General features: G+C 39.2%; 78 protein-coding genes, 1 pseudogene and 1 riboswitch (1 of these 80 only partly in view). Of the genes and pseudogenes, 69 read left to right on the top strand and 10 right to left on the bottom strand.

From position 1 onward, the window contains the following. The 6 genes from MLE14_RS14300 to sufB all read left to right on the top strand — a co-directional run. Positions 1-256, top strand: a 256-nt coding sequence (locus tag MLE14_RS14300) for a hypothetical protein (protein ID WP_243299098.1), incomplete at its 5' end; no start/stop codon positions are given. Between the two features lie 66 nt (positions 257-322). Then, the gene (gene sufC, locus MLE14_RS14305; RefSeq protein WP_243299099.1) at positions 323-1,108 is read left to right on the top strand and encodes a Fe-S cluster assembly ATPase SufC; all 786 of its coding nucleotides are present in this window, start codon (positions 323-325) and stop codon (positions 1,106-1,108) included. A 16-nt stretch (positions 1,109-1,124) separates the two neighbouring features. Further along, a complete protein-coding gene (gene sufD, locus MLE14_RS14310; RefSeq protein ID WP_243299100.1) occupies positions 1,125-2,429 on the top strand; it encodes a Fe-S cluster assembly protein SufD in 1,305 nt (434 codons plus the stop codon). 7 nt (positions 2,430-2,436) lie between these two features. After that, a complete protein-coding gene (locus MLE14_RS14315) occupies positions 2,437-3,666 on the top strand; it encodes a cysteine desulfurase (RefSeq protein WP_243299172.1) in 1,230 nt (409 codons plus the stop codon). Continuing rightward, positions 3,656-4,084, top strand: coding sequence for a Fe-S cluster assembly sulfur transfer protein SufU (gene sufU, locus MLE14_RS14320; RefSeq protein WP_243299101.1), 429 nt, complete (start codon positions 3,656-3,658; stop codon positions 4,082-4,084). The genes MLE14_RS14315 and sufU overlap by 11 nt, the downstream gene beginning before the upstream one ends. A 21-nt stretch (positions 4,085-4,105) precedes the next feature. After that, positions 4,106-5,503, top strand: coding sequence for a Fe-S cluster assembly protein SufB (sufB, locus tag MLE14_RS14325; RefSeq protein ID WP_243299102.1), 1,398 nt, complete (start codon positions 4,106-4,108; stop codon positions 5,501-5,503). Between the two features lie 61 nt (positions 5,504-5,564). Here the strand turns inward: sufB and MLE14_RS14330 are convergent, their stop codons facing one another. Continuing rightward, a complete protein-coding gene (locus MLE14_RS14330) occupies positions 5,565-6,719 on the bottom strand; it encodes a site-specific integrase (protein WP_243299103.1) in 1,155 nt (384 codons plus the stop codon). A gap of 12 nt (positions 6,720-6,731) precedes the next feature. Further along, positions 6,732-7,346: a LexA family protein gene (locus tag MLE14_RS14335; protein WP_243299104.1), complete on the bottom strand. Its 615-nt coding sequence runs from the start codon at positions 7,344-7,346 to the stop codon at positions 6,732-6,734. Positions 7,347-7,552: 206 nt separating this feature from the next. Between MLE14_RS14335 and MLE14_RS14340 the strand changes: the two genes are divergently transcribed. From MLE14_RS14340 to MLE14_RS14585, 53 genes are all read left to right on the top strand, one after another. Then, positions 7,553-7,756, top strand: coding sequence for a helix-turn-helix transcriptional regulator (locus tag MLE14_RS14340; protein ID WP_097159195.1), 204 nt, complete (start codon positions 7,553-7,555; stop codon positions 7,754-7,756). Between the two features lie 125 nt (positions 7,757-7,881). Continuing rightward, positions 7,882-8,142 carry a group-specific protein gene (locus tag MLE14_RS14345; protein WP_097159194.1) on the top strand — a complete coding sequence of 87 codons (261 nt, stop codon included), beginning with the start codon at positions 7,882-7,884 and terminating at the stop codon, positions 8,140-8,142. 27 nt (positions 8,143-8,169) lie between these two features. Further along, entirely contained in the window at positions 8,170-8,370 is a 201-nt protein-coding gene (locus MLE14_RS14350) for a hypothetical protein (RefSeq protein WP_243299105.1), read from the top strand. Next, the gene (locus tag MLE14_RS14355; protein WP_243299106.1) at positions 8,351-9,109 is read left to right on the top strand and encodes a phage antirepressor KilAC domain-containing protein; all 759 of its coding nucleotides are present in this window, start codon (positions 8,351-8,353) and stop codon (positions 9,107-9,109) included. Before MLE14_RS14350 ends, MLE14_RS14355 begins: the two co-directional genes overlap by 20 nt. Positions 9,110-9,123: 14 nt before the next feature. Then, positions 9,124-9,393, top strand: a complete 270-nt coding sequence (locus tag MLE14_RS14360) for a hypothetical protein (protein ID WP_243299107.1) — start codon at positions 9,124-9,126, stop codon at positions 9,391-9,393. Further along, on the top strand, positions 9,365-9,556 hold the full coding sequence (locus tag MLE14_RS14365) for a hypothetical protein (RefSeq protein ID WP_243299108.1): 192 nt from the start codon (positions 9,365-9,367) through the stop codon (positions 9,554-9,556). Before MLE14_RS14360 ends, MLE14_RS14365 begins: the two co-directional genes overlap by 29 nt. Positions 9,557-9,561: 5 nt before the next feature. After that, entirely contained in the window at positions 9,562-9,744 is a 183-nt protein-coding gene (locus MLE14_RS14370) for a hypothetical protein (RefSeq protein WP_243299109.1), read from the top strand. Positions 9,745-9,803: 59 nt separating this feature from the next. Continuing rightward, positions 9,804-9,941 carry a hypothetical protein gene (locus tag MLE14_RS14375; RefSeq protein WP_243299110.1) on the top strand — a complete coding sequence of 46 codons (138 nt, stop codon included), beginning with the start codon at positions 9,804-9,806 and terminating at the stop codon, positions 9,939-9,941. Then, a complete protein-coding gene (locus tag MLE14_RS14380) occupies positions 9,934-10,605 on the top strand; it encodes an ERF family protein (protein ID WP_243299111.1) in 672 nt (223 codons plus the stop codon). Before MLE14_RS14375 ends, MLE14_RS14380 begins: the two co-directional genes overlap by 8 nt. Positions 10,606-10,618: 13 nt before the next feature. Then, a complete protein-coding gene (locus MLE14_RS14385) occupies positions 10,619-10,873 on the top strand; it encodes a hypothetical protein (RefSeq protein WP_243299112.1) in 255 nt (84 codons plus the stop codon). Between the two features lie 32 nt (positions 10,874-10,905). Beyond that, complete coding sequence (locus MLE14_RS14390; protein ID WP_243299113.1) at positions 10,906-11,088, top strand: hypothetical protein; 183 nt, start codon at positions 10,906-10,908, stop codon at positions 11,086-11,088. 65 nt (positions 11,089-11,153) lie between these two features. Beyond that, positions 11,154-11,279 (top strand): YuiA family protein, encoded by a 126-nt coding sequence (locus tag MLE14_RS22485; RefSeq protein WP_279326847.1) that lies wholly within the window; start codon positions 11,154-11,156, stop codon positions 11,277-11,279. 81 nt (positions 11,280-11,360) lie between these two features. After that, entirely contained in the window at positions 11,361-11,789 is a 429-nt protein-coding gene (locus MLE14_RS14395) for a YopX family protein (protein ID WP_243299114.1), read from the top strand. After that, entirely contained in the window at positions 11,789-11,968 is a 180-nt protein-coding gene (locus tag MLE14_RS22755) for an NrdR family transcriptional regulator (protein ID WP_390628919.1), read from the top strand. Before MLE14_RS14395 ends, MLE14_RS22755 begins: the two co-directional genes overlap by 1 nt. Positions 11,969-12,099: 131 nt before the next feature. Then, complete coding sequence (locus MLE14_RS14400) at positions 12,100-12,891, top strand: hypothetical protein (RefSeq protein WP_243299115.1); 792 nt, start codon at positions 12,100-12,102, stop codon at positions 12,889-12,891. Continuing rightward, positions 12,891-13,142: a replicative helicase loader/inhibitor gene (locus tag MLE14_RS14405; protein ID WP_243299116.1), complete on the top strand. Its 252-nt coding sequence runs from the start codon at positions 12,891-12,893 to the stop codon at positions 13,140-13,142. Before MLE14_RS14400 ends, MLE14_RS14405 begins: the two co-directional genes overlap by 1 nt. Beyond that, positions 13,139-14,428, top strand: a complete 1,290-nt coding sequence (locus tag MLE14_RS14410; RefSeq protein WP_243299117.1) for a replicative DNA helicase — start codon at positions 13,139-13,141, stop codon at positions 14,426-14,428. Before MLE14_RS14405 ends, MLE14_RS14410 begins: the two co-directional genes overlap by 4 nt. Next, positions 14,425-14,625, top strand: coding sequence for a hypothetical protein (locus tag MLE14_RS14415; protein WP_243299118.1), 201 nt, complete (start codon positions 14,425-14,427; stop codon positions 14,623-14,625). Before MLE14_RS14410 ends, MLE14_RS14415 begins: the two co-directional genes overlap by 4 nt. After that, the gene (locus MLE14_RS14420; protein ID WP_243299119.1) at positions 14,618-14,905 is read left to right on the top strand and encodes a nucleotide modification associated domain-containing protein; all 288 of its coding nucleotides are present in this window, start codon (positions 14,618-14,620) and stop codon (positions 14,903-14,905) included. The genes MLE14_RS14415 and MLE14_RS14420 overlap by 8 nt, the downstream gene beginning before the upstream one ends. Before the next feature lie 13 nt (positions 14,906-14,918). Continuing rightward, positions 14,919-15,440, top strand: coding sequence for a zinc-finger domain-containing protein (locus MLE14_RS14425; protein ID WP_243299120.1), 522 nt, complete (start codon positions 14,919-14,921; stop codon positions 15,438-15,440). 14 nt (positions 15,441-15,454) lie between these two features. After that, positions 15,455-15,841 (top strand): hypothetical protein, encoded by a 387-nt coding sequence (locus tag MLE14_RS14430; protein WP_243299121.1) that lies wholly within the window; start codon positions 15,455-15,457, stop codon positions 15,839-15,841. A 1-nt stretch (position 15,842) separates the two neighbouring features. Continuing rightward, entirely contained in the window at positions 15,843-16,187 is a 345-nt protein-coding gene (locus tag MLE14_RS14435) for an HNH endonuclease (RefSeq protein ID WP_243299122.1), read from the top strand. A gap of 74 nt (positions 16,188-16,261) precedes the next feature. Beyond that, positions 16,262-16,441 (top strand): hypothetical protein, encoded by a 180-nt coding sequence (locus tag MLE14_RS14440; RefSeq protein ID WP_243299123.1) that lies wholly within the window; start codon positions 16,262-16,264, stop codon positions 16,439-16,441. After that, positions 16,438-16,842 (top strand): single-stranded DNA-binding protein, encoded by a 405-nt coding sequence (locus tag MLE14_RS14445; RefSeq protein ID WP_243299124.1) that lies wholly within the window; start codon positions 16,438-16,440, stop codon positions 16,840-16,842. Before MLE14_RS14440 ends, MLE14_RS14445 begins: the two co-directional genes overlap by 4 nt. A 268-nt stretch (positions 16,843-17,110) precedes the next feature. Next, positions 17,111-17,341: a hypothetical protein gene (locus tag MLE14_RS14450; RefSeq protein ID WP_243299125.1), complete on the top strand. Its 231-nt coding sequence runs from the start codon at positions 17,111-17,113 to the stop codon at positions 17,339-17,341. Positions 17,342-17,403: 62 nt separating this feature from the next. Further along, complete coding sequence (locus tag MLE14_RS14455; protein ID WP_243299126.1) at positions 17,404-17,862, top strand: hypothetical protein; 459 nt, start codon at positions 17,404-17,406, stop codon at positions 17,860-17,862. 35 nt (positions 17,863-17,897) lie between these two features. After that, positions 17,898-18,458 (top strand): dUTP diphosphatase, encoded by a 561-nt coding sequence (locus MLE14_RS14460; RefSeq protein ID WP_243299127.1) that lies wholly within the window; start codon positions 17,898-17,900, stop codon positions 18,456-18,458. Then, positions 18,448-18,582, top strand: coding sequence for a hypothetical protein (locus MLE14_RS22490; protein WP_279326848.1), 135 nt, complete (start codon positions 18,448-18,450; stop codon positions 18,580-18,582). The genes MLE14_RS14460 and MLE14_RS22490 overlap by 11 nt, the downstream gene beginning before the upstream one ends. A gap of 1 nt (position 18,583) precedes the next feature. Beyond that, complete coding sequence (locus MLE14_RS14465) at positions 18,584-18,865, top strand: hypothetical protein (protein ID WP_243299128.1); 282 nt, start codon at positions 18,584-18,586, stop codon at positions 18,863-18,865. Positions 18,866-18,995: 130 nt separating this feature from the next. Next, the gene (locus tag MLE14_RS14470; RefSeq protein WP_243299129.1) at positions 18,996-19,484 is read left to right on the top strand and encodes a hypothetical protein; all 489 of its coding nucleotides are present in this window, start codon (positions 18,996-18,998) and stop codon (positions 19,482-19,484) included. A gap of 10 nt (positions 19,485-19,494) precedes the next feature. Further along, the gene (locus MLE14_RS14475) at positions 19,495-19,938 is read left to right on the top strand and encodes a hypothetical protein (protein WP_243299130.1); all 444 of its coding nucleotides are present in this window, start codon (positions 19,495-19,497) and stop codon (positions 19,936-19,938) included. Between the two features lie 404 nt (positions 19,939-20,342). Continuing rightward, positions 20,343-21,383, top strand: coding sequence for a metallophosphoesterase (locus tag MLE14_RS14480; RefSeq protein WP_243299131.1), 1,041 nt, complete (start codon positions 20,343-20,345; stop codon positions 21,381-21,383). Between the two features lie 219 nt (positions 21,384-21,602). Then, a complete protein-coding gene (locus tag MLE14_RS14485; RefSeq protein WP_243299132.1) occupies positions 21,603-22,070 on the top strand; it encodes a DNA-packaging protein in 468 nt (155 codons plus the stop codon). After that, positions 22,033-23,535 carry a phage terminase large subunit gene (terL, locus tag MLE14_RS14490; protein WP_243299133.1) on the top strand — a complete coding sequence of 501 codons (1,503 nt, stop codon included), beginning with the start codon at positions 22,033-22,035 and terminating at the stop codon, positions 23,533-23,535. The genes MLE14_RS14485 and terL overlap by 38 nt, the downstream gene beginning before the upstream one ends. A 219-nt stretch (positions 23,536-23,754) precedes the next feature. Beyond that, positions 23,755-25,509 carry a portal protein gene (locus tag MLE14_RS14495; protein WP_243299134.1) on the top strand — a complete coding sequence of 585 codons (1,755 nt, stop codon included), beginning with the start codon at positions 23,755-23,757 and terminating at the stop codon, positions 25,507-25,509. Between the two features lie 11 nt (positions 25,510-25,520). Continuing rightward, positions 25,521-25,862: a DUF3307 domain-containing protein gene (locus MLE14_RS14500; RefSeq protein WP_243299135.1), complete on the top strand. Its 342-nt coding sequence runs from the start codon at positions 25,521-25,523 to the stop codon at positions 25,860-25,862. A gap of 62 nt (positions 25,863-25,924) precedes the next feature. Further along, positions 25,925-26,737, top strand: a complete 813-nt coding sequence (locus MLE14_RS14505) for a hypothetical protein (RefSeq protein ID WP_243299136.1) — start codon at positions 25,925-25,927, stop codon at positions 26,735-26,737. 14 nt (positions 26,738-26,751) lie between these two features. Further along, a complete protein-coding gene (locus MLE14_RS14510) occupies positions 26,752-27,585 on the top strand; it encodes a N4-gp56 family major capsid protein (protein ID WP_243299137.1) in 834 nt (277 codons plus the stop codon). A 23-nt stretch (positions 27,586-27,608) separates the two neighbouring features. Next, positions 27,609-27,779 carry a hypothetical protein gene (locus MLE14_RS14515; protein ID WP_243299138.1) on the top strand — a complete coding sequence of 57 codons (171 nt, stop codon included), beginning with the start codon at positions 27,609-27,611 and terminating at the stop codon, positions 27,777-27,779. 51 nt (positions 27,780-27,830) lie between these two features. Further along, positions 27,831-28,193 (top strand): HNH endonuclease signature motif containing protein, encoded by a 363-nt coding sequence (locus MLE14_RS14520; protein WP_243299139.1) that lies wholly within the window; start codon positions 27,831-27,833, stop codon positions 28,191-28,193. Between the two features lie 42 nt (positions 28,194-28,235). Next, positions 28,236-28,613 (top strand): hypothetical protein, encoded by a 378-nt coding sequence (locus MLE14_RS14525; RefSeq protein ID WP_243299140.1) that lies wholly within the window; start codon positions 28,236-28,238, stop codon positions 28,611-28,613. Continuing rightward, positions 28,613-30,391 carry a DUF2460 domain-containing protein gene (locus MLE14_RS14530; protein WP_243299141.1) on the top strand — a complete coding sequence of 593 codons (1,779 nt, stop codon included), beginning with the start codon at positions 28,613-28,615 and terminating at the stop codon, positions 30,389-30,391. Before MLE14_RS14525 ends, MLE14_RS14530 begins: the two co-directional genes overlap by 1 nt. A 10-nt stretch (positions 30,392-30,401) precedes the next feature. Then, positions 30,402-31,610, top strand: coding sequence for a hypothetical protein (locus MLE14_RS14535; RefSeq protein WP_243299142.1), 1,209 nt, complete (start codon positions 30,402-30,404; stop codon positions 31,608-31,610). 24 nt (positions 31,611-31,634) lie between these two features. Beyond that, entirely contained in the window at positions 31,635-31,958 is a 324-nt protein-coding gene (locus MLE14_RS14540; RefSeq protein ID WP_243299143.1) for a hypothetical protein, read from the top strand. Next, positions 31,958-32,095 carry a hypothetical protein gene (locus MLE14_RS14545; RefSeq protein WP_243299144.1) on the top strand — a complete coding sequence of 46 codons (138 nt, stop codon included), beginning with the start codon at positions 31,958-31,960 and terminating at the stop codon, positions 32,093-32,095. The genes MLE14_RS14540 and MLE14_RS14545 overlap by 1 nt, the downstream gene beginning before the upstream one ends. Positions 32,096-32,183: 88 nt before the next feature. Next, on the top strand, positions 32,184-33,260 hold the full coding sequence (locus MLE14_RS14550) for a hypothetical protein (protein WP_243299145.1): 1,077 nt from the start codon (positions 32,184-32,186) through the stop codon (positions 33,258-33,260). Further along, positions 33,239-33,868 carry a VgrG-related protein gene (locus MLE14_RS14555; RefSeq protein WP_390628938.1) on the top strand — a complete coding sequence of 210 codons (630 nt, stop codon included), beginning with the start codon at positions 33,239-33,241 and terminating at the stop codon, positions 33,866-33,868. Before MLE14_RS14550 ends, MLE14_RS14555 begins: the two co-directional genes overlap by 22 nt. 29 nt (positions 33,869-33,897) lie before the next feature. Continuing rightward, the gene (locus MLE14_RS14560) at positions 33,898-34,392 is read left to right on the top strand and encodes an HNH endonuclease (protein WP_243299147.1); all 495 of its coding nucleotides are present in this window, start codon (positions 33,898-33,900) and stop codon (positions 34,390-34,392) included. 10 nt (positions 34,393-34,402) lie between these two features. Further along, positions 34,403-38,725, top strand: coding sequence for an LPD38 domain-containing protein (locus MLE14_RS14565; RefSeq protein ID WP_243299148.1), 4,323 nt, complete (start codon positions 34,403-34,405; stop codon positions 38,723-38,725). 1 nt (position 38,726) lies between these two features. Further along, positions 38,727-38,903: a hypothetical protein gene (locus MLE14_RS14570; RefSeq protein ID WP_243299149.1), complete on the top strand. Its 177-nt coding sequence runs from the start codon at positions 38,727-38,729 to the stop codon at positions 38,901-38,903. 2 nt (positions 38,904-38,905) lie between these two features. Beyond that, entirely contained in the window at positions 38,906-39,313 is a 408-nt protein-coding gene (locus MLE14_RS14575) for a hypothetical protein (protein ID WP_243299150.1), read from the top strand. 28 nt (positions 39,314-39,341) lie between these two features. Continuing rightward, positions 39,342-39,710, top strand: coding sequence for a phage holin family protein (locus tag MLE14_RS14580; RefSeq protein WP_243299151.1), 369 nt, complete (start codon positions 39,342-39,344; stop codon positions 39,708-39,710). Further along, positions 39,710-40,327, top strand: a complete 618-nt coding sequence (locus MLE14_RS14585; protein WP_279326849.1) for an N-acetylmuramoyl-L-alanine amidase — start codon at positions 39,710-39,712, stop codon at positions 40,325-40,327. The genes MLE14_RS14580 and MLE14_RS14585 overlap by 1 nt, the downstream gene beginning before the upstream one ends. Before the next feature lie 259 nt (positions 40,328-40,586). Here MLE14_RS14585 and MLE14_RS14595 read toward each other — a convergent pair whose 3' ends face one another. Next, the gene (locus MLE14_RS14595) at positions 40,587-41,096 is read right to left on the bottom strand and encodes a DUF2569 domain-containing protein (protein WP_243299152.1); all 510 of its coding nucleotides are present in this window, start codon (positions 41,094-41,096) and stop codon (positions 40,587-40,589) included. Continuing rightward, positions 41,086-41,310 carry a helix-turn-helix domain-containing protein gene (locus MLE14_RS14600; protein ID WP_243299153.1) on the bottom strand — a complete coding sequence of 75 codons (225 nt, stop codon included), beginning with the start codon at positions 41,308-41,310 and terminating at the stop codon, positions 41,086-41,088. Before MLE14_RS14600 ends, MLE14_RS14595 begins: the two co-directional genes overlap by 11 nt. A 194-nt stretch (positions 41,311-41,504) precedes the next feature. Between MLE14_RS14600 and MLE14_RS14605 the strand changes: the two genes are divergently transcribed. The 4 genes from MLE14_RS14605 to MLE14_RS14620 all read left to right on the top strand — a co-directional run bounded on the left by MLE14_RS14605 (position 41,505) and on the right by MLE14_RS14620 (position 44,059). Then, on the top strand, positions 41,505-41,774 hold the full coding sequence (locus tag MLE14_RS14605) for a hypothetical protein (RefSeq protein WP_243299154.1): 270 nt from the start codon (positions 41,505-41,507) through the stop codon (positions 41,772-41,774). 154 nt (positions 41,775-41,928) lie between these two features. Beyond that, positions 41,929-42,147 (top strand): hypothetical protein, encoded by a 219-nt coding sequence (locus MLE14_RS14610; RefSeq protein ID WP_243299155.1) that lies wholly within the window; start codon positions 41,929-41,931, stop codon positions 42,145-42,147. 120 nt (positions 42,148-42,267) lie between these two features. Beyond that, positions 42,268-43,482, top strand: a complete 1,215-nt coding sequence (locus MLE14_RS14615; protein ID WP_243299156.1) for an FtsK/SpoIIIE domain-containing protein — start codon at positions 42,268-42,270, stop codon at positions 43,480-43,482. Positions 43,483-43,492: 10 nt separating this feature from the next. Beyond that, positions 43,493-44,059, top strand: coding sequence for a replication-relaxation family protein (locus MLE14_RS14620; protein ID WP_243299157.1), 567 nt, complete (start codon positions 43,493-43,495; stop codon positions 44,057-44,059). 133 nt (positions 44,060-44,192) lie between these two features. Here MLE14_RS14620 and MLE14_RS14625 read toward each other — a convergent pair whose 3' ends face one another. The 6 genes and pseudogenes from MLE14_RS14625 to MLE14_RS14650 all read right to left on the bottom strand — a co-directional run bounded on the left by MLE14_RS14625 (position 44,193) and on the right by MLE14_RS14650 (position 49,667). Then, the gene (locus MLE14_RS14625) at positions 44,193-44,417 is read right to left on the bottom strand and encodes a helix-turn-helix domain-containing protein (RefSeq protein ID WP_243299158.1); all 225 of its coding nucleotides are present in this window, start codon (positions 44,415-44,417) and stop codon (positions 44,193-44,195) included. 590 nt (positions 44,418-45,007) lie between these two features. Continuing rightward, a complete protein-coding gene (locus MLE14_RS14630) occupies positions 45,008-46,105 on the bottom strand; it encodes a GerAB/ArcD/ProY family transporter (RefSeq protein WP_243299159.1) in 1,098 nt (365 codons plus the stop codon). Positions 46,106-46,121: 16 nt separating this feature from the next. Beyond that, positions 46,122-46,337: a hypothetical protein gene (locus tag MLE14_RS14635; protein WP_243299160.1), complete on the bottom strand. Its 216-nt coding sequence runs from the start codon at positions 46,335-46,337 to the stop codon at positions 46,122-46,124. A gap of 3 nt (positions 46,338-46,340) precedes the next feature. After that, entirely contained in the window at positions 46,341-47,633 is a 1,293-nt protein-coding gene (locus tag MLE14_RS14640) for a Ger(x)C family spore germination protein (protein ID WP_243299161.1), read from the bottom strand. After that, positions 47,626-49,055 (bottom strand): annotated as a pseudogene (locus MLE14_RS14645) (spore germination protein). Before MLE14_RS14645 ends, MLE14_RS14640 begins: the two are co-directional and overlap by 8 nt. Before the next feature lie 111 nt (positions 49,056-49,166). After that, entirely contained in the window at positions 49,167-49,667 is a 501-nt protein-coding gene (locus MLE14_RS14650) for a DUF420 domain-containing protein (protein ID WP_243299162.1), read from the bottom strand. Between the two features lie 206 nt (positions 49,668-49,873). Between MLE14_RS14650 and MLE14_RS14655 the strand changes: the two genes are divergently transcribed. The 6 genes from MLE14_RS14655 to MLE14_RS14680 form a co-directional block, all read left to right on the top strand. After that, positions 49,874-50,743, top strand: coding sequence for a DUF72 domain-containing protein (locus MLE14_RS14655; RefSeq protein ID WP_243299163.1), 870 nt, complete (start codon positions 49,874-49,876; stop codon positions 50,741-50,743). 77 nt (positions 50,744-50,820) lie between these two features. Then, complete coding sequence (locus tag MLE14_RS14660; RefSeq protein ID WP_243299164.1) at positions 50,821-52,191, top strand: bifunctional metallophosphatase/5'-nucleotidase; 1,371 nt, start codon at positions 50,821-50,823, stop codon at positions 52,189-52,191. 58 nt (positions 52,192-52,249) lie between these two features. Then, the gene (locus tag MLE14_RS14665) at positions 52,250-52,552 is read left to right on the top strand and encodes a YunC family protein (protein WP_243299165.1); all 303 of its coding nucleotides are present in this window, start codon (positions 52,250-52,252) and stop codon (positions 52,550-52,552) included. A 220-nt stretch (positions 52,553-52,772) separates the two neighbouring features. Then, entirely contained in the window at positions 52,773-53,864 is a 1,092-nt protein-coding gene (locus MLE14_RS14670) for an HD-GYP domain-containing protein (RefSeq protein WP_243299166.1), read from the top strand. A 91-nt stretch (positions 53,865-53,955) separates the two neighbouring features. Then, entirely contained in the window at positions 53,956-54,705 is a 750-nt protein-coding gene (gene yunB, locus MLE14_RS14675; protein WP_243299167.1) for a sporulation protein YunB, read from the top strand. 93 nt (positions 54,706-54,798) lie between these two features. After that, positions 54,799-54,981, top strand: a riboswitch (Lysine riboswitch). Positions 54,982-55,112: 131 nt separating this feature from the next. Next, on the top strand, positions 55,113-55,521 hold the start of the coding sequence (locus tag MLE14_RS14680) for a Na+/H+ antiporter NhaC family protein (RefSeq protein WP_243299168.1). Its footprint extends 1,184 nt past the window's final position; the window shows 409 of its 1,593 coding nt (coding positions 1-409); it begins with the start codon at positions 55,113-55,115; its stop codon lies off the right edge, out of view.

Genomic DNA, 55,521 nt, shown 5'->3' on the forward strand with positions numbered 1-55,521 from the left:
AACCCTTTTAGGGTTAGCCGGAAAAGCAGTGCGGTTGGCGAACTATTCAGAGCCCCTTGAGGGGCTGGCCAGTAACAAAGGCTTTCAGCCGCAGAACAAACCACCCGTTTCACGGGTGGTTATGATTAAATTTATGGTTACATTAAAAATGAAAAAAATCACCTTGCAAAAGTGGAGACTTCACAGCTTATCTGTGGTAAAGTGTGAGGAGAATCAACAGTTTGTATGTGTTGCTAACATTTTTTATTTGTTATAAGATTGTAATGAGAATAAATTGAGAATCACTCTTCTTTAGGAGATAGAAAACGGAGGTATATATTACATGGCTGGTTCTACTTTAACAATTAAAGATTTACATGTAGAAATTGATGGGAAAGAAATCTTAAAAGGGGTTAACCTTGAAGTTAAAGGTGGCGAAATTCATGCCATCATGGGACCAAACGGTACTGGTAAATCCACACTTTCTTCAGCTATTATGGGTCACCCAAAATATGAAGTTACAAAAGGGTCCATTGAACTAGATGGAGAAAATGTTTTAGAAATGGAAGTAGACGAAAGAGCGCGTGCAGGTCTTTTCTTGGCTATGCAATATCCAAGTGAAATTAGCGGGGTTACAAATGCTGACTTTTTACGCTCAGCAATCAATGCTCGCCGTGAAGAGGGCGACGAAATTTCATTGATGAAATTCATTCGCAAAATGGATGAAAAAATGGAATTCCTTGAAATGGATCCAGATATGGCACAGCGTTATTTGAACGAAGGATTTTCCGGAGGAGAGAAAAAACGCAACGAAATTCTTCAGCTTATGATGATTGAGCCTAAGATTGCAATCCTGGATGAGATTGACTCTGGCTTAGACATAGATGCATTGAAGGTTGTATCAAAAGGAATCAATGAAATGAGAAGTGATGATTTTGGCTGCTTAATCATTACTCACTATCAACGATTACTTAACTACATTACTCCAGATTACGTACATGTTATGATGCAAGGACGCATTGTTAAGTCCGGAGGTCCTGAATTGGCGCAACGACTAGAGGCAGAAGGATATGACTGGATTAAAAAAGAACTCGGCATTGAAGACGAAACTGTAGAACAAGAAGCGTAAATCTAGGAGGATTGAAATGACGTTGGATATTAAACGGTTTGACGCAGAGTATATTCGCTCTTTTTCAAAAGAACAAAAAGAACCTGACTGGCTTTTGGAAATGCGTTTAAAAGGGTTAGAGCTAAGTGATTCTCTACCTCTTCCAAAACCAGATAAAACTAAAATAGACAGATGGAACTTCACGCAATTTGAAGAGCTTACTTCAGAGGCGTTAGCATTGCAAAATTTTGAAGAACTTCCTGAAGTCGCAAAAGCACTTATTAATCTTGAAGAACAAAAGAATTTATATGTTCAGAAAAACAATCAGCCTGCCTATTTGCAGCTATCACCTGAACTTAAAGAACAAGGCGTTATTTTCACTGATATTTTTACGGCAGCTAGGGAACATGGAGAGATTTTAAAGAAATACTTTATGGTTAATGGCGTAAATTTGGATGAGCATAAATTAACAGCGCTTCATACTGCTTTTATGAATGGTGGAGCGTTCCTTTACGTTCCTAAAAATGTTGAGATTAAAGAGCCGATTCAGGCTGTGTATATTCATGATGATGCGAATGTTTCCTTATTTAATCATGTGATTGTAGTAGCCGATGATCACTCCTCTGTGACGTACGTTGAAAACTACATCTCACCTCTCGATGAAACAAAAGCAATCGTCAACATTATTGCAGAAGTCATTGCTAATACAAATGCACGCATTACGTTCGGTGCAGTTGACAATTTAGCCCATGGGACAACTACTTATGTGAACCGTCGCGGAGTTGCCGGCAAAGATGCAACCATTGAGTGGGCGCTTGGCTTTATGAACGATGGCGATACCATTTCCGAAAATGTTACGAATCTGATCGGGGATGGTTCCAACGGCGATACGAAATCCGTAGTAGTAGGAAGCGGTGACCAAAAACAAAACTTTACGACTAAAGTTGTTCACTTCGGCAAAAATTCTAATGGTCACATCCTTAAACACGGTGTTATGAAGGATAAAGCATCTTCTATTTTTAACGGAATCGGAAAAATTGAACATGGCGCATCTAAATCTGATGCACAGCAGGAATCACGTGTGCTCATGCTTAGTGAAAAAGCCCGCGGGGATGCAAACCCTATTCTATTAATTGATGAAGATGATGTAACGGCTGGCCACGCGGCATCTGTAGGCCGGGTTGACCCGATTCAATTATATTACTTAATGAGCCGTGGAATTAGCAGAAAACAGGCGGAAAAACTGATTATCTTTGGTTTCTTAGCTCCTGTTGTAAACCAGCTTCCTATTGAAGGTGTTAAAAAACAACTGGTGCAAGTAATTGAAAGGAAAGTGCAATAGAATGGCAATTTCCATACAGGATGTCCGGCAGCTTTTTCCGATTTTAAATCAGGAAGTGAATGGAAGGCCTTTAGTTTATCTGGATAGTTCGGCTACATCCCAAAAACCGGTATCTGTCATTCAAACACTGCGAGACTATTATGAAGGCTATAATTCTAACGTACATCGTGGTGTTCATACCTTGGGTACAAAAGCAACTGACCAATATGAAGGTGCAAGAGAAAAGGTTCGCGCCTTTATCAATGCTTCATCAACTGAAGAAGTGATTTTTACGAGAGGAACGACAACCTCGATCAACACAGTTGCACTAAGCTATGCGAGGGAACATGTTAAAGAGGGTGATGAGATTGTCATCACATACATGGAACACCACAGCAACCTGATTCCTTGGCAGCAAATCGCAAAGAAGACAGGTGCTGCTTTAAAATATATCCCGCTAGAAGAAGATGGCACTCTCAGTTTAGAAAAGGTAAGAGAAACGATAACTCCTGATACAAAAGTCGTTTCGGTTACCCATGTTTCTAACGTACTGGGAACCATCAACCCGATTAAGGACATTACGAAGATTGCACATGAAAATGGCGCTATAATGGTAGTAGACGGTGCCCAAGCGGCACCTCATATCCGGGTTGATGTTCAAGATTTGGATTGTGATTTTTACGCATTTTCCTCTCATAAAATGTGCGGTCCTACTGGAATTGGCGTTTTATATGGGAAAAAGCATTTGTTAGAAGAAATGGAGCCAGTTGAATTTGGCGGCGAAATGATTGACTTTGTTGGTCTGCATGAGTCAAATTGGAAAGAGCTCCCGTGGAAATTTGAAGCGGGAACACCGATTATCGCTGGTGCCATCGGACTCGGGGCTGCCATTGATTTTCTAGAAGAAGTTGGTTTGGACAATATCGCAGAACATGAGCATAGTTTAACAGAGTATGCCATGCATAAAATGTCTCAAATAGAAGGAATTACAATTTATGGGCCGAGGGATCCGTTAAAACGGTCAGGTCTTGTAACCTTCAATATTAAGGATGTCCATCCGCATGACGTGGCAACCGTCCTTGACGCTGAAGGGATTGCAGTGCGTGCAGGACACCACTGTGCTCAAGTCTTGATGAAATGGCTGAATGTTTCCGCAACAGCTCGGGCAAGCTTTTACTTATACAACACTAAAGATGACATTGACAAATTAGTAAAAGGACTTGTCACAGCAAAGGAGTATTTTTCAGATGTCTTTTAATAATTTAGATACATTATACCGTCAAGTCATTATGGATCATTATAAAAACCCCAGAAACAAAGGGCAGCTTGATGATGGAACCCTTACCATCGATATGAATAACCCAACTTGTGGTGACAGAATTCACCTCACAATGAAAGTGGACGATGGGATTGTCAAGGATGCCAAGTTTGAAGGGGAAGGCTGTTCGATTTCCATGGCTTCTGCTTCTATGATGACCCAAATCATAAAAGGAAAAGAAGTCGAGACAGCTTTAAGACTGTCAAATGTCTTCTCAGATATGATGCAAGGAAAAGACTATGACGATTCAATTGATTTAGGTGATATCGAAGCTCTGCAGGGTGTAGCCAAATTCCCGGCGAGAATTAAATGTGCCACTCTCGCATGGAAGGCAATGGAAAAGGGTTTAAAAGAATAGAAAAGAATGGAGGAATGACGGATGGCAAAGAAAATGCCTGAAATCGGCGATTATAAATACGGTTTTCATGACCGTGACGTTTCCATCTTCCGCTCAAAACGCGGTTTGACATGTGAAATCGTTGAAGAAATTTCAAAAATGAAAAACGAACCTCAATGGATGCTTGATTTCCGTTTGAAATCCTTGGAACATTTTTACGCAAAGCCAATGCCACAATGGGGCGGAGACTTAGGCGGATTAAACTTTGATGAAATTACGTACTATGTAAAGCCTTCTGAAAAGTCTGAGCGGTCTTGGGATGAAGTCCCTGAAGAAATTAAGCGGACTTTTGATAAGCTCGGAATTCCGGAAGCTGAGCAAAAGTACTTGGCTGGGGTTTCAGCACAATATGAGTCTGAAGTTGTGTACCACAACATGAAGGAAGAACTCGAGCAGCAAGGAATTATCTTTAAAGACACAGATTCAGCTCTTAAAGAAAACGAGGATATCTTTAGAGAACACTGGGCAAAAGTAATTCCTCCAACAGACAACAAATTTGCAGCGCTTAACTCAGCAGTTTGGTCAGGCGGATCTTTTATCTATGTGCCTCCTGGCGTTAAAGTGGAAACACCTCTTCAAGCGTATTTCCGCATTAACTCAGAAAATATGGGTCAATTCGAGCGTACCCTAATCATTGTGGACGAAGGCGCATCTGTACACTACGTGGAAGGATGTACAGCTCCTGTGTACACAACAAACTCACTTCACAGTGCGGTTGTTGAAATTATCGTTAAAAAAGGCGGTTACTGCCGTTATACAACGATTCAGAACTGGGCAAACAACGTATACAATCTTGTTACCAAGCGTGCTGTATGTGAAGAAAACGCAACAATGGAATGGATTGACGGAAACATTGGTTCTAAATTAACGATGAAATATCCGGCTGTTATTTTAAAAGGAGAAGGAGCTCGCGGTATGACCTTATCGATCGCTCTTGCCGGTAAAGGTCAGCACCAGGATGCAGGTGCGAAAATGATTCACTTGGCACCTAATACATCTTCTACGATTGTTTCTAAATCTATTTCTAAACAAGGCGGTAAAGTAACATACCGAGGTATCGTTCACTTTGGCCGTAAAGCAGAGGGTGCCCGTTCTAACATCGAATGTGATACGCTTATTATGGATAATCAGTCTACATCTGATACAATCCCATACAATGAAATTCTAAATGATAACATTTCATTAGAGCACGAAGCGAAAGTTTCTAAAGTCTCTGAGGAACAACTGTTTTACCTCATGAGCCGTGGTATTTCTGAAGAAGAAGCAACGGAAATGATTGTAATGGGCTTCATCGAGCCATTCACAAAAGAGCTTCCAATGGAATATGCTGTTGAAATGAACCGTCTCATCAAATTCGAGATGGAAGGAAGTATTGGTTAAGCTTGGTATATCAAGGTTTCTGATACAGTAAAATAGGGCTTGCCCAAGATTTGCCCAAGTTTTATTTATTAATATACCGCTGATATCTAACCAAAGCGTCATCCTCAATTTTCTTAGTGACGTGTAGGTATGTGTCAGCGGTCATTTTTATGCTGGTATGTCCGAGTCGTTCTGAAACGTATTTAATATTGGCTTCAGCCTCTAATAGATGTACAGCGTGTGAGTGTCTTAAAGCGTGTGGCGATAGTACAGGAAGTTTAGCGCGTTTACATACTTCTTTGAAATATTCTCTTACGACGTTTGTACGTAGCCATCGACCCTCATGTTGGAAGAAAACAATATTGTTTTTAGGAGCCTTATAATTTTCGTACATGAGAACAACTTCTTTTCGGTTAGTTTTATGTTTTTTTAACCAGTAAACCGTCTCATCATCTAACTTTATTTCTCTGATACTTGATTTAGTTTTTGGTGTAGATATATTCGGTTTTGAATTAAGTGGATAGACTAATGTTTTATTAACTTTTAAAGTTTTTTTATCTAAATCTATGTCCTCCCAGGTTAAGGCTAAGGCCTCGCCAATCCGAATACCGGTATGAGACATAAGAAAAAATAATACATAGTATTGAATTGAGTGTTGATATTTTGCATTTTTGACTGGTTTTTTCACTTCTTTTAGGAATTTGTCTAATTCTTCACGAGAGAAAAACTTCAGTTCTTTGTTTTGTTTTGTTTCTTTAGGGATTTTAATCTTCTGAGCTGGATTTTCTCTTAAAATGTTATATTCATACACAGCATCGTTTAAAGCTGTGTTCATAATACTATGGATCCGTCTTGTCGTACCTTCTGAATAATGTTCTCGCAGTTCATTAATCCATTGTTGATATTCTTTGCGGGTAATTTCTTTTAATCGATAATTACCCCATCTAGGGATGATATTTAACCTTACAACACGTTCTTGAACGGAGTAGGTCATAGGCTTTAAAAACGGTTTCTTATACGTTTCTAGCCACTCTAGAACATAGTCTTTGATTAACTCGTCTCCGTTTTCTGCAAAACCGTAATGATGAATTTGACGTTCAGCTTCTATAGCCGCTAATTGCGCTTCTTTCTTAGTAGCAAAGCCCCCCTTAGAACTTTCCTTAGACTTTCCTGTGCGTCTATCGACAAAACTAATACGATATTCCCACTTCTTCCCTCTTTTTCTGAAGCTGGCCAAAGTGATTCCCCCTTATACATTTATAAATATCTTTTTAAGCTTCCCAAGAATTTGAACACCTTCACTGTAGAATTTTGTCGGATAAGCAGGGTTTTCAGATACAAGGTTAATTCCGTTTTCTTGTTTATAAACTCTTTTTAGTACAGCATCCCCATCGATTAAAACTGCTGCTATTTCTCCGTCTTCCACTTCTGGCTGCTCACGAATTAGGACTAAATCCCCATCATGAATACGTGCGTTAATCATACTATCTCCTTTAGCGCGCAAGAAAAAATACTTTCCTCCGTTTAGCCAAGAGCTAGGCACATCTTCGTAGCCTTCGATATCTTCGTAGGCTAAAACCCCGTTTCCACAGGATATTTGTCCTACTATTGGTACAGACTTAAAAGAAGGTACTGTATAAACGTTACCTTTCTCCTTAATTTCTGGACTATCATCTGTACCAAATACAGTGTCTAAATCCACACCATAAACTTCCGCTAACTTACGGATTGTACCAAGGCTTGGAGTTCTTGTTTCATTCTCATAATGACTATATGTTTGTTTAGTGACTCCGATTTTTTTAGCCACCTCTTCTTGTTTCCAACCTTCTAATTTGCGTAATTCTCTTAATTTTTTCCCGAACATTTGATAATCTCCCCTTCCATCACATATAATAGGGAAGTTTGTTGGTTGTGTCAACAAAAAGGCGACACAAATCTACAAAAATAGACCTAAATACTCAAATTGCGATAGAATTTTTTAATAAAATAATACTAAAGTCCTAGTTGACAGTCGCTCATATGTGGATTATTATGAGTATACGAACAGGCGACTGGAAAGAGAGGTGAAAAATGGTGAGGGTGGAAGAAAAAAGAAAACTTGAAGCAAAAAGAATTAAAATGAATATGAAGCAAGAAGAAATCGCAGGAAGGGTAGGGATATCCCGTCAGCATTACAACAGAATTCTGAATGGAAAAAGAAAGCCGTCTGTGGAGCTTGCAAAACAACTTGGTACCATCTTAAACGTAGAGTGGACCATTTTTTTTATCGATTGAGTATACGTTTAGGCGACTTTTTAAAGGAAGGGTGAGGTAATTGACGGAAGAAGAAAAGCAAAAGCGTAAGGAAACGCTCTTAAAAGAAATAGTTTCAGAGATTCAGAGTTTAGAGGTGATAGAACTTGATCCAAGTACAGATTGACGAGCAAGAAGTCAGAAAGATGTACCTTCAAAAACTCGAAGAAAAGGTCAAGGAAATCGATGCCGAGTTAGTTTTCTGGGATGCTAGTGAGCTTAAAAGAAGAACTTGCATGAGCTGGAATACCATTCAAAAGGAATTTTTCTTTCACCCGAAATTCCCTAAAACAAAAGTAGGGGGCAAGTGGTACTTTCCAGCAAGACAAGTCAAAGAATTCTTGCTTACCTGGTTAAACGAACAATAAGGCTAAATCAAAACAGGAGATGGAAAAATGAACGAACTAACAAATCTTAAATCATTTAAAGAACAGAATCCGCTACTGAGCTCGGTACCTGACAAAGAATTTCAATACATCGATGGGAAATGGTACTTATCCCTTAACGGAATGAAACAATTAGCTTTTGCACACAAAAGGTCTGACCTTTTAAAAGTGGCAATGGAGGTAGAAAAACATGCAAGTGTTCAAAAATGAATTATTTGAAGTATCCGCAAAGGTTGAAAATGAGCAAATTTTATTTGATGTCGAACAAGTTGCTAAATCACTGGGATTTGTACAACACAAAAATAGCAAAGAGTATGTTCGATGGGAAACCATTAACAGATATTTACACAAGTATGTTTCCCAACAAGTTGGGAAGGGCGATTTAATCCCGGAAGCACTCGTTTACAAGTTGGCTTTTAAAGCATCTAATGAAGTCGCAGAAAAATTCCAAGATTGGCTTGCGATCGAAGTCATTCCATCTATTCGGAAACATGGTGCATACATGACCAAGCAAACACTTGAGCAGGCATTAACTAGTCCAGACTTTTTAATAGACTTAGCTACTAGGTTAAAAGAAGAACAGACTAAAAGATTAGAAGCTGAACAAACGATTAAGAAAAACCAACCCAAAGTATTATTCGCAGACAGCGTAGCTAGTTCAAAAACTTCAATACTTGTTGGAGAACTTGCAAAACTGCTTAAGCAAAACGGTGTAGAAATAGGACAGAAAAGATTATTCGCTTGGCTTAGAGATAAAGGCTATCTCATTAAAAGATACGGCACTGATTATAACATGCCAACTCAAAAATCAATGGAACTGGAACTATTTGAAATTAAAGAAACATCCATAACACATTCAGATGGACATATAAGCGTCAACAAAACTCCAAAGGTAACTGGCAAAGGTCAGATGTATTTTATCAACAAATTCTTAAATAAAGCGAATTAAGGGAGGAAATGAAAATGACAATCGAAACACAGTTAGAGGTAATTAAGAAGGCTTTAGAAAGTGGTGGGAGAGTCGAGATTTACTTTTTTGATATGGAAGGTCCTGAACAAGCAGAAACAGTCGCAAAAGAATATGCAAACCCATTAGAGCAAGAGGTTGAAAATTGGGAATCAGAATTTTGTGGAGGAACAAGAACAAGCGAAATAATCACACCTGTTAGAATCCATACTTTCTACAACATAAAGGAGGAACAAAATGAGACAACACACGATGTCCCGTTTTGATGAAGAAATAGAAGAGCCTTTTGTGCTCGGAGACTGTGAAGGGTGCGGATTAGAGGTTTACGAAGGTGACGAACATTTCGACTACCAAGGCGATCTGATTCACAAAGATTCAAGCTGTGTGATGGAATACTTTGGAAACATGGCTATAAGTAAAGGATGGTGATTGCCGTGAATGAAGCCATAAAGGAGATAGAAAAGGATAGAGACTATCACCTTAGACAGTTTGAAGAAAACAAGCGGAAAATCGAACAATATAAAGACTCTATCCGCATCTTAGAAGAAGCGAACATAAAAGAAGAAAGATTACTTAAACAGTTTAATGAAGTTTTAGACAAAATAAAAAGCTTCTAGGACCGCCATCCTAAAAGCCACAAATGAATACACTCGTTTCTATTATAGGAGGAAATCAAATGATTGTCTACCAAGTCAATAACAAGTTTTTTATAGATGGAACTACAAACTTAGTGGAAGTTTCTTCTTATACCTTTAATCAGTGGATAGAGGAAGGTCAAGATTTAGAGGTTGTCGAGGGGGAGAACTATGACTGAACGTAAACTTGTTTCTAAATTATCTAAAGTTATGCAAGAAGTGAAATACATTCAAAAGCGAGGTAAAAACGCTTTTCACGGTTACAACTATGCTACCGAATCAGACGTAGCGGAAAAGGTTAGAGAAGTGTTAGCTGAGCAGTGTGTAATTATGGTACCAGACATGAAAAGTCACACAGTTAGAGAACATATTAACGCTAAAGGTAAGACAGAATATATCGTTACGGCTGAAATGGAGTTTCGTTTTATAGACGGAGAAACAGGCGAAGAATTGATTTTCAAAATGTACGGTGAAGGTCAGGATGCAGGCGATAAAGCAGTCTATAAAGCTATCACAGGTGCTCAGAAATACGCTCTGATGAAAGTATTTATGATTCCGACTGGTGACGATCCAGAAGGAGATACAGGAACAGATGAACGGAACGAGGAGAAACCAGAAACAGCTTCACCTAAACAAATCGGCTTGATGAAAACCATTGTTAAGGAATTAGCCATTAACGGCAAATGTGATGAAAGTGTCGTGTATGAGTCGCTGAAAGTAAAGGTTAAGAACAATTTTGAATTTACCGATTTAGAAAGTCTAACCAAACAACAAGCTAATCAATGCATTAAAATCCTAACCGCTTGGAAAGAAGAAAAGATTAACAAAAAACAAGGAGCATAAAGGAGCTGGGAAAATGAAACTCGTAAAGCGTAACCTCACCAAAGAAGATTTATACCACATTGAACGTTATTTCGAGGAGAAGAGAAAAGTATTCGGAGACCTTGCTGATGATGTTCTATTTGATGTAGTAGATCAGCTTATAGCAGATAGCAGGGAGTATATAGAACAAACGACTAAAAATGTACGAACCAACGTGTATTTACTCAGTAGATTACGGGAGTTCGGTGTAACGTTTGACGATGTAATGAGGGATTTAAGTCCGCAATAGAACCAAATTGTGAAATAAAAGAAGGTGAAAAAATGGCTTTTACAATCAAATGTAATGAATGTGGAAATGAACAGGTTTTTAAAGAAGGGGATAGAAGGTGGCAAGATAACATCGAGATTGAAGCAGAGCAAATAGGTTATCAAAATGCAATCAGTCATCTTACTATCTACTGTGAAAACGAAAAATGTAACCATTGGATAGACATTAAGTACTGAACAGTACGTAGAAAATACGCATGAGTTAGGGGCTTGTAGCCTCTAACTCGAAAGGAGAAAAGAAAATGGAAAAAGAACTATGCCCATACTGCGGAGGGCAAGGCTATATTTGCGATTCAAACGATGGAGGAAGAACATTTATACAGAGGCCATGTGAAATGTGTGAAGGAAGAGGTGAACAAAATGGATGAAAAACAAGAAAAATACACATGGTTAGGCTTTGTATTCTTCGCAGCAGTTTGGGTCTTATTCATGATAGTGGGGGTGTTGGAATGAGAGAGATTAAGTTTCGCGCGTGGAATCAACATCAAAATAAAATGTTGGATTGGGATTATTTAAGAACTACTTGTCCTATGTCACACTTTTCTTCCGACTTGGAATTTATGCAATACACCGGGCTAACGGATAAAAACGGAAATCCAATCTATGAAGGAGATATTATCAAACAAGAATATAATGTGGTTTTTCAATCATATTATGACCCTGTTACTTTTGGATTTGAAGGGGAAGAGTCGGAAGAAGGACACCACATAGGAGAGGTTGTTATTTTGGCAAGTAAAGGTGCTTGCATGAGAAAACCATTGAGGATTCCTGTAGATGCTGAACCGGAGATATCAAATCAGTATAAAAATGTTGCGGGTTATCGTTGTGAAGTAATCGGAAACATTTACGAAAACCCTGAATTATTGGAGCAAACCTAATGAAATGCCCCATCTGTAAAAGCGAGAATGTAAGAGTCCTAGATAAACGCAATCGAACCAAAGGGATCTACCGCAGACGAGAATGTGAGGACTGCTTAACGCGGTTCTCTACACATGAATTTGTAGTTACCAAGTCCCTGGACAAGCACTTGTTAGAAATGATGGAAAGAAGGAAGTGATACAATGTTTAACCATTTGAAAGGTAGTTTTTTCGATTTCCCACTTTATATTCCTGACCCCAATTATGCAACATGGTACAGAAAAACGTTCATGAGACCTAGAAGAAAGAAGTAAAGAAGGTGAGGTGAGAATGCAAGGCTGGATTAAATTGCACAGATCCGTAATGAAAAGCGAAACCTTTTCAAAGCTAACGGCTATTCAACAATTAATTGCCATCTACATAATTTTAAATGCTAACCATGAAGATGGAGTTTGGTATGACAAATACAAAAATATTGAGGTTCCTGTAAAAAGAGGGCAGCTTATCGTATCCAGAAACAAGATAGCGAATGACTGGTTTAGGGGTGACAAAGAGATAACAGAACAGAAAGTAAGGACAACATTAAAGAAATTAGAGAAGTTATCATTTTTAACCATCACACCAACCAACAACTATACCCTCTTAGAAGTGCTAAACTACAACGTTTATCAAGAAAAAGAAAACGAATCTAACCAAGTGATTAACCAAGAACTAACCAAGTCTCAACCAAGAGCTAACCAAGTCTTAACCACAAACAAGAATGATAAGAATGATAAGAATGAAAAGAATAATACTTTACGTCAGAAGTTCAAGTATGAACATTCTGACATGAAATTAGCTGAATTGTTATTCAACTACATCCAAGATAACGGAGATGGTGCTAATAAAGTGAAATCTCCAAACATGGAAAAGTGGGCAAATGAAATAAGGCTGATTAGAGAAAGGGATAGAAAAACACACGAACAAATTAAAAAATCTATTGAGTGGTCACAGAATCACCATTTTTGGAAAACCGTTATATTGTCTCCTAGTAAACTACGAGAAAAGTACCAGCAAATGAGTTTACAGGCTAAGGCTGATATGAAAAAAACAAATAACGAGATTAATTGGGAGGACTTGTAATGACAAGAGAACAAGTGAAAGAAGTTTTTAAAGTCATTAACGCTGCTTATTCTCAATTTGAAGTCACCAAAGAAAAACTAGATATATGGCATAAGTACCTGATGGACCAAAACCCCGCAACTGTCATGATGAAGGTGGAACGGTTCATTTTAGAAAGTAAATTCCCACCGACTATTGCGGAATTAAGAGATAACCGGATTCAACAGGAAGATCCAAGCGTATTAGCGGTATTTTGGAGTGCAGAACAATGATCGAGCAAGCAGAAGAAATTCTTTTAGGGTCTATCCTTAAAGACAATTCCATCCTGAGTGAAATTATCTTAGAACCACATCATTTCTTAGACACTATTAACAGCAATCTTTATAAAGCGATGCGATCCGTAAAGAAAAAAGGATACCCGATAGACGGAGTAACCATATCAGACGAAATGGGCGAATCATCCTTTTTCTTTACTGGTGGAAATGAGAGATTAGAAGAATTAAAGAAAAGCGTACCTTCTACCCATGCTTTTAAATCATACGAACAAGTGATTTTAAACCGATGGAAATTAGAAAAATCAAGGGAACTTCTTTCTGAAACACTCGACAACTTGACGCTAGATAAAATCCAAACGTTAATCAAAGACTTATCCAACATTGAAGGAGAAGGAACCCAAGAAGAATTCAACCTGAAAAGTCAGCTCCAACAAATGCTGGAACTAGTAACGGTAGAAACCCCGAAAGAAAGAAGTGGGATTCCAAGCGGATTTTTAGACATAGACAACAAGACTGACGGCTTTCAAGGGAACGACTTAGTGATAGTAGGAGCCCGCCCAAGCATGGGAAAAACTGCCTTTTTACTCAACATGGCATTAAATGCTGCCAAAAAGGTACAAGCCATTCCGATTATTTTTTCGCTAGAAATGACCTCCCAAAGTCTCATGAAACGCATGATTTCATGCTTAGCGGAAATAAACGGAATGAAGCTTAAAAACCCTTACCACTACACGACAGAAGAAGAAAAGAAACGATGGGTATCCGCTATTGGTGTACTCGGTGACTTGGATATTCAAATATATGACAAGCCTAGGCAAAAAATAACCGAAATGCGGACAAAAATTAGAAAAATAAAACACGACAATCCCGGTAGAGAAATCATCGTGTTCATCGACTATCTGACTTTGATTAAACCATCTCAAGACTATAAGAGCAATACCCATGCACAGGTAACGGAAATCAGTGCAGATTTAAAATCAATGGCCAAAGAGTTTAATTGCCCGGTTGTCTGTTTAGCCCAACTTTCCCGGAGTGTAGAAAGCCGATCTGACAAAAGACCGTTCATGAGTGATTTAAGGGAATCTGGGAGTATCGAACAAGACGCAGACATTATCATGCTCCTATACCGGGATGAATACTACAACGGAACCACAGACGATAACCGGAATGTTTTAGAAGTAGACATAGCCAAAAATCGGGACGGGGAAGTGGGGAAAGTCAAAATCATGTACAGAAAAGAGATTAACAAAATGGAGAACTTCTACCACTATCACGGAAAATGACAATTCAACACATCTATCTGGAAGCCAAAGAACATGGCTTTAAAAGTCTAGTCCTATTAATTGAATACTTGGTAGAAGAAAGAAAGGTCTTGAAGTTTACCGACCCCGAAGAAAAACTTACCTACTACCTTCAAGACCGCTTCCGAAACAAAATGAATGAATATTTACGTGAATATGAGGTGAAAAGGAATGGATAAAGTAGAAAAACATACACACATCTGCACAAGGCTAATCACTATTTACGAACAAAAAAATAAAGATTATGGTGATTCATTCGGACAACAGTTTAAGGAGTACGGATTAACATCATCTGCCATTCGCTTAGAGGACAAATTCAGACGATTTAAAAACCTAATTAAGAATCCAGCACAGGTCAAAGATGAAACACTCGAAGATACATTAATGGACATGGCTAATTATTGCATAATGACCATTATCGAATTACAGAGCGAAGAACCCAAAAGAATATTGATATGACGGGGTAAACGGGATGGATAAGAAACAGAAAAAGAAAATCCGAATCCGAATAGGCGATCTAATCGACCATAACTGCAAAACATGTGAAATCGGCGGAAAAAGTGATATGCAGAAGTATTGCAATACCCAATGTGACGTAGGAAAAGAACTCTTAGCTCTCGGAAAACAATTAGAGGAGGAAAAGAAAGTGCCAATTATTAAAAACGTAGTCGAAAAGGAACCGGTGAAGATACCAGTCAAGAAAGAACGGAACAAAAAGAAAAAGGGGGAGGAACCTGAACAAGAAAATAAACTGGATAACCAAATTCAGCAGCGCATTAAATTCCTAGAATCAGAGCTTGAGAGGAGAACGGATGAAAATATGACTTTAAGCAACGAGAACGCCCGACATTTTAACAGAATCATTCAGCTAGATGCAGAAGTCGAGAACAAGAAAAAGGCGCTAGAAACCGCACGTATAGCTTTAGAACGCTATGAGGAAGAAAACAGGGCATTAAGAGAAATCGTAAAACTAAGTGTAAATCTATGGGTATGAGGGAGGAAAAGAGAATGAGTGAATGGCTAACTACTGGACAAATGATAGATAGGTTAAAGGTTGGAGAAGTGGCTGAAAATCAAAGTGGGATGACAAAAGTATTTTATGATTTTCCAACAAGAACATTAGTCTATGATATTGAAGGTAATTTGAGCAAAAAGTGTTTGCCATTTGATATTTCAATGGATTCTGTAAATGAAAGGTGGAGAATCCTCCCTAAATACGTAACCTTTGAAGAAGCTATGAAGGCTAGGAGAGAGGGCAAGGGAGTGAAATTCCACTATGAAAATGGAACGATTTATATCGGCAAAGGTTCAAAAATGAAATTGAAAGATAGTTGGTTTGCTTCAAAGACATTTGATGATTTAGTTGAGGGCAAATGGACTATCAAGGAGGACTAACATGGACACAGGTCTACGAGCCGTGCCAAAGCCCCGTCATCGGAGACGAGTACCCAAACGAGGAAACGTCACCAAGATAACTCAAAAGGTCAGAAAAGAAGTAATGCGGAGATCCGAGGGAAAGTGTGAAAGGTGCGGAAAGAGTCAAGCATACTCGTTTGAAATGGCTCATCTGAAACAAGCGAGTCAAGGTGGTCGCGGGGATGAACCTTGGAATATTGCCTTACTTTGTGGGCCGAGTGTAAACACAGGAACCTGTCATAACTTTGCCGACTACACGGCAGAAGGGCGCAAGTGGAGGATGGAGAAGAGAGAAGAATTGTACAAGTATTATTTTTCATTTTGAACTGAAAAAGAGCATAAAAACCCAAAATAACAGTACAGTCAAATCACTTATTTAACAAGAGAAAGGATGTTCGTATGCCAAAGATGGACGATTCAAAATTAGGTACACCTTTTGTTGTAACAGGCTTATTACACATGGTAGAGGATGAAGGATTCACACCGCGAGAAGCACTAGAAATTGTTGAAGATATTAAAAACCAAACATTCTTTGCTTTAATGGAAATCCAAAAAGAAAAGAGAGGTAATGCAAAATGAACAATGTAACACTTATTGGAAATATCAGTACAGACATAGATTTACGCGCAACCCCTAACGGGAAATTTGTAGCGAAATTTAACTTAGCGGTCAATAACCCATACAACCGAGAAAAGACTTCCTTTCTCCCTATCGAAATATGGGGGAAGCCGGCCGAACACACCAGCAATTTTTGTGGTAAGGGCAGCAAGGTTGGAATAACCGGATACCTGGAAGTAGACGAATGGGAAAAGGACGGTAAGAAGCATTACAAAACAAAGGTAGTAGCAAATCAAATTGAGTTTCTCACACCAAAAGGAAAGAGTGAGAACACACCACCGCCAAAACAGAATACAAACGAAGATCCATTCGCCGATAACGGAGAACCTATTGATATCAATGATGATGACCTACCGTTTTAATGAACAGTAGAAACAAACTGCGAAATAAGGAGATAGGTTATGAAGAAAAAACGTTGGTTACAGTACCTTACTAACATACACAGAATACACCATATCACTTGGAGCTATGGATATACATTAAAACCTTTTAGAGTAGGTTACTTTGATGAATATGGATTTAAACGAATTAAGAGAAGCGAGTATCATGATTGCACTTCAACAGGAATTTATTAACACGCAGTTCGTAGAATTGTTGAACCAAATTGTGCAATAGAGAAGGAGGATTAAAATGTCTGATAACGAGCGACTAGAAGTGATAAAAGAAATATTTGGCATTCAACAAATGCAAACTTTCTCAGATAGAAAAAACATCGTTTTCAACTTAGATGATTTAGGTTGGTTAATTGAACAAGCAGAAAAGGTTGAACGCTATGAAAAAGCTTTATTGGAGATAGCAAATTCCCCATATGGATTAAGGGAAGTAATGGTGAACACTGCTCAAAAAGCATTAGTTAAATAATGTCGCAGTTCGTAGAATTCATGACGTTGCAGAATCAAATTGCGAAATAAGGAGAGATAAAAATGGAAACAAAAATAAAGACAATTACTAAAACAGTTTATGTAGCCAATGATGGTAAAGAGTTTGATGATGAAGATAACTGTCTTTGTCACGAACAAGAATTGGCTCAAGAAGAGCGAGAAAGGAATATTGAAAAGGATTTAGGTTTTGAAACAAACGCTAACTTTCCGAGCATGTTAAACACTAATAGAAGTAATCACGAGTATAAGTTGTTTTTAATTAAAAACGAAAGTGATTTAGACCGTTTTGTAGAAATTTATGAATATTGGTTCACCAACTTGAAAAATTATTGGGAAGTAAATAAAGAAACATTTGTTTATCCAGATGTCCTTTGTATATTAGATTTCCCAACAGGTGGAGATGAACGCAGATTGTACAGATTATCACAGTTATGTCGTCAATTTAACGCATTTGTCGATGAAGTTTTTGCCAAAACTGATGATATGATGCAAGAAATTTAGTTCGCACTACGTAGAAAAAGTGAAGGAGTGAAACAATGAATCTATCTAAACTATTTGAAGCACAACGTCAATTAGATAATCGCATAGTAAAGGAGAAAGGTCTTGAAGGACAAGACCTTCTCCCTAAGAAAATTTTAGCTTTGCAAGTGGAGCTGGGGGAGCTGGCAAATGAACACAGAGGGTTTAAATTTTGGAGTAATGATCAGGAGCCGAGACGAATAAAAAAATCCATTGCATTTGCAAATCCGTCTGGCCCATTTGAATACGTTACTTACCCACTCCTAGAAGAATATGTAGACTGCTTACACTTCATTTTGAGTATCGGCAATGAGTATGGATATAAAAGCGAACCCACTTTAGCAATAGTACCAGATAACGTACTCGACCAGTTAAACGACTTATTTAAGATCGTTTCATTCATGGACAATCTTTACAAAGACATGGGATATGGATGTGGAGTGCATGATTTTTACGATGACTTGTTAGGCAACTTTATGAATCTAGGAAAATTGCTCGGCTTCACTTGGGAGCAAATCGAACAAGCCTACTTCGACAAAAACCAAACGAACCATAGGAGACAAGAAAATGGCTACTAAACTAGATCCAGTACACCGATTAGAAATCATATCCGAATTAGAAATTAAAATAGGCTATGCCTTTGAATATCTTCGTAGTTTAACAGATGAACAGTTACTAAAACTGCAAAAAGAGAGGGGATAACGTGGGGAAAAGTCAAAGAAATAAAGGAGCTCGCGTTGAGAGGGAAATAGCTGCCATGTTAAATGGCAAACGTGTCCCTCTTAGTGGGGCAACCTCATTCGCTAAAGGTGATGTAGAAGCACTCGGTATGAAGTTTGAAGTGAAGGCGCGGAAAGATGGATTCAAACAAATATACGGCTGGCTAGAGAAGGACGATGTAGATGCTCTAGTTATTAAAGCAGACAGGAAAGAGCCTTTAGTTGTATTGCCGATTAGTACATTTAAGGAGATGAAGGAGAAATGACAACAGTAAACATTGAACTTAGTTCCTTAATTATAATGACGTTATCCATTGGACTATCAGCTTTTTCAGTAGGATATTCGCTATGTAATTATTATTGGGTGAAAGAGTCGAGTAAGAAGAAGGTGAAGTGATGGAAGATAAAGTTTTCCTTGAGGAACCAGTATCAATTGAAGAACTGAAAAAGGAATTAAAAGACGAACTTCCATCAGCCGTTATCAAAGCAATCAATAAGCATAATGACATAATCAACTCCATAAACGCATTTGAAGAAAACCTTGACGCTCTTACTCCTTTTCAAATAGCAAAACTCGAACACTATTACAACAAGGCAGAACGTGAAGCATGGAAGATAGCTGGATACTATAAAAGCCAGTATCAATATTACTTCGGGAAAGCGAGTACAGAGCGCGGAAAATTCTATATCCATGAACGGGAAACCAACAAATGCACAGTCAATGACTCTAATTACAGAAGCAAAATACAAGAGGGAATCAACCAAGAAATATCGGGCATATATGAAGGCTACTACGTCACGTGGAAAGGGATAGCACACAGCTACAATGGGATGCAGCTAACCTACAAAGATATGATTAAGGCCATTAAAAAAGAGGACGAGTAGGGGTGAAAAGATGTTAGATACGTTCATTCATTACAATGATTTGCGTTTAGAAATGGAAGTAGTCAAAGAACAAATCTATTTCACCGAGAAAGAACTTGAATATTGGTTCGGGATTAGAATGCACGATAAAGAATTAGAAGGCATTCCATTAGGAGCTATAGGCGTTCACAAGTTTGGAGTGCCGGCAGCCTTAGAACAAGCGGAAAAGAAAATAAATGCGATTAACAAACTTAGAGACCGACTAGAGAAACTGGAAACTGAAGAAGGCAAGATAAGAGAGTTATTGAGTCGTTTTAAAGGACTTGAATACAAAATAGCATACATGAAATATGTGGAGAGAAAAACGCTAAGAGAAATCGCAGAGGAATTATGTTACAGCTACGACTATATAAGAGAGGTTCACAGCAGGATGAAAACCCACAACGAACCCACAGACAGTATTGCAATTTCATAATACTATGGTATTAGGCAAAACTTTCATTCCCCCCTTTTTGAGAAGGCGGTATCCAATCGGGTATCGCCTTATTGTATCGAATGGGCGCATGTTCCAAGGTGGCGAAACGGTCTCCAAAACCGATTGTGATAGGTTCGATTCCTATCGCCCGTGTTATTTCCGAAACGCTCACTTACTTATAGGCCTATGTGCCACTACTGTCCTTGTAGGGGTAAGTGTCAAGGAAAGCGGATTAGGGAAGGAAGGCGGCACTATGATTACATGGTGTCGTCTTTTTACATTGTTAATTCGCCAAAATTGAGATAAACACAATCAGGAACATATTCAAATTAAACGTGGGTGAACTCTCCTATACAAGCGCAAGTGATGGGTGGGGCGCAGGAGAATATAAGGACGGTGAGAGAGTGGAAAAACACCATATTTGGACGGATGCAGAAGATCGGCGGCTCATTGAATTAAGAAAATGTGGTCTATCTCAAGAGAGTACCGCTGAACGACTGACGGAGGAATTTGGGTTAAGGTTCACTCGGAATGCCGTCAAAAATCGTGAAGCAAGAATAGATAAAAACGAACATGAACGAACAGGAGGAAACCTATTTCCTGATTACTTATACGAACTAGATGAAGATGTTGTGTCTTGGCCAGAACTATTAAAGAGCCGACAAAAGATATATGACCACTTCAAAGGACAAAAAGTATACATTGACTCATACAGTGACTTACATAGTCCTTTAATCGATTTTAGGGCTATCGAACAGATATTAAAGGACAACGAAGAAGTACATAAATTTTATAGAAACGTAGGATATAAGATTGTAGCTGTTATAAATGGGGATTTATACGATTTCCCTCAACTAAGTAAATTTGAAAAAGGAAGCCAGCGCATCAACCTGGAGAAAGAAGTAACAGTAGCAGACGAACTATTAAAGGTTCTATCCAGCAAATACGATGATGTGGTGGTTATCTTAGGAAATCACTGTGTGCGCTTATTTAAGTGGGTACAGAAAGCGGCTGAGAGAGTGCCAGAGATACTGGAATACTTTGAAAAAAGATTAGATCCTTTAATTGCTGCAAAAGAGAAGTATAAAAACTTGCATTATCACAAACATAACAAGATTCAGATAGGTAAAACCATTTTCACGCATCCATTTGGGTATAATCAACCCATATTACGGACAGTAGAGAATGAAATGATAAAGATACTCTCTCACAGAGACAGATATCCGAATCCCGACGTTCAAGCGGTCATAATGGGACACACTCACCAATTAGGTCATTTTTGGCTGAATGACGTATTAATAGCAGAACAAGGTCACCTTACATTACGACCTAACTACAACATGGAGAATGAGCCTAAGAGGGATTGGAAACGTGGTTATATGGTTGTGGTGATGGATGAACAAGGGAATGTGAATCAGAAACAATCAAGGACGGTGCCAGTATGATAGCAACAATCGGAAATATTACGGTAATGGGAACTCCTGAGGAAATAGAACGGTACAGGGAAATCGTTGAAGCTAAAAAAGAGAGGGAATAATCCTTTTCTAAATACAGCAGACGGAGTACCCGAACATGTGAAGAATTACGGGAAGAATGATACGGCATATATCAAAACAACCGAATCGAAAACACAGGTATGGTTCTAGGAGGTAAGGTGAAATGACATGAGTAGACCATTAAAGTTCGAGAGTGTAGAAGAACTTCAGGAGAGAATACAAAACTACTTTGATTACTGTGATAACAATAAAGAAGTAGCGATTACAAAGGATGGCGATTTGGTCGAAGTGCCGAATCCGAAACCTTATACGATATCGGGATTAGCTTATTATCTCGGAACGACAAGACGGACTTTGCTGGATTATGAGGCTAGAGGTGACGAGTTTTCTCACACGATACGCGCGGCTAAGGCAAAAATCGAGATGTTTGTCGAAGAAAGCTTATGGAAACCCAAGATAGCTAGTGGCGTTATCTTTAACTTGAAAAACAACTTTGGCTGGATAGATAAATCAGAATTACAGCAAAGTGGCGAAACCACCCACAACATCAAAACAGATAAGGATCTAAGTAATCTCACAGTCGAGGAGTTGAAACAACTTGAAAACATCCTCAATAAGACTTCCGACACTGAATGAGGTTAGAAAAGCATTAGCTAAGAAAAACTATGCGGATTATGTCTCTTATTCTCATGAGGGCAGATATAAACATGCGAGACACACAGAATTTATCTGCGACATTATCCAAAAAGCCATAGATAAAAAGAAATTAATGCGTGAGGGTAAGGTACGAACCGAGAACCAATACATTGCTTTAAATATGCCCCCACGACATTCTAAATCCATGACCATTACGGAAACTCTACCAAGCTATTATTTAGGACATTTCCCTGAAGATAGAGTGATAGAGATTTCCTATAATGATACATTCGCTCGTAAATTTGGGAAAAAGAACAAAGAGAAGGTTAGACAGTTTGGTAAAGAGTTATTCGATATCGAAGTATCAAAAGATAGTAGCGCAGCCGATGAATGGAATCTGGATAACAACATAGGCGGTATGATTAGCCGCGGGGTTTTATCAGGGATTACCGGTCAAGGTGCAGACTTAATGATAATTGATGACCCTATCAAGAACCGAGAAGAAGCAGAAAGTGAAACCATGCGTGATAAAGTATGGGATGAATGGATAGACTCATTCTCCACGCGGTTACACCCTGGGGCGATTGTCATTCTCATTCTTACCCGATGGCATGAAGATGATCTACAAGGAAGGTTACTCAATCCTGAATACGGGCAGCCGCTAAGCTGGCAAGTATATAACTTCCCTTTAAAAGCAGAGGAAAACGACATACTAGGCAGAGAAGTGGGCGAACCATTATGGCCGGAACGATACGGATATGAGTTTATCATAGAAAGGGAACGGTATCCTTCTTCCTTTAACTCACTTTATCAAGGTAGACCAACAAGCCAAGAAGGGAACTTAATTAAACGGAATTGGTGGCAGTATTATGATGTACTTCCGCACATACAGAAGAAGATCCTTTCAGTTGATGCGACTTTCAAAGATGAAGATGACAGCGACTATGTAGCCATTCAAGTTTGGGGTAAAACAGGAGCTAATATGTATCTGATTGATAACATGAAAGCTCGTTTAAACTTTCCGGCTACTCTGCAAGCAATACGGAATATGTTAGCTAAACATAAAGGTATTTCTGCTAAGTATGTAGAGGATAAAGCTAATGGTCCAGCTATTATATCTATGTTGAACCGAGAGATAGGCGGATTTATTAAAGTAAATCCACAAGGTGGAAAAGTAGCAAGAGTAAATGCTGTTTCTCCTTATATCGAATCAGGAAATGTGTTCTTACCAAGACATGCAGAATGGGTGCATGATTTTGTTGAAGAATGCGCGAGCTTCCCTAAAGGAAAGAATGATGACCAGGTTGACGCTATGTCACAGGCTTTAAATAGATTTATTTACTATTATGCAGAGATACCAATGAAATCTGATCCAGACAATCCAACTCCTGCTGAACGTCACGCAAAAGCAGTAAGACAAATGACCGGCGGTAAACCAAATGTTAATGCCTTTACAAAATGGTAGGTGAGAATATGGAATACCTATTAGGACTACTAACCCCAGTAGTCTTATTTTTATGTGGATATATCGGGTATTCGTTAGGTAATAAACAGAAGCCAAAGAAACCCAAACATGAGGACCAACAAAGAAAAGTAGAACACATGGAGAAAATGCACAATGATTTTGTGAAAATGATGAACTACAACGAAAGCATAGCCCTCCAACGGAAGAAGGTGAGACATAATGAGTGAGTATACAAAGGATTGGTGGTTATACCAACGTGGGATTCAATATAACAACCGATTAGAACCAAGTTACTATGACACAGTAGACGCAAACTTAGCCTTCTTTGAAGGGAACCAATGGAGAAACTTAGAAGTAGAGGATATGCCGAAGCCAGTGTTTAATATCATCAAACGAATTATCTCCTTCCAAGTAGCTTCTCTTACATCATCTAAAGTCAAGATTAACTTTGAACCCTTGTTAAATTCAGAGAACCCAGAAAATCCGATTTCACCTAGTAAAATAGCAAACGCCCAGGTGCAGAACTTATTAGAGAAGTTTAAGTTTGATTTCAAAATTAAAGATTCTCTATTCGATGCGGCCATAACAGGTGATGCCTGCGCGCACTTTTATTTTGATGTGAATAAGAAACCGTATGGATCTCTTTCTGATGCAGAAGGCGAAATCTGTATGGAGTTAGTTGACGGAACGAATGTATTTTTTGGTAACGCCAATAACCCGAGAACAGAAGGGCAGCCGTATATCATTATTAGCGGTCGTGATATGGTTGAGAATTTACGCCAAGAAGCGAAACGTTATGCCAAGCAGAGTAAAGAAAAAACCAACCCGGATGAAATAACAGAGGATTACAACTACGAGTATCAAGCCGGGGATGCCGGACAAATAGAAGTAGATGCCGATGATTATGGGAAGGCTCTTTATATCATTGTGTACCGTAAGAAAAAGGTAAAGCGCACTGTAAAAGATGAATTAGGCAACCCAATGCTTGATGAACAAGGAAACGAAGTCAAAGAAGAAGTAGAAACCATTGTCGCATCTAAAAGCATAGAAAATACCTACATCTACAAGGACGTAGACACTGGGCTTTCCCATTACCCGGTCGCATGGATGAACTGGGAAAAGCAAAAGAACCAATATCACGGCCGTGCATTATGCACAGGTATCTTACCAAATCAAATATTCATAAACCGCATGTTTGCTATGGTCATGTATCACTTAATGATGACCGCCTTCCCGAAAGCTGTATATAACGCAGATATGCTCGATGTGTGGAATAACGAAATAGGGGCGGCGATAGCGGTAAGTGGGATAGGACCACATGAAAACATTAAAAACATTGCCGGTTACTTAGAGCCTGGGAATATGTCGAATCAGATTATCGAAGCAATTGAATTGGCTATGGAATATACCAAAGAAACATTAGGGGTATCCGATGCCGCGCTCGGGCAAGTAGATCCAAAGAATACATCAGCCATTATTGCAGTGCAGAAGTCGAGTGCTATCCCATTAGAAAATCCGAAGTCTAATCTTTACGAGTGGATAGAGGATATTGGAAAAATCTTATTCGACATGATGGGAACCTATTACGGATTACGCCCACTCACAATCGATATTGAAGGCGAAAAGCAAGTTGTTGAGTTTGATTTTAGCCAGTTTAAGAATTTGTGGTTCGATGTACGGGCGGATGTAGGGGAATCTTCTTACTGGTCTGAAGTGGCTGCTATTCAAACGCTAGATAGCTTACTAATGAATCAACATTTAGATATTATTGACTACTTAGAACGCGTACCGCCTGAATACATTCCGCAGAAAGAACAATTAATTGCCAAAATTAAGGAACGAATGGAGCAGGCAAATGATCCGATGAACTTAGTTTCACAACTACCACCAGAGGAACAACAGGCATTTATGAACGCGCCGCCAGAATTACAACAACAAATATTAGCACAGATCCAAACACCGCAGCCTATGTAGGTGTTTTTATTATGGAGGAATATATGACGTTATTAATCTTTTTATTTGCTCACTTGTTAGCGGATTATCCATTACAAGGAGAGTTCCTAGCTACAATGAAGGGCAAAAATGTAATTGCTTTATTTTCTCATGCAGGTATTTGGACTGGATGTATTGCTTTAACAGGTCATCTGTTAGGTTTTGACGTTGGTTACATTGATATAGCTTCACTATTTATTGTTCATACGGTAGCAGATTATTTAAAAGTAGCTAACAAACTTTGGTATAAGAAATTAGATTCACTAAAGGGCGGATTGCTATGCGACCAATTAATTCATGTAGGACAAATATTATTATTTATGCTACTGGGCTAGGAATGAGAGTTTCCTAGCCTTTTAAAATTATCGCCCTACCATAGGCGAAGGAGGATTTACAAATGGAACTAAATGAACAGTTCAATGCCAACCATAGCACTGAACAAGAAGATGTAATTTTACCTGACGATTTCGGTCAAGAGGAAGTCGCAGAGACACAAATAAAAGAATCGGCCGAAGAAGTCGAAGTGGAGGAAACCGAAGCCCCACCACAAGCGGAGGAACAACCGACACAGGAAGAAATTCAAGCACTTAAACTCAAAGTCAAGTATAACAGCCAAGAATTAGAGCTAGACGAAGAAAAGGCGCGTGAATTGGCTCAAAAAGGTCTTAATTATGAAAAGGCGGTTGAACGGGCGAAACAAGAAGCCCGCGATCAATGGGTAGCCGAGCAAGGGTTTACCTGGAATGGGAAACCGATAACCACAGAAGCCGAATATAAGCAGGCTTTAATGGAACAAGAACTCATGCAGAAATACCAAAATCAGAACTTGCCGGAAGATGTAGTGAAAGAGCTCATTGAAAACCGTAAGTTCCGTGAACAGTACGAAGCAGATCGTAAAGCAAAAGAACAACAAGAAAAGTCAAATGCAGAGTTTCAAGATTTCTTTGCTTATTTCCGTGAACTAAATGGCCGCGATTTTGACAGCGCAAAGGATAAAGTACCCCAAGAGGTATGGGACCTTAATCAAAAGGGTGTGCCGTTGAAATTCGCTTACATGCAACATCATACGAACCAATTACAAAACCAATTAAAAGTATTAAAACAGAATCAAGAAAACGCTCAAAGAGCACCTATTCAAGGAGTGACCCAACACGGCAGCCAAGAAATAGCCGCGGAAGATGACTTCTTGAAAGGATTTAATTCAATTTAAGGAGATGAACCACAATGGCAGTAAATTTAGCCTCTAAATACGAAAAGAAAGTTGATGAGAGATTTAAACTCAAATCCCTTACAGAATCAGCGGTAAACCATGAATATTCTTGGGATGGAGTAAACTCTATCAATATCTACTCAATTCCAACAGTAGGGATGAACGACTACACGAAGTCAGGTCTTAACCGTTACGGTACAGCTGCAGAACTAAACAACGAAGTACAAACAATGACACTCACTCGTGACCGTGCATTCACATTCACGATTGATCGCGGTAACTACCAGGATACAAACATGACTTTGGAGTCAGGCAAGGCGCTTGCTCGTCAAATTGATGAAGTAATTGTTCCTGAAATCGACTCATACCGCCTATCAACCATCGTAACAGCTGCCGTAGCTAACGGTCATACTACAACTGCTGCTGTTGACAAAGCGACTGCTTATGAAGCTGTACTAAACGGTAATGAAATGCTGGATGAAAAGAAAGTACCGGTGGGAGGTAGATTGCTTTATGTCACCCCAGCATTCTACAACCTAATTAAACTAGATCCATCTTTCATCAAGTCTACGGAAATCGCGCAAAAGATGTTGATTAACGGTCAAGTAGGGGAATTGGATGGAATGAAAGTAATTAAAGCTCCATCTTCTTACTTCCCGGCAAATACACCGTTTGTCATTGTTCATCCAAAGGCCACCGTTGCGGCTAACAAATTACAAGACTACAAGACTCACAACAACCCTCCTGGTATCAATGGTTGGTTAGTTGAAGGTCGTGTGCGTTATGATGCGTTTGTTCTTAACGAGAAGATCGATGCATTATACGCTCACAAAACTCCTGTAGTTTAATAATAAAGTTGAGGTGAAATAGCATGAGTAAAACATTTGAAATTGCAGTAGAAGGTAAGAAGGAAAAAGAAAAGCTAGTGGCCAGGGATGATGTGCAGGCAGCTGCTATTGAAAAAGTGCTAAAGGAACGCAAGGAAGCCGCTGAGAAAAAGGCGAAAGCCGAAGCGGAACGAAAAGCACAAGAAAAGAAATAATTAAAGAGGGGTAGGGATTTTTTCCTACCCTTTTTTCATTGGGTGGTTTATATGGAAAAACAACGAAACTTTGTGACTCCTTGGTGTGAATGCGGGTTACACAAACGATATCGAAAGGGATGGAGAAAAGACGGTAGCCCTAGATTCCATTCAAAATGCAGATATTGCCAAGGTATTCCTAATGGCAGTAATAGAAAAGATGCTAACTACGGAAATTACAAAAAGAAAAAATACTGTGAAAAATGTGGGTTTGTAGCAGAATATCCTTGTCAATTGGACATTGACCATATAGATGGAGATAGAACAAATGGAGATTCCTCAAATTTACAAACATTGTGTGCTAATTGCCACAGAGTTAAATCTTATAAGGAAGCTCAGAAAAAAGTTTATCAGAGGGTAAAAGGAAAGTACTAATTTCCTGCCCCTTTTTTATTTGTATTGAGAGTAGGTGATGAAATGGCGGTAACAGGTCAACAAGTATTTGATATGGCAATGGTGTTGATTGATGAAGTATCGGAAACAGGGAATATTGTAGCGGATAATCCTGAATACTACCGGGCAAGGTCTATTAAGATATTGACCTTATTACAAGCGGAACTAATGAGAGTTTCAGAAACACCTGTTGTCATTAACGACCTTTCTCAAAATCTATCATTATCAGACAAGCAATGTCTGACCGTCTTGCCTTATGGTTTGGCAGCACATTTATTAATTCAAGAAGATGTCAATACCGCTTCATTCTTTAATGCGCGTTATGACGAGTTAAAACGTAGATCCCCAGCGACCATTGAACCAATTACCGATGTAAATAATGTGTTAGGTGGGATGCAATAATGGCTCAATTTAGCCCACGACCAGTACCAGAACCACCACTTCTACGCATAGAACCATTTAAAGGTATGAACCTAAGCGTAACACCTACACAAATAGATCAATCTCAATCCCCCGATATGCTAAACATGAACATCGACGAGAGAGGGGCATTAAACAAGCGCACAGGCTATGAACGAGTATTCCCTACTTCATTAGGAGTCGGACAAATAAATGGACTGTATGAGTACCGTAAGAAAGATGGAACCGTTAAATTCCTCATAGCCCACGGAACAAAATTATACACACAATCCGGTTCAGACCAACCGGTTGAGATATATAACGGATTAGCGAATAACCGAGTAAATTTCTTCACCATGAATGACAAATGTTACATCCTAGATGGAACTAATTATCTTGTTTATGATGGAACCGCTGTGTTAGCCGTAACACCTTATATTCCGACTCTATCCATTTCTAAACTGCCCGCGGGCGGTGGGGAACCGTATGAGGATTTCAACTTACTAGGCGCAGGATTTAAAGATAGCTTTTCAGCCGATGGAACCGCAACCGTATTTCAGCTATCTTTAACTAATCTGGATGCGATAGCGGTAACAGCAGTAGTAGACGGAGTTAATAAGGCGGAAACGACGGATTTTACCGTTGACAGAGTAAATGGAAAAGTCACCTTTACCACAGCCCCAGCCAAAGGCACAAACAACGTTATCATCACAGCCTATAAAACACAAGTCGGATTCCCGGACCGAATCAAGAAATGCCGTTTCCATACGATTTTCGGCGGTGCTAATGACACACGGGTATTTGTCGCTGGAAATCCAGAACGACCTGATGAAATGTGGAGAAGTGGATTACAAGACCCTTCTTACTTTCCAGAGAACGGGAACTATAAGATGCCCGGCAATATTATGGGATTTGCGAAACAATATGATTACTTGGTAGTCGAACGAGATAACGGCAAGCATGTAGTCAATTATCAATTAGTCGATGGAGTCGCTAGTTTCCCTTCTAAGCCAATCAATGACCAAGTGGGTACGATTGCTCAAAACTCTATTCAAATCATCGAGAATAACCCTGTATCGCTCTCTAAAGATGGGGTGTATATGCTAACAGCTTCAAATGTCCGAGACGAAAGAAACGTATCTCACCTATCCGAAAACATAGATGCCCGGTTACTCAATGAACCCAACTTAGAAAATGCCGTTTCCGTGGAGTATGACAAGAAATACTGGCTTGCGGTCAATGGGAATGTCTACTTATACGATTATGTAGTGGGTGAATGGTTCTTCTATGACAACATTAAGGCAAACTGCTTTATCGAGAGAAACAGAGAATTATACTTTGGTAGCTCAGAAGAAGGGCTTTTATATAGATTCATGAAAGACACAGAAGGGAATCCATACAATGATGATGGAGCTCCGATTGTTTCTTATTGGAAATCGAAGCAATTTACTTTTGGGGCCGATGAACTACGGAAACTCGTGGAGAAAGTCTATTTCGGTATGAAGCCAATGACGAGAACGAGCGCGGATCTATACTATGTCTCCAATAAAAAAGAAAGTGCGTTAATCAAAACATCACGCATGGATTTATTAGACTTCCGCAACATCGACTTTAACAACTGGTCGTTTATTGTTTCATCCTTTCCGCAAGAGTCTATGGCGAAAATCAAAGCAAAGAAAATCACACATTTTCAATTAGTCATAAAGAATGACAAATTAGACGAAGGCTTAGGCTTGTTATCGGTAGGGATGAAATACCGTTATCAATCCGCAGTCAAGTGAGGTGAAATAAATGCCTTTACAAAAATTATTACAATTTACCAAAAAAGTATCAGACTTAGCAGACAAACCGAATCAAACTATGTCGGCTGCCGAAGTCAAAGCACAGTTCGACGCGGCCCCAGATGAAGTGCGGCAATATTTAAACCAATTAATTGATGCCTTGCAATCTACTAAAGATGGTGATAGTGGGGCAGATAATATAAAAGCTACTGCTATTACAGGATTAACAGGCGGAACAGTTCAAACATTGTTAGAAAATTTAAAAGCACTAGATGATAGCAATAAAGAATATTTACTTTCACAAATTCAAGGAGTGACACTAGGTCAAATTCCTGATGGAACAATAACTGATGCGAAATTATCAGATGCAGAAGGTCAAATTAAACAGAGTTTTAATGCACATCAGGCGGATTTAGCGTCACAAGAAGTTAATAAAGGAGCTAGTTTGATAGGAATCCATGATGCTAATTCCTTATTCACTTCAACCAATGTTGAAGGTGCATTAAGTGAGCTTTTTACAGATGTCAGTAATGGAAAAGTGCAAGTCCGTGACGCTATTACTGGCAAGGGAGGAACAGTCGCGGACGGTGACGGGGATGGAATACCAACGTTTTCAGAGTTGAGTACGGGAATCAATGGGATACCCACAAAAAAATTAACCAATCTTTATTCAGCAAACCAAACTAGTGTCTTTTCTGCTAATCGAGTACTACGAAGTGACGGTTATTTTTACGAGCAATCTGGTACGAGTCGGAAGAAATATGATAAGAACGGCACTTTAATTGAAACCTTGAATAATGTATTTCCGTCTGATATCGGTACTGCTTATGCATCTCCAAATGGAATTATCTACAAGAATACTAATTCTGTATCATCTCCTACTTCTAAAATTAATTGGGATGGTACTTTATTGGAAAATATTTCTGATAGTTATCCATATACTTATTTTAAGTCCGCTCACTTTGAATCTAGTGCATATTTTAGACAACAAGGTGATGCCAGTACTGTTTCCTTGGTTTATAGGGGGACCGTGATTCTTACGTCAAATGCCACTTCCAATGGTACTATTCGTGCCGTTTGGATTGATGATGTGACATGTATTTTCTTACACGATAATGGAGGGTTACAAGGTCTTATCAAATGGCAAGGCGGAAGTAGTTTTACTCATTTAATAACTACTCTTCAATCAGCGTTATTTGGCGTAAGAAATATGATTTAATACCTACTTTTAGGAGGGTTTAATATGGAAATATTAAAAGTATCAAATCTAATACAATCCAATGGGCAAGCTGATTATAAAGGGCTAGACATTTCCAAAATCCAAGCAGGAAGCCAGCTTTATCCATCTACTGAAAATACTGCTTATTTCTTCTATAGTGGAGAAGTTCAAGCAGGGCCGGAGGTTACTGTCATCGACCAAGCGACATATGACAACGTAAAGGCTCAAATCGAACAGGAACTTGCAAACATTGTCACACCTGAAAAGAAACTTGAACAATTAGAACAGCAACAAGACCTCATGCAAAAGGCGATTGATGATCTTATTTTATCAGGGAGTGGGTTGTAATGGCAGACTACATGGGTCAAAGAATCATAGACGGTGCATACACTTACGATTATGTAATCTCAAAAAGACCAGACCTAAAAACAGGCATTGATGCCTATTTAACCGAAAAAGGTCGAGCGGATTTAATAACTTCTTAATATCCAACAGGACGCTTATGTGACATAAATAATTTTTAAACAAACACCTAACAAGGTGTATTTTTATTGCCAAAAAGAAGGTGAAACTATGGCAGTCGATAACTCAAATACATTAGATCGAATGAGGAAGGATAAAGACTTCCTAAATTCAGAATATCAACGGGCGCAACAAGTTATAAACGACAGAGAGAAACAAGGGTTAGATATCTCCGCCCAACAACGTTACTTAAATACGATTGGTAACATCAACCAAGCAAACTGGGGAGGGGCAGGGCTATCCTCTACTAAGCAATTTGACCAAGAAGCCTATTTAAAGCAATTCCAAGACCAAGTAAATAACATGTACAATCAACAAAAAGAATCCCAGCTCGCTCAACTCCGTGCGCAACGTGACCAAGCGGTAGGGCAGATTAACCAACAAAAAGCACAAGTTGCCCCACAATATCAAGGAATGCGGAACCAAACGGATGCCGTGAATCTTCAGAACGTACAGAAGTTACGTGAAGCCATGGCAAATGCGGGATTAACTTCTAGTGGGGAGAATGTTACAGCACAAGTAAATATGGCTAATCAACGACAAAACTCATTGAATTCTCTTAACCTACAAGAACAGCAAACTATTGACGATTTAGACCGCCGTATCGCCGACTTAAACAATCCAGCTAGTGAAAATGCGTTAATCGCTCAATTAGAAGCTGAACGGGCTAGAGCCCTTTTAGATTTAGGTATGCAAGCTGACCAAATCGGATATAGCCGTGGTAGAGACCAAATCATGGATAACAGATGGCAAACTCAATGGGATTACGGTGTAGGACGTGACCAGGTAGCCGACAATCAATGGAAACAGCAGTTCGATTATCAACTCGGCAGAGACAGAGTAGAGGATTCCCGTTGGAGAGAACAATGGGAATATGGCAAACAGCGTGATGCAATTAGCGACCAACAGCGTGCTCAAGCCTTACAATGGGAAAAGCAACAATTCCAAACGGAACAAGCATGGAGATCATACGTTTACAACAACATGTCAGCATCCGAAAAAGCACAATTGGAGTGGAACCGCGAAATGTTCGGGGATGACATGGCATGGAAGATTGAAGAAAGCAACCGTAAAGATAAGCTAGCCCGTGACCAAATGGCATTTGAATCGGGTTTTCTGGAACCGTAGGAAGTGGAGGGCTAGGTTCGTTAAGTAAAAAATACGAGTCTGGCTCATCCGGTCCTGGAACCATCGCCAACAATAGTGGTGATTGGGGCGGTGCTTCCTACGGGACTTATCAAATCGCCACAAATACAGGTACAATGAATAGTTTTCTCAATTACCTGAAGAAATCCAGCCCATCGACGTATAACGCATTAAAAGGATATACACCGGGCAGTTCAGGATTTAACAACGCATGGAAACAGTTAGCGCAAAAGGATGCTAAGGGATTCGATGCCCTACAACATGGATTTATTAAACAATCCCATTACGATCCGGCAGCAAACAAAATCAAAAGTAGTTTAGGAATCGACATAAATAAATACTCCCCAGCGGTTCAAAATGTATTATGGTCTACAGCGGTTCAACACGGCTCACAAGGGGCATTAAACGTGTTCAGGAATGCTGGCATTAGACCAGGTATGAGTGAGGCGGACATTATACGCAGGGTATACGCAGAACGCGGAGCCAATAACGGAGCGAAATATTTCTCTCGTTCATCACCTGAAATTCGTCAATCCGTTGTGAATCGTTTCCAACGTGAAATGCGTGATGCCTTAAAGATGCTAAGTTAGGGAGTGGTCAATCAATGTCGAGCCTCGGGATGTCGAAAGAAACGTACAAGCATATTCGCGATAACCTTCACACATTAAAATTAGATTTAGAAAATGGAAAAATTTTAAATAGGAGTGTTAAATCGTTAAATTCTAAAGGTTATTTAGAAGTAAGGTTAAAAGGCAAAATAGTTAAACAACATCAAGTATTCGCTATAGCAATGTGGGGCGAAAAATGTATTGGGATGGTTGTAAATCATATTAATGAAATCAAATCTGATAATCGAGCGGCCAACTTAGAATTACTTACATGGAGAGAGAATCTTATAGTTTCTACAAAGACCAATAAATCTGGCAAACCATTCGGGAGTGGTAAACCTAAAAGCCCCATTAAAGCTATCAATATTGATACAGGCGAGGAAATAGTATTTGAATCTCAGTGCGAAGCAGCAATTCAATTGGGATTAAACCGAGCTGGAATTCACCATGTTCTGAATAGAAAACAAAAGCACGCAGGTGGTTATAGATTCGAAAGAGTAAGTTAGGAGGGTAAATATGGTACAACGACCAACACAGCTAGTAGACGGAGGAGGACAACTTAATCCTTTTAGTCGTTTACAAAGCAAATACCAATCCAATGCAAATCGATTATTCGGGGGATTTACTCCTTACAACCCTCCTAGCAGTTCTTATTATCGTGACTTGGGGGAGAGAGCCTATCAGAGAAAGCTAGAGGAAGAAGAACGAAAAAAAGCCCAGAAAGAAGCAGAAAAGGATAATGAACTGTATGCAAAGTACGGCATAAATGTAGAAGGCGACACTTCCACTATTAAAGCCGATGATTACTTTATGGAAGAAGAACCAATTCCATACGATGCAGAAAGAAACCAATCCATTGATAATGATCGTTTCGCAGGTCGATATTCTAATGAAAATAGCGAAGCCGAGGAAAGAATCAGAAAAGCATTATCCAAGAAGCCGAAGGAAACCGAGGAAGAAGAGCGCGGGGGCTTATTAGGTGTTCTTGATAGATACTTAGTTCCTTTTTCTGACGCTATGACAGAAACCGTTTTTAAGGGTAACAATGAAAAAATGATTCAGAATGACCTTAGAGACGGAAAAATTGATAACCCTGTAAATAAGGCAACTTTAGTAGACCGAGGGTTAGAAACTGATATTCTTCGTGGAGCTGGCACCATTGCAGGATATGCTGCGCCTGTATCTTATGGATATAGAGGGGCTAATGTCTTACTAAACCGTACAGGAGCCTTAAGTAAAATATCAAATCCTTACGCCCAAAGAGCAGTAACAGGAGCAACCGCAGGGGCATTGACGGAAGCTGGAATGTCTGCAACGAATGAATTTTTTAACTCGGAAGCTGGCAATCTACAAGACTATGCCCTACGTACAGGAATAGGGGCGTTAGGTGGAGCTGCCTTAGACCCTGCTGTATATGGATTAGGGCAAGTGGCTAGAAGGGGATTAAGTTCACTTCGTAATTCAATGGATCAATTCATGCCGAACCAAGAAACCATGCAAAGCTGGGCGAATACATTACGGGCAGATGCAAACGGGAATGTACCAACTAATGTGTTAGCCTTACCGGAACCTCAATTACGTTTGCCTGCTCCAACTAGAGCCGTAGAGCCTAGTTTAGAGAATATTCGCAATGTAGCTAATGTTGACCGTTATAACTTACGAAGTCCGATTCCTCAGATGCCGGATAACTTACGAACCATGTTGAGAGACGCGGAAATTGAGCGATACCGTCAACATATACCAGATGAACCTTCTACATCACAAATTGAAACAGAAACAAGACCACAATCTTACTGGCAACAAAGATATGAGGAATTTGCCCGTCAAGTGCAAGAAAACTATAATCCTAATAATCTAAACCAAGAAACATTAGAGGATTTATGGACGCAATTTGCCCGATATGATGAACCATACACCTTAGAACAAGTGGTAGATTTAGCTTACCCACCAGGATTCGAGGCACCACCAAGAACACCGCCTTTATTAGAAGCATTAAGAAACGACCAAAATATAGTGGATGCTCTTAGACGGTTACGACCAGAACCACAACAACCGCCTAGTATTGCAGAATCTTTACGAAGAATCCAAAGGGATGTAGGTACGCAAAGACCTACTCCACAACCAGAGGAAACACCGTTACAGTTTAGAAGAACAATTCAAGTAGAACCGCCTTCTACTGAGAGGAATACAGGGAACCGGTTAAATCCTTTTGAATCTCTTAGCCCTGATGAACAATCATTATTCGCAACACAACCAAGGGGATTTGAAGCCATTCGGGCGAATAGATCAGCGAGAGATGAAATTGCGGCTTCCTCAGAAGCTTCTCTAAGTCGATTACAGCCAGCTAGAGCCATCGAACAAACAGGCGGGAATGCGGAATCCTTTAGAGCCAAAGTAGACCGGAATCCTAAGAAACAGCGTACAGGTGGATTCTTCCAAAACTTACGTACTCAATTTGTGGATGATTTAGCTCCATTAGAAAACTTAGAGCGCAGATTAACCGGGAGTGTCTCAAGTGCGGAAGATAGCCTTTATAAACAGGCTCGTTTATTCCGTGGTAGCCCTGAAAAAGCGAATCAGTTTGTACGAGATAACGTCTATCCAATCATTAACGATGTACGGAAACAAGGCTTAAAAATTGAGGATTTAGGCGATTACGCTTTAGCGGTTCATGCCCGAGATGTTAATGCACAAGGTATTAATTCCGGATTCACCAATGCTGAAATTGAAGATGTCATTCAAAAGTTAGGCACTCCTGAAATGGAGGCGGCTAGACAACGATTACTACAAGTAAACAATAGTATCCTAGATATGCTATCAACAGGAGATGCCCCTGTAGTAGACTCTGGGCAAGTGGCAACTTTACGTGAGAGATGGCCAAACTACATGTCTCTATTCCGTTCTTTTGATGATGATAAGGTAGACTATGCAACCGGTCTAAGCAGAGCTTTATCAGTAGCAACCAGCCCGATTCAAAAGCTTGAAGGTTCCGATAGAAACGTAATTGATCCAATCGAAAGTATGATTAAAAATATTTTCAAAGCGACCAATGTAGTCGATAGAAATAATGTAGCTTCTAAATTAAAGGGATTGGCGAATAAAGATGTAGAAGGTAATATTATACGTAAGATTGAAGACGGGGAAGACATAAGTAGACTAAATGTTATCACCTTCTTAGAAAACGGTAAAAAACAGCGTTTCGAAGTTCCGCCAGACGTTTATCGGGCTATGAAGGATTTAGACAGGGAGTCTACGAATACAATAATTAAAATACTACAAAAACCTGCTTCATGGTTACGTGCCGGGGCAACATTAACGCCTGAATTCTCACTACGTAACCCATTGCGTGACGTGCCTCATGCCTTTATCGTATCCAATTCAGGGTTTAATCCAATTACGGATTTCACTTATGGCTTAGTTCAGTCCATCGGAAAAGGCAGAACCGTTAAAATTGGGAACAAAGAATTTAAGGCACCAGGGGAACTTTACAACCAGTGGATTAAAGAAAATGGTGGGTATGGAAACTTAGTTTCAATGGACCGTAATTTACATCGTCAAACGCTTAAAAAGGCACTACAGGAATCCAGCACACATTATATTGATGTTTTAGATCCTAGAACCTACACAACCCTTTTAAGAAGATTAGCGAATCCCCTTAGTGTCCTACGTAGTATTTCGGACGTAAGCGAATCCGCTACAAAGGTAGGAGAATTTAGAGCTGCCCTTCGCCAAGGAGTAACTCCACAAGAAGCTGCCTATCGGGCAAGGGATATTATGGACTTTGGGCGTTCCGGTGCTAGTATTCGAGAAGCTAATAAAGTGGTAGCCTTCATGAATGCTAATATCCAAGGTAAAAGTAAATTATGGAGAGCCTTTAGGGAAAATCCTATGGGTGTCATAGGTAAATCGGTAGCAGCTGTCACAATTCCTACTATCGGAGCAATAGTGGCCCAAGAAAAGTACGCAAATGAACAACAAAAGAAAGTCTTAGACGATGCTCCACAATGGATGAAAGATACGTTCTACTTAGTACCTATTCCTGGAACGAATCAAATTGCACGTATTCCGAAACCGTTTGACTTAGCATTCGCGTTCTCTAACACGATAGAAAGAGCGGCCGATTACATTCGTAAAAACGATGAAGAAGCCTTTGATGATTGGATTAAGCAAGGTTTTTCGACTGCTTCCATACCAACAATGCTAACCGGTCTTGCTCCTATAATCGAAGGGATGGCGAATTACTCGTTTTTCCGACAAGGCCCAATCATTCCGCAGAGAGAGCAAGGTTTAGAGTTTCCAGATCAATACGATGTAAACACAACTGAAGCCGCCAAGTTCTTAGGCAACCAAATTAATAATCTCACAGGCGGACAAGGAGCATTCCGAAACTTTGGTTCTCCGCGGGTTATTGACAACACAATCCAAGGGCTGACAGGCGGGTTAGGATCGTATGTCACAAGCGCGATTGATTATTTTGCAAGGGATGATGAGGGACCAGAACGCCCAGACAAGAATATCGACCAAACTCCACTATTTAAAGCGTTCTTAGTCAATCAATCTTCATCCGGCCAAGCGTTAGACGATTTCTACACCTTGAAAGATCGCTTAACAAAGGCTAGAGGTTCAGCAAAACAGAATGAACAAGAATTCCCGCAAGAAGACCTTTACGACTTTGTAAATGACATGTCTCAGGAACTAAGCGACATAAACAAAGTAATTAGAACTGTAGAAAATGACCCTAACATGTCTGGTGAAGAAAAACGGAGTCATTTAGACAGGCTCATAAAGCAACGTAATGAATTTGCTCGTCAAGCAATGGAACTATTAAGGGGTGAATAATTTGGCATGGTACCACTGGATTGCTGGATATCTGATTATTATCGCAGGTATCACGTTCACAATAATACCTGAAAAACCTTTATGGTTATGGGTTTCTATTTTCATAACTGGTGGAATAGGGTTATTGATGGTGTTTTTACCACACAAAGAAGATAAATATTCAAGTAAAGAGGGTTAAGTATGAGGGGGAGTATTTGTTTAGTTATTTTGATATTAACAGGATGTACTAGCGCGTCTTCATCAGAAGAAGATACTATTTCCGTAGAAGAATTTCAAAAAGCTCTCGATGAAGCATACAACCTAGGCTATGTCGATGGATTAGAAGCAGAGAAACAAGAAAAAGAGACTTCAATAACACCTACATTTTCTAGCGGTCTCTCCTTAATGTCTGATGGATTGGACTGGAAATTTGCAACAGAAATAGATAAAAAGGATTTCATCCGGTCGCTTGCTAATTCTGGTGAAGTAAGAATCTATGTATCACAAATTGATAATTATGTAGATGCTTTGGATGTGTATTACGGTGAATCAGGGAATGGATTAAAAACATTAAAAGAAGCAATAGAAGAAATTGAGGGCTCATATTGAGTCCTCTTTTATTTTGGAGGAATAACACATGGAAACGCTAATTTTTGGATTTGACATAAAGGCAGTCGTAGGAAATAACATATGGCACTTAGCATTAGGACTAGTTGCTTTTGATATTGCAACTGGTTTATTAGCAGCAGGAGTGGAAAAGAAAATCAACAGTTCCATCAATTTTGTGGGCTTAATTAAAAAAGCAGGGATATTTGTTGCGCTCGCTTTTCTAGTGTTTGTGGATGCTTTTATTAATGCAGACGGGTACATTATTCAAATAGGCGTATGGGGCATTGTCGTGTATGAAGGATTAAGTATTATTGAAAACTTTAGCCGGATTGGAATTAATCTAAATTTCCTGACCAAGTATTTTGACCCTAATAAGGTAGGGAAAGGTGATAAGTAATGAACATTATTCAAGACTTTATCCCAGGATACAAAGCCTATTCTATGGCCCCCAAATACATCACGGTACACACAACGAGAAACCTAAGCAAAGGTGCCAATGCTAGGATGCACAGTAAATACTTGAAAGGCACAGACACTTCTCAAAAATCCTGGCATTTAACCGTTGATGATAAGGAAGTCATTCAGCACATTCCATTCGATGTAAACGGCTGGCATGCTGGGGATGGGCAAGGAAAAGGGAACCGCCAATCAATAGGGATAGAAATATGTGAAAATGAGGATGGAGACTTTGATAAAGCGGTACATAACGCGATTGAATTAATCCAATACCTCATAAACAAGTTTAATATTCCAATAGAGAATGTTGTCCCTCATAAACGATGGAGTGGTAAGTCTTGTCCAGTGAGATTACTTCCTGTATGGGATAAATTTATTGATGAGGTGAAAGGCGTGAAAAAGAACGATATTGAAGGACATTGGGCAGAGAAGTCCCTACAAAAAGCCATTAATAAAGATATCCTTAAAGGCTATGAAGATGGCACCTATAAGCCTGATGAACCTTTGACAATGGCTCGATTCATGGTGTTTTTAGATCGCTTGAATTTATTGGATTAAAAAAGGCTCCTTCCTTAATCGGAGGGAGCTTTTTCTTTGTGTATCTTTTCCCATAATTCCAGCGACTTAGGAGAGAGCCAACTTCTATGCAATTCATTTTTGTAATACTCATAGAACGCTCTTTTCTGTTCCTCATTGAATTTCTTGACCTGATGTATATGATCCTCACAGTAATATTTAATTTCATCTTTATTCCACTCTTTAAGGGGAAAAATCCCTTCTTTTCGTGCGCAATATAGACACTTCATAAGCCATTCCTCTAAAGTATGAATGTATTTTTTACCCGTTTTGATTTAAAAAGATATGGAATCCAAATAATACATGTTAAAAAGTTCCGAATAATAGAGTCCCAAATTCCTTGTTGAGCTGATGCTAGGTCAAATTCAGGTATCTGTGAGTATATAGATAGCGTATATATTATGTTTATTAGATTCATAACTAAGATCAATATCCAAAATATCGTCAATCGTATTGGAAAATATTTTTTCATCTTATACATGATTACAATCATGTAAATAGATCCTATCGTAATCAAACTGTGAAAAATCAACTCATAAATCAATCCATAGGACAATCCAGGTATCCCTGTTTCTGGTGAGGTTACATAATCCCAAGATTCTTTATCAAGGAAGAAAACAGATAAATCATTTAGAATATAGATACCACTTGTCAATGCACTAAAAGCAAGACCTAAAACAATTAGTATGAGCCATCCTCCAATACCCCAAGGTTCTAATTTTTCTTTTTTAATCTCTGCACTACTTTCCATCTTTCCATTCCCCCCATATTACAGTGTAAAAATCATCCAACTTACAATTTAATAAGTAGGCTAAAATGTAAGCTTTGTCAAATGGTATTAAGCTATGACCAGTTTCATAGTTCCTCAATTGTTTTACGCTTACCCCTAACTTTTCTGCGATAAATTTCTTTCTTAATCCACTTTTTTGTATTAGTTCCCCTATATTGCTTTTAAGTAATATCACGCTTTTTTATCACCCAGTATATGTATTCTGTTAAAGAAAATTTTCTCCTTTAAGAAATTTTTTTAGATAAAACAGGCAATTTAATTTCCGTTCTTCATATGAATAGCATTACAAATCAAAAAGGAGTGATGGTATGTGTCGTTGTGGAGAATGTGAAGAATGCTGGGGCTATATGGTGGAGGATGTGAATCTAAATGGAGATTATTAAGTTTTCGGAGTTCATGAAAGGCAGCGTGATCCAATCCATTACCCCGGACCCTCAAATATTCCATATGGTCGATGTAGGCTTTAACTTCTTCCTCACATCCGGGGCAGTTATCCTAACGCTCGTCTTACTTGAAAAGGCGGGCTTTTCTGTCAATGAATCATTAATGAGGGTAATCATGATAGGCTCTATAGCAGGGTCTATACTGTTATTCGTATTTAAACACAGATTCTTTCGTCATGTGCTATTAGGATGGTAAGGTATTAGTCTTTTGGATAAGGTTAAATATTTGATTTAACATGTTGTCCGACTTGTCTAACTTCGTGTTGTTGGACTGAAACGTCTTTAGGTTTTTTCACCTAAAGCCACCTTTTCGTCATTCTTCGAATGTCTCAAAGCTGGGAGGGGAGCAAATGAGTTTTTATGATGATGTAATGAGTCATTACGAAACGAAAAAAATAGTAAAGGATAAGGGTTGGGATAACTTTTTAAACACGCTTCAAAACCAATACCCTGACCGCGAACTCTATAAAGTTAGCATGGATTGGTACGATGATATGAAGTACATTTGCAAAGCAAAAGGAGTAATGGGTGATGTGATTATCGGGTGGAAGGAGAGAGGGGATAAGTGATATTAGAAACTTGGCTTCTAATTCAAGTGGTTTCTTGTTCTATATTTTTAGGCGGTGTCGCTATAGGCACTTACGCTGAAAAGAAAATTGTAGTTGTTTGTAAGCTAGGAGAAGAGGAATATGCTTGAATGGATGATTCCTTTAGCAGTCGGTACACTTGCCGTAGTGACTAAATCCCCTAATAAATCCGATAAAAAGAAAATCGAAACAATTATGAGGAATGTCAATTATGGGGTGAGAAAAACAAAAGGGGAGGAAGAAACATACTTGTACCCGATTTACAAAAGAAAAGAGAAACTATATGACGGAGATGCACAAATAGGCACCAGGTATTTTTATAACATTCCTTTAGGGTTGCCAGCTTCCAAACTAGCCAAGATGGAGAAGGAGGTAAAAGTATTTACTGATGGACTACAGAAGCCTGTAGAGGTTGCTTATAAAAAGGGGTTGCTTCAGTTTTCTGTATACGATGAAGAAATTCCTGAAATGTTCCCATATGAAGCATTACCAGATAAGGAAGGGTGGTTTGCTCCCATCGGTAAAAGGTTTGATGGATTGGTTTGGCATAACTTTGACCACGTTCCCCATATGACTGTAGCCGGTACGACGAGGTTTGGAAAAACAGTCTTTTTAAAAGTGTTAATGACCTATCTCATTGAACATCATCCAGACGATATAGAACTGTATTTGATTGATTTAAAAGGTGGGTTAGAGTTTGGACCTTATGAACGGTTAAAACAGGTGAGAAGGGTAGCCAGTAATGCAGAAGAAGGAGCTTTACTTTTAACAGAGATCCATGAACGGATGGAGAGAATGTATAAATATTTCCGTACTAACGGCTGGACGAATGTAGTAGATACTCCCGAGCAAAAGCGAATCTTCATTATAGTGGATGAAGCCGCGCAGCTGGCACCGGAAAAGTGGATGACAAAAGAACAAAAAGACTTACTCGGCATGTGCCAATACTTCTTAGGAGAAATCACCCGTATAGGTGGGGCTTTAGGCTTTAGAGAGGTCTTTTGTACCCAATACCCTACAGCTGACACCCTGCCGCGCTCTGTAAAGCAAAATTCGGATGCTAAAGTTTCTTTTAGGCTTCCATCCGGATACGCTTCACAAGTCGCTATTGACGATTATGGAGCTGAAGAACTACCAAGCGATATAAAAGGGAGAGCCTTATTCAAAACCCATGAATTACGTGAAATGCAAGTGCCTTACATTAGCGACAAGGAAATGAAACAGAGACTAACACAATGGGAGGTAAAGAAAGATGATCCTCACCATGCACCAAAAAATGAAGAACAGACAGGAGAGGATACTTTCTACATTAGATAGGTTTGGTTTCATGAGTACGTCACAGATTCAAGAAATCCATCGGTTAGGGAAACGCCCTAACACATTGAGGGTCCTAAAAGAAATGGAGCCTTACCTACACAAGAAACCTTTCCACGAGAGAAACGGAGAACACGTATACTATTTAAACTCTCTGGGTCGTGATGTAATCGGCAGTACAAAGGAAAGAAAATGGAGTGCAGAAGTCATTGAACACTATCTCATGAGGAATGATTTCTTCATCTATTTAGGATGCCCTCAAACGTTCCAGATTGAGCGAGAAATCGTTTTTAAGATAAAGGAGGGGTTATCCTACCGAGAAGAAAATATACGCTGTGACGCCCTCTATAAGCGTGAGGGAGTGTATCACTTCTTAGAGGTTGATCGCACACAATCCATGAGTGAAAATAAAAAGAAAATTGAGCGATACAAAAAAGCGTCAGAAGTGATTAAGAAAAAGTTTACCCAGGTTCCTGTGATTGTATTTTATACAGCTAGTAAAATGCGGAAGGTAAATATAGAAAAACAATTGCAGAGGGTAGGATTGAAGTATGAAGTGTATTCGAGAGAAGATATATAAAAATAACAAATTTACGTAATTGCGTTTGGTCTAATTTACCATTACAAATTTGTTAAAATATTCCGATATAATAAGTGTAATCCATTTTGCCTAAATGGCAAAAATCTCCGCAAGGGAGGGTGGATAATTCCACCTATTGCCGTTTGCCTTTTGGTACTTCGATCCATTCGTAAAAATCTTCAGCGTGACAACCTAATATTCGAGCTGCTAACACTGCGTTCTCGTAACTCATTTCTCTCTCATTTTTAATCCAGCGAGAAACGGTGGAATCGGCGACCTTCATTCGCCGAGCAAACTCTGTTTGGGTCATATCACCTAGTAATTCCTGCAAACGGCATCTCCCTTTACGGAGTGCCATAGTTTTCCCCCTGTGGTTAAACTAGGTATAAATTATATACGGAAAAACGAAAATTGAAAAGGTGGGGTAGTGATGAGAATGTTTTTGCAAAACAAAGTATTATGCTGTGGTCAGTCTTTACAAGTGAAGGAAGTATTTGATGTTGATACGATGACTGAAGTGTTAATTTACCAATGTTCAGTTTGTAGATCCGCAGTAGAATTTTTGCCCACGAAACTGCCCACCAATACGCCTAAAAAACCAACACAAAAAACATGAAAAAGTATAAAAATAAAAGCTTCTCACTACCGAGAAGCTTTTATTTTTGATTTGCCCAGATTTTGCCCAAATTAGTTTAAAAAGAAATGAAATATTTTAAAAAGCTAAAACAGAAAACCTTATTATATCAAGGTATACACAAGGAAAGAACAGACTTTAAAAACCGAAAATAATCAAATTCGAGATGGAAGGTTCAATCGGATAAATCAATAAACCTTGGCATACCTATGATTATGCCAAGGTTTATTTTTCGTTCAATAGTAATTGACACATATAAGTGGAGAATCTGTTATTAAAGAAAGACGAAGCATCTGAAATGCAATGATCTTATACTACTGCTTTTGTATTCTTTTTTTTTGAACAATGATTGTAATAGCCAAAAGTAATATAGGTAAGATGGCCCCCATTAAAAGGTTTAACGGCACATAGCTTTCAAATAAAAATTCATGTATCTCAGCATAATTTTTTGCAAATAAAATCGATCCAACACCGATTAACCACGCATATGGAATGATAATCGGCTGATAAACGTCAAGCTTTAAGGTCTGGGCAGTTCCTAAGCTTAACCCATAAAAGAACAAAGAAATACGAATCATCAAACCGACAGTCCAAAATAAGATGGCAATCGTATCGAACCGATTAATGACTTCTCCCGCTTCTATATACCGAACCTCTGAGAAAGTCGGAAACACCATTTTGGCAGCCTCATCAGCCCCAAATAGGGCAATCGGACCGGTGATAGGGCCGAGGAAGAAAATCAATGTTATAACTGCTGCCCAAATCCCCGTTTTTATGTGTTTTTTTGGTTTCTGAACATAGGGAAGGACCATCCCCATAATCACAAACTCTCCAAACCAGGCCATCACTGAAAGAGAGCCTTTTGCAACAGGGGCAATTCCGTTACCCAGAATCGGCAACAAATTGGTATAATCCTTCTTTTCCCCCATCGTCAAAAAAACAACGGCAATAGCGATAATGACAAGAACGGGCAGCATGATTTGGTTTAGCCGTCCAAGTGTTTCGAGTCCTAAATAGACAATAAAGGAGGTTAGAACGAGAATAACCGTAATAAAAGCCCATGAAGGTGTTTCAATCAATATTTTCTTATATGCTTCTACAAACAGCCTGGTTGCGAGAATGACCATGATATAAAAATAGACAAGATAAAGAATTCCAATGATTTTGCCCGGCCATGAGAAATGTTTAAACAGGATTTCAATCAAGGTCAGTCCAGGATATGCTTGCGATAATTTCACTAGTGCGATGATTCCAATCAATCCTAACACTGTACCGGCAATTCCTGCTATCCACCCGTCTTGACGGCTTTGGAAGATAACAACTGTCAATAATACCAGGTGACCCATAATAGTGAGGGATGTGATAATCAACATAGCTGCCTGTATGTTGCTGATTCTTCCTCGTTCAATCATGAAAGTGCCTCCCATTCTATTTTTCAAGCGGACTTAAATTGTTTAAAAGATTGGAAATCGATGGATCATTTAAATCGCAGATCACAAAGATCCCGCCAATAATAGCAACACCAATGATACTTGCTTGGACTATTAATGTTTTTATGTCCTTTTTTTTCCAAACATAATACAAATGAACACCTGACGTAGCACCAATCAATAGTACAAAAAGTAAAATGAGCAGTAGTTTCATGTTTTACCTCGATTCATTGGCACTGCTAGGGTCCTGGAGCAGTCCATATCTTGATATGTTTGCTTTAATGTTTAAATCAACTTCCATATGTTTAAGACCACCATTTTTCCAGTTCTTTGCAAGTGGCTCCCATTTCCGAGGATATTTTCGGTATATCGCTTCTCCAAAACCGAAAATGTCTGCTTGCCAATTCTTTTGTACTTTATTCAACACAATAGTGGCATCTTTCTTAACCAGGTCTTCCAATTGTTGATTCAATTTGTCTAGATTGTCACTGGTCATTTTAAGTTTTGGGCACGTAACTTCCCCGATATCCGCTTCAATATACATATCAATCGTCATTTTTACATTATCACCGCTAATGTCAGGTCTTAATTGTGATTTTGTATTCGTTATTTTTACACTGATGGAACCCTGATTGTTCCCTTCACAATCCAATAGGACGATGTCATTCTGAACGTCTCCAGTTATCCATAATAATCCCCGTGTTTCTCTTTCATTCAGGAATCCTTTTAATTTCCCGTCTTTGAAAACCGCTGTACCATTTAAACTTACAGCAGACTGGTGTTCTCCAGCCTTTTCCATAATTTCTCCAACCGTGTTTTTTTGTTGATTATTGTTGGAAGACTTCTGATATTCACTTTCCGTTTCGATTCCTATTTCGCTTGCAGGACTGATTACAGCCGTAATCGGATCTGTTGTATCACTGGAAAAGGCTTTTGAAAATTGACTCACATCTCTTATCATTTGTGTTGAAGCAAATCGGTTTATGTTTAAGAGGTTCATGATTTCTAACCCCATCGTAATATTGAAATCCGGGGAAAATCTTATCAGATCCGTTGCTTTTCCTTTGGTTACTATAAAATGGATATTCGGGCGAAATTCATTCTCTCTTCTGAAGTAGTCAATCGAAGAAGTAATTTTTTCCCGGGCTGCCTGTTCTCCGAACACAACAACATTTACATGCCCGAAATATATTCTCTCCGGTATAGATTTGGATAGTTTACCTATCGCTTCAAATAACGTTTTACCCGTAGCGGTTTGAATGCGGTATTTATTTTCCAGACTTCTGTCAATCCCTCCTCCATATTGCTCATTAAAAAGTGCGTCTGGTTTAATAATCACAGTTGAAACTTCCACATCACCATTTTCCGTAACATCAATCCCCATTACATTAGTAATTGCGATATCGTGAATTTCATGAGCGCTCCAACACCCGGTCACCGTTAACGAAGCAACCAGAATCATTATCAATATAAGTGGTCGCTTTGGATGGGAACCCTTATTTTCATTCATCATTATGATTCTCCTTGCTATCTTTCGGAGGTTTCGCATTATTTTGATCATCAGAACGATGGAAATTCCCTGCACCAATTCCAGCAGTACGGGTCTCCATTGCCCACCATGGTGCCCGGATGAAAACATCCTTCCAGCTTTCTTTTCGTGCCGGCGAAACGGGTGAGAAATAGGGGACACCGAATGAACGGATGCTGACTAAATGGGCCAAAACAAACATAAGGCCAACGAGAATGCCCATGAAGCCGAACATTCCGGCTAAAAGTAACAAAGGTATCCCACAGAACCGGATAACCTGATGAAAAGCGTAATTTGGTAAAATAAAGGAAGTTAAAGCCGTAACTGAAATGACAATGGCCATCACCGGTCCGACAAGACCTGCTTGTACAGTCGCCTGTCCAATTAAAACAAGCCCTAATATCGTAACAACTGGTCCGCCGAATAGTTTTGGCATCCGCAATCCAGCTTCCCGTATCATTCATATGCTAGCCACATAAAAATCCCTTCAAGGAGAAGTGGATAAGGCAATCCTTCACGGCTTGCTGCAATCCGGATCAGAAACGGGGTTTGCAGCAAATCTTGATGGAAAGTGGCCATAGCAACATAGAAAGCTGGTAAAATAAGAGTTACAAAAAGGCCAAGAAATCGAATCCAACGAACTATGGTTGCGAAGAGTGATCCGTCATAATAATCTTCACTCGAATGGAGGAATTCGACAAACATAGCCGGTACCGTCAGTGCAAATGGTGTTCCATCAATCAAAATTGCGACCTTTCCGTCCAGCAAAGCACCGCAAACCCTGTCTGGCCGTTCGGTACTATAAACAGTTGGAAATGGTGATTTCGGTGAATCCTTAATCATGGATTCGATATACTGACTGTCTAAAATGCCATCAATATTAATACGAGAAAGTCGCTGATGCACTTCTTTAACAATCTCATCATTAGCTACCCCTTTTATGTAAACAACACTAATCCGTGTGTTCGTTTGCTTTCCAAGTGTCAAGTTTTCTACCTTTAAAGATGGTGTCCGGATTTTTCTCCGGATTAACATTATATTTTTTTCAATATTTTCAACAAATCCTTCTTGTGGTCCTCTCACGGTTCGCTCTGTTCTAGGCACATCTATTTTTCGGCCTGTTGAATCCGCAGAGGAAAATGCAAAGGCAACCGGTGATTGATCAAAATATAAAACGGTATTACCTGCTAAGATCTCGGTGACGATGGATTGTATGTCAGCGGCCTCTATGGATTGACTGAAAGGATACCTGTCACTTATTAACGCAGAAATATTTTGAGAGAGCTGGGGATGGTAGAATGAAAATAAGTGTTTTTCGATCTCAGCTAATTTTTTCTGATCAGCCATATCTGACAAATAGATAAGAAATCCTTTATACATACCAATCTTGATTGGCTTAAACATGATGTCATCACATGTTTCAAAGGTCTCTCTCAAATTTGAAATCACTTCGTTCACCCGGGTCACCTCCTTTGAATAGATTTTCACTATTTGAATGGATTTATTCGGAAGTGTTTATGATATAATCGCATGAATCATGCTTTTGACTGGACCTGATCCCCAAATTACATATAATTTCAGGTAAACACAGAGACCTGTGGTGGCGGAAAAAAACCAGATTACGGAGGCTAGTGGGCCGAGCCTCTTATGTTTTTTAACCTGTCCTTTCGCGGCATACCGAATGGTGACAGTCCCAAATCCAACACCAGTCACAGCAAGGAAAATATGAAAAATGAGAAAAGAAGTATAATAGGGCTTTAAGTGATCTGGTCCGCCAAAGGTAGTATTACCGATGAGGATGGTCCTTGTTGTATAAATCACAAAAAATAGAATCGCAAGGTAGGCGGCAGATATCATCGCTTGCTTATGGGCCATTTTTTTGCCATTTATAATTAAATACCATCCAAAAGCGACTAGAATCGCACTGATAATAATACAAATGGTGCTTAGCAGCGGAAAAATGTCTACTATGTCATATAACAAATCGCTCTGCAAAGGTTTCATAAATTCCATCATCATTTTGTCCTTCTTTCACTTTTAGGAATAAATCGTTCAAATGATGGTTAAGGCACCATTTTTTATTGTCTGCACAATTTTTGGGAATATTCGTTTCATCGATAGCCGTGTTGGAACATAAACAAAAATGGAAGCGGTTTACTGCTAGCTGCTCGAAAGAACCACCCGTGCCCGAATCTATGATAAGATAAGACTGGTGATAAACGATGATCTACATTGGTTTGGCGGGCTGGGGTGATCATGATGATTTGTACCCTGGCCATATTACAGCGAAAGATAAATTAAAGGAGTATGCTTCCCATTTTCCTATCGTTGAGGTGGACGCATCGTTTTATGCGATTCAAAAAGAAGCGACGACACGAAAGTGGACCCAGGATACACCAGATGGCTTCCGCTTTATTGTTAAAGCCTATCAGGGGTTAACAGGACATAATAGGGGTGACCTTCCGTTTTCCTCTAAAGAGGATATGTTTAAACAGTTTAAAGCTTCTTTACAGCCATATGTTGACAGCAATAAGCTCGCGATGGTGCTGTTTCAGTTTCCGCCATGGTTTGGCTGTACGAAGGAAAATGTGAACTACTTACGCTGGTGTAAGGAGCATATGGGTGAGCTGCCAGCGGCTCTTGAATTTAGGAACCAGACCTGGTTTCATCCCAGCATGAGAGATAAGACGCTTGATTTTATGAAAAAAGAAGGATGGATTCACAGTATATGTGATGAACCGCAAGTCGGACTCGGTTCGGTTCCTACGATTTTAACTCCGACTCATCCTGAAAAGACGTTAATTCGATTTCATGGCCGAAATACAAGCGGTTGGCTGAAAAAACAGGATACAAATTGGCGTGAGGTCCGGTATTTGTATCGATATAATCAAGAGGAGTTATTACAATGGAAAGAATATATAAAAGAACTCCAGCAAACTTGCCAGCAAATATACGTGATTTTTAATAACAATTCAGGCGGGGACGCAGCTGATAATGGGAAAATGATGATGGATCTGATGGAACTTCGCTATGAAAAGCTGCACGATCGCCAGCTTGATCTGTTCCATGATTTTCTGCACCCTAAAGATTAGGGAATTGCCTGATACTAGCGTAAAAGCGTTAGCCAACTATTCTTAAAAATTTCTGGTGAAGAGAAGAGGGTTTGAAAATGGAGGTCATCCATTTTTATCATATCAATGATTTACATAGTCATTTTGAAAAATGGCCTAGAATTTCCCGATTTTTGCAGCAGAAAAGAAGGGAGCATGAAAGCAGGTATCAGCAAGTTTTTGTATTTGATATCGGGGATCATATGGACCGTGTGCACCCTTATACGGAAGCAACATTAGGAAAATGCAATGTCGATCTCTTAAATGAGGCGAACGTTGACTTTGCTACAATTGGCAATAATGAAGGGATTACTCTTCCGTTCGAGGCATTAGATATTCTCTATGATAATGCCGATTTTCAAGTTTTAATAGGGAATTTATTCTATCCCGATTACACCCGTCCTAAATGGGTAAAGCCCTATCACATACAAGAGACGAAAAAGGGGACAAAAATCGGTTTCATTGGACTAACTGTGTATTTTTCTAAGTTTTATGAGGAGCTGGGCTGGAGAATCAGTGAACCCTTAGAAGAGCTTGCTAAAATCGTCTCTCTTATGAAAGAAAAAGCGGATGTCCTCGTTTTATTATCCCATTTAGGGATCCATGAAGATGAAGAAATTGCCCGCAGATTTCCAGAGATCGATGTGATTATGGGCGGCCACACTCACCATATACTTGAACACGGCAAAATTGAAAACAAATCGCTGCTTGCATGTGCCGGCAAGCATGGAAATTATATAGGTCATATTCAATTGGTTTTGGATGGTCATTTCATTCAATCGAAAACAGCTTCACTCATTGATACCAATGATATCCCTTGGGAAAATCAAGATGAAAAGGCAATCGAATACTTGCAAAACAAAGGGGAAAAGCTGCTCCAGCAAGTGGTCGTAACCCTTCCGCGAACATTGCCTAGCAATTGGCAAAAGGAAACGGAGCTATCCCGTTTATTGGCAGAAGGGTTAAAAGAATGGTGCGAGGCCGATGCGGCCATTCTTAATTGTGGATTATTTCTAAAAGATTTGCATAAAGGACCTGTTACAAAGCTTGATATTCACCAGCTTCTTCCGCATCCAATTAATCCATGCACCATTTGGATTAAAGGTCAAGAACTGATAGAGGTTATGAAACAAGCTTCAGAAGAAAAATGGATGAATTGGATTTTAAAAGGGCTTGGTTTCCGGGGGAAGGTGATGGGGAGCTTTTTATTTGCCGGCATTCATATTGTAGATGAGGATTCCTATCATAAAAAGTTTTGGATAAATGGCCGGCCGATAGACCCAGAAAGAGAATATAAAATTGCAACGATTGATATGTTTACGTTTGGCCCGTTTTTTCCCGAAATCTATCGTGCGGAAAAGAAAGAGTATGATGTGGCCCATATGCTTCGCGATATTATGGAATGGCAATTACTCCGAACATTTTCATAAATATAATCACGGTCATCTTTAAGTACTCATAAAGTAATATAGAGAGGAGAGATGATCGATGATTACTCTTTCACCGATAGAGATTGAAGGACATACCTTTTTAGCCGTTTCTGTTCAGTTGCCAAAAACTAATCTTTTAGCTGTTACTTCAGAAAAAGGCTATATTATGTGTGGCGCTCTTGACGTTGCGCTATTAAATGAAAAGCTGAAGGACAGAAAAATCATTGCCGGGCGTGCTGTTGGTGTCAAAACAATTGACCAGCTGTTAGAGGCTCCGCTCGAATCTGTCACAGCCGAGGCTGAGAAGCTTGGAATTTACAAAGGAATGCCTGGCAAGGATGCCATGCTAAAAATGCTTTAAATAAAATAACTCTGTAAGTTAATAAAAATACAATGACTAGGGGCTTTCATCAGCTGCTCCCCTCTGAATGAATAGAGGGTGAAAGCTGTTGGAAGGCCCTTTTCGTCATAATTATACAATTTTTTCACTTCTTCCTTGAAAGATAGGGTGTAAATAATGGATAATGAGAAAAAGGATAATATTTCTTCAGTAAGTAATCTTTACTAGTATAGGAGATCATATGAGATTATTATCAGTATCAGCGGTAAAGCCGGGAATGAAATTAGCGACACCTGTGAAAAACGAAAAGAATAAAACACTTGTGAATCAAGGTGTGGCTCTTACCGAAAGAATGATTAAGAGATTAACAGAGCTTAATATTCGTTATGTTTATATAGATGACGAAATCTCAAAGGGAATTGAACCTGTTGAAACGGTTTCTTTTTCTGTTAGAAGAAGAGCAACGAGTACAATAGAATCTACCTTTCGGGATATTACAAAAAAAAATCAGAGACATGGAACGATTGTAGTTGAAAAAGCAACAAAACCATTTAAAGGAATTATTTCTGAACTATTAAAATCAATTAAAGGAAATCAGGATATTGTTACTTTAATGAATGACGTGATTGTATATGATGAATATATTTTCAGCCATTCATTTAATGTAACCTTATATTCTCTGGCTATAGGTATTGAGTTAAAGCTCTCAAGCAGTGAGTTGGAATTACTGGGTTTAGGAGCGATCCTTCATGATGTCGGAAAAATGACGGTTCCTACCGAAATCTTACTTAAACCTGGCCGACTAACAGATGAAGAGTTTGAGGAAGTTAAAAAGCATGCGGAAAGCGGGTTTCAGATTTTAAGAAATATACATACCGTCCCGCTTGTAGCTGCTCACTGTGCGTATCAGCATCATGAACGGTTAGATGGTTCTGGATATCCGCGCGGTTTGAAGGATAAAGAAATCCACATGTTAGCTAAAATTATTGCCGTAGCAGATGTTTTTGATGCCGTTACCTCTAATCGGGTTTACCGGGGAGCGATGCTGCCTCATGAAGGACTGGAGGTTCTATACTCTGGTTCGGGTCAATTATTCGAAAAAAAAGTAGTCGATGCATTCAGAAAATCAGTGGCTGTGTATCCAATCGGAATCTCAGTCATCCTGAACGATGGGAAAAAAGGAATCGTCAGCGGCTATCATAAGGGTCTAAGTGAAAGACCTATTTTAAGAATCATTGAGGAAAATGGAGTGCAGCTGTCTACCCCATATTCGTTAGATTTAAAGGAACGAAAGGATTTGCTGATTCAAAAGTGTGGAGAAGATGCTTCCTAATTTTTTAAGCAAACATATCATTTATCGAAAGAAATGAATGCTAATCCCCCCTTACTGAGCATATAGATAGCTTGTAAGGGGGGATTGTCTTTTGAGTAAACTGCGAAGAAAAAAGCTGAGAAGAGGGCCCTTGCCTTTTCGTCATGTTTTTTTGATTACCTTTATTTTTTTTATCATCACAACTTCTATAAGCTTTTGGCTGATTGATAAAGGTTTAACCCCAACACTTATGAGTTATGCCGAGCTAAAAACTAAGCAAATCGGGACAGCGGTCATCAATAAAGCGGTCAATAAGAAAATTGCAGACTCTATTGAGCTGAATGAAATAGTAGAACAACAGGAAACTTCTAAAACTCTAAATTTGGAAGTAGCGAATCGGATAGGGACGGAGATCACAAGTTTGATTCAGACCAATTTAAATGCCGCTGAAAGCGGAGACCTCCAATCCTTGCAATCGCTCACAGATGTTGAAATAGAATTAGAGGAATCCAGTACGAGTGAAGGCATTGTCTTCTTAGTTCCTTTAGGTCAAGCAACCAATAATACGTTATTTGGCAACTTAGGACCAAAAATCCCAATCCGTTTTTACGCAACTGGAAATGTAGTATCAGAAGTTAGATTTAGTACAGAAGAATACGGAATCAATAATGCAACCCATTTGGTATATCTTGACTTAGCAGTGGATATCCAAATTATTATGCCATTTCAAACAAAGGTAACAACGATTAACCAAAAAGTGCCTATTGGCTGGACAACTGATCCGGGAGATGTACCTCAGTTTTATGGCCCAAGTAACGGAGAAGGGAATAGCCCGTCTATTGAACTGCCAGTTGAACCATAAGGTAATTTCCAAAAAAATTTCTCTTGAAAGAAGCCTATCATTCTGTTATCTTGTAAAAGTATGAAATTTAAATAGGAATTACCTTATCATATCCGGTGGGGTAGAGGCGCAAAATTAAAGAGTAGGCTGTTGGAGGATGACAACGAAGATAACAGCTGAAAGGGAATTTTGCCGAAGCAATAGACGGGCGTCAACCTTGCTATTGCTGGGGCAGTCTTGAATAAGGGCTGCACTGTCATTATGGGAATCATCTCATAATGGGGAGCTACAGATCGTGATGGAGAATTGGAATCATGAGTAATGATGGATCCTCTCTGTCGTTACTCTTTTTTATTTGCTTTTATATATTCTTTATTATCCTCATCCATCTATAGTTTCCCCTCAAAAAAAAGAGGAGGAATAGCAGAATGACTTCATCCATTTTTTCTTTATTGCCGCCACTTTTGGCGATTATTATGGTGCTGATCACAAAGAGAGTGCTGTTGTCACTCGGAATCGGAATTATCAGTGCCGCCCTTTTATTGGCTATTGACGCTGCCGAAGGTGCTGGCGCGGTAGCTGCAGAATCTCTTTCCATCATTTGGACATCGTTTTCCTCGATTTTTTATGCAGACGGTGCATTGAACACATGGTATGTGTATATCTTGCTGTTCATTGTACTATTAGGAATTATTACTGCCTTTATTTTAGTTTCAGGCGGAAGCAGAGCCTTTGGGGAATGGGCCCTTTCCAAAGTAAAAACTAGAAGAGGCGCGCAGGTCATGACTGCCATTTTTGGTATTTTGATTTTTATTGATGATTATTTCAACAGCTTAG

Source organism: Bacillus litorisediminis (assembly GCF_022808645.1).
Lineage (GTDB): Bacteria > Bacillota > Bacilli > Bacillales > JC228 > Bacillus_BF > Bacillus_BF litorisediminis.

Bases quoted from the DNA above. Each gene is read 5' to 3' on its own strand.
- sufC (WP_243299099.1), top strand. From the start codon at position 323: ATGGCTGGTTCTACTTTAACAATTAAAGATTTACATGTAGAAATTGAT.
- sufD (WP_243299100.1), top strand. From the start codon at position 1,125: ATGACGTTGGATATTAAACGGTTTGACGCAGAGTATATTCGCTCTTTT.
- sufU (WP_243299101.1), top strand. From the start codon at position 3,656: ATGTCTTTTAATAATTTAGATACATTATACCGTCAAGTCATTATGGAT.
- sufB (WP_243299102.1), top strand. From the start codon at position 4,106: ATGGCAAAGAAAATGCCTGAAATCGGCGATTATAAATACGGTTTTCAT.
- MLE14_RS14335 (WP_243299104.1), bottom strand. From the start codon at position 7,346: ATGTTCGGGAAAAAATTAAGAGAATTACGCAAATTAGAAGGTTGGAAA.
- MLE14_RS14340 (WP_097159195.1), top strand. From the start codon at position 7,553: ATGGTGAGGGTGGAAGAAAAAAGAAAACTTGAAGCAAAAAGAATTAAA.
- MLE14_RS14350 (WP_243299105.1), top strand. From the start codon at position 8,170: ATGAACGAACTAACAAATCTTAAATCATTTAAAGAACAGAATCCGCTA.
- MLE14_RS14355 (WP_243299106.1), top strand. From the start codon at position 8,351: ATGCAAGTGTTCAAAAATGAATTATTTGAAGTATCCGCAAAGGTTGAA.
- MLE14_RS14360 (WP_243299107.1), top strand. From the start codon at position 9,124: ATGACAATCGAAACACAGTTAGAGGTAATTAAGAAGGCTTTAGAAAGT.
- MLE14_RS14365 (WP_243299108.1), top strand. From the start codon at position 9,365: ATGAGACAACACACGATGTCCCGTTTTGATGAAGAAATAGAAGAGCCT.
- MLE14_RS14375 (WP_243299110.1), top strand. From the start codon at position 9,804: ATGATTGTCTACCAAGTCAATAACAAGTTTTTTATAGATGGAACTACA.
- MLE14_RS14380 (WP_243299111.1), top strand. From the start codon at position 9,934: ATGACTGAACGTAAACTTGTTTCTAAATTATCTAAAGTTATGCAAGAA.
- MLE14_RS14385 (WP_243299112.1), top strand. From the start codon at position 10,619: ATGAAACTCGTAAAGCGTAACCTCACCAAAGAAGATTTATACCACATT.
- MLE14_RS14390 (WP_243299113.1), top strand. From the start codon at position 10,906: ATGGCTTTTACAATCAAATGTAATGAATGTGGAAATGAACAGGTTTTT.
- MLE14_RS22485 (WP_279326847.1), top strand. From the start codon at position 11,154: ATGGAAAAAGAACTATGCCCATACTGCGGAGGGCAAGGCTATATTTGC.
- MLE14_RS14395 (WP_243299114.1), top strand. From the start codon at position 11,361: ATGAGAGAGATTAAGTTTCGCGCGTGGAATCAACATCAAAATAAAATG.
- MLE14_RS22755 (WP_390628919.1), top strand. From the start codon at position 11,789: ATGAAATGCCCCATCTGTAAAAGCGAGAATGTAAGAGTCCTAGATAAA.
- MLE14_RS14400 (WP_243299115.1), top strand. From the start codon at position 12,100: ATGCAAGGCTGGATTAAATTGCACAGATCCGTAATGAAAAGCGAAACC.
- MLE14_RS14405 (WP_243299116.1), top strand. From the start codon at position 12,891: ATGACAAGAGAACAAGTGAAAGAAGTTTTTAAAGTCATTAACGCTGCT.
- MLE14_RS14410 (WP_243299117.1), top strand. From the start codon at position 13,139: ATGATCGAGCAAGCAGAAGAAATTCTTTTAGGGTCTATCCTTAAAGAC.
- MLE14_RS14415 (WP_243299118.1), top strand. From the start codon at position 14,425: ATGACAATTCAACACATCTATCTGGAAGCCAAAGAACATGGCTTTAAA.
- MLE14_RS14420 (WP_243299119.1), top strand. From the start codon at position 14,618: ATGGATAAAGTAGAAAAACATACACACATCTGCACAAGGCTAATCACT.
- MLE14_RS14425 (WP_243299120.1), top strand. From the start codon at position 14,919: ATGGATAAGAAACAGAAAAAGAAAATCCGAATCCGAATAGGCGATCTA.
- MLE14_RS14430 (WP_243299121.1), top strand. From the start codon at position 15,455: ATGAGTGAATGGCTAACTACTGGACAAATGATAGATAGGTTAAAGGTT.
- MLE14_RS14435 (WP_243299122.1), top strand. From the start codon at position 15,843: ATGGACACAGGTCTACGAGCCGTGCCAAAGCCCCGTCATCGGAGACGA.
- MLE14_RS14440 (WP_243299123.1), top strand. From the start codon at position 16,262: ATGCCAAAGATGGACGATTCAAAATTAGGTACACCTTTTGTTGTAACA.
- MLE14_RS14445 (WP_243299124.1), top strand. From the start codon at position 16,438: ATGAACAATGTAACACTTATTGGAAATATCAGTACAGACATAGATTTA.
- MLE14_RS14450 (WP_243299125.1), top strand. From the start codon at position 17,111: ATGTCTGATAACGAGCGACTAGAAGTGATAAAAGAAATATTTGGCATT.
- MLE14_RS14455 (WP_243299126.1), top strand. From the start codon at position 17,404: ATGGAAACAAAAATAAAGACAATTACTAAAACAGTTTATGTAGCCAAT.
- MLE14_RS14460 (WP_243299127.1), top strand. From the start codon at position 17,898: ATGAATCTATCTAAACTATTTGAAGCACAACGTCAATTAGATAATCGC.
- MLE14_RS22490 (WP_279326848.1), top strand. From the start codon at position 18,448: ATGGCTACTAAACTAGATCCAGTACACCGATTAGAAATCATATCCGAA.
- MLE14_RS14470 (WP_243299129.1), top strand. From the start codon at position 18,996: ATGGAAGATAAAGTTTTCCTTGAGGAACCAGTATCAATTGAAGAACTG.
- MLE14_RS14475 (WP_243299130.1), top strand. From the start codon at position 19,495: ATGTTAGATACGTTCATTCATTACAATGATTTGCGTTTAGAAATGGAA.
- MLE14_RS14485 (WP_243299132.1), top strand. From the start codon at position 21,603: ATGAGTAGACCATTAAAGTTCGAGAGTGTAGAAGAACTTCAGGAGAGA.
- MLE14_RS14495 (WP_243299134.1), top strand. From the start codon at position 23,755: ATGAGTGAGTATACAAAGGATTGGTGGTTATACCAACGTGGGATTCAA.
- MLE14_RS14500 (WP_243299135.1), top strand. From the start codon at position 25,521: ATGGAGGAATATATGACGTTATTAATCTTTTTATTTGCTCACTTGTTA.
- MLE14_RS14505 (WP_243299136.1), top strand. From the start codon at position 25,925: ATGGAACTAAATGAACAGTTCAATGCCAACCATAGCACTGAACAAGAA.
- MLE14_RS14510 (WP_243299137.1), top strand. From the start codon at position 26,752: ATGGCAGTAAATTTAGCCTCTAAATACGAAAAGAAAGTTGATGAGAGA.
- MLE14_RS14515 (WP_243299138.1), top strand. From the start codon at position 27,609: ATGAGTAAAACATTTGAAATTGCAGTAGAAGGTAAGAAGGAAAAAGAA.
- MLE14_RS14520 (WP_243299139.1), top strand. From the start codon at position 27,831: ATGGAAAAACAACGAAACTTTGTGACTCCTTGGTGTGAATGCGGGTTA.
- MLE14_RS14525 (WP_243299140.1), top strand. From the start codon at position 28,236: ATGGCGGTAACAGGTCAACAAGTATTTGATATGGCAATGGTGTTGATT.
- MLE14_RS14530 (WP_243299141.1), top strand. From the start codon at position 28,613: ATGGCTCAATTTAGCCCACGACCAGTACCAGAACCACCACTTCTACGC.
- MLE14_RS14535 (WP_243299142.1), top strand. From the start codon at position 30,402: ATGCCTTTACAAAAATTATTACAATTTACCAAAAAAGTATCAGACTTA.
- MLE14_RS14540 (WP_243299143.1), top strand. From the start codon at position 31,635: ATGGAAATATTAAAAGTATCAAATCTAATACAATCCAATGGGCAAGCT.
- MLE14_RS14545 (WP_243299144.1), top strand. From the start codon at position 31,958: ATGGCAGACTACATGGGTCAAAGAATCATAGACGGTGCATACACTTAC.
- MLE14_RS14550 (WP_243299145.1), top strand. From the start codon at position 32,184: ATGGCAGTCGATAACTCAAATACATTAGATCGAATGAGGAAGGATAAA.
- MLE14_RS14560 (WP_243299147.1), top strand. From the start codon at position 33,898: ATGTCGAAAGAAACGTACAAGCATATTCGCGATAACCTTCACACATTA.
- MLE14_RS14565 (WP_243299148.1), top strand. From the start codon at position 34,403: ATGGTACAACGACCAACACAGCTAGTAGACGGAGGAGGACAACTTAAT.
- MLE14_RS14575 (WP_243299150.1), top strand. From the start codon at position 38,906: ATGAGGGGGAGTATTTGTTTAGTTATTTTGATATTAACAGGATGTACT.
- MLE14_RS14580 (WP_243299151.1), top strand. From the start codon at position 39,342: ATGGAAACGCTAATTTTTGGATTTGACATAAAGGCAGTCGTAGGAAAT.
- MLE14_RS14585 (WP_279326849.1), top strand. From the start codon at position 39,710: ATGAACATTATTCAAGACTTTATCCCAGGATACAAAGCCTATTCTATG.
- MLE14_RS14595 (WP_243299152.1), bottom strand. From the start codon at position 41,096: ATGGAAAGTAGTGCAGAGATTAAAAAAGAAAAATTAGAACCTTGGGGT.
- MLE14_RS14605 (WP_243299154.1), top strand. From the start codon at position 41,505: ATGGAGATTATTAAGTTTTCGGAGTTCATGAAAGGCAGCGTGATCCAA.
- MLE14_RS14610 (WP_243299155.1), top strand. From the start codon at position 41,929: ATGAGTTTTTATGATGATGTAATGAGTCATTACGAAACGAAAAAAATA.
- MLE14_RS14615 (WP_243299156.1), top strand. From the start codon at position 42,268: ATGCTTGAATGGATGATTCCTTTAGCAGTCGGTACACTTGCCGTAGTG.
- MLE14_RS14620 (WP_243299157.1), top strand. From the start codon at position 43,493: ATGAGTACGTCACAGATTCAAGAAATCCATCGGTTAGGGAAACGCCCT.
- MLE14_RS14625 (WP_243299158.1), bottom strand. From the start codon at position 44,417: ATGGCACTCCGTAAAGGGAGATGCCGTTTGCAGGAATTACTAGGTGAT.
- MLE14_RS14630 (WP_243299159.1), bottom strand. From the start codon at position 46,105: ATGATTGAACGAGGAAGAATCAGCAACATACAGGCAGCTATGTTGATT.
- MLE14_RS14635 (WP_243299160.1), bottom strand. From the start codon at position 46,337: ATGAAACTACTGCTCATTTTACTTTTTGTACTATTGATTGGTGCTACG.
- MLE14_RS14640 (WP_243299161.1), bottom strand. From the start codon at position 47,633: ATGAATGAAAATAAGGGTTCCCATCCAAAGCGACCACTTATATTGATA.
- MLE14_RS14650 (WP_243299162.1), bottom strand. From the start codon at position 49,667: ATGATGGAATTTATGAAACCTTTGCAGAGCGATTTGTTATATGACATA.
- MLE14_RS14655 (WP_243299163.1), top strand. From the start codon at position 49,874: ATGATCTACATTGGTTTGGCGGGCTGGGGTGATCATGATGATTTGTAC.
- MLE14_RS14660 (WP_243299164.1), top strand. From the start codon at position 50,821: ATGGAGGTCATCCATTTTTATCATATCAATGATTTACATAGTCATTTT.
- MLE14_RS14665 (WP_243299165.1), top strand. From the start codon at position 52,250: ATGATTACTCTTTCACCGATAGAGATTGAAGGACATACCTTTTTAGCC.
- MLE14_RS14670 (WP_243299166.1), top strand. From the start codon at position 52,773: ATGAGATTATTATCAGTATCAGCGGTAAAGCCGGGAATGAAATTAGCG.